The sequence below is a fragment of the Enterobacter sp. KB-280D8 genome, assembly GCF_041399405.1.
Lineage (GTDB): Bacteria > Pseudomonadota > Gammaproteobacteria > Enterobacterales > Enterobacteriaceae > Enterobacter > Enterobacter cloacae_N.
Map to the genome: position 1 here is coordinate 911022 of NZ_JBGKEC010000001.1, position 56976 is coordinate 967997.

Below are 56976 nucleotides of genomic sequence, written 5' to 3' on the forward strand. Positions count from 1 at the left end.
AGTTCGCTTCGCCATATAAAACCCGATGCGAGATGGCGGATTTGTTCGCGTTGTTGCGGATGTAAATAGAGGGAGCTTCGTTGACTCATTCCTTCAGACGCCGTTTCGCCAGAGACAGTGCCCTGACGATCGGGGATAACGCCTGAAATAACAAAGAACTTAAATCGCTTTGCTTTGCCAGAAATGTGGGGGGCAAGCGCCGCTTGACTTATTTTGTGGTAAAGGTACTTTTCAGGACATGAAGAAAATTTTAATTATCGTTCCCGACGGCGGCATGCTGTTTGAAGCCGCCGGTATCGCCGACATTCTGATGCAGGCCAACCGGCTGCATCCGGAAGGGCTTTCCCGGCCCCGCTACCGTATTATCATCGCCACCACGCAGCCTCACCAGGTGATCCACGGCCAGTCCGGTCTGAACCTGCTGGCGGACTATCGTCTGCCGGAGCTGGATCCGCGCGAACCGCTGGACACCATTATCATCACCGGACGCGGGATGAACGAGCAGGAAAGCACGGCGGTGGTGGACTGGTTGCATCTCGCTGCGCCGCATGCCCGGCGGGTAGCCTCTATCTGCGGCGGCGCGATGCTGCTGGCCCAGACCGGCCTTCTGGACGGTCGTCGCGCCACCACCCACTGGCGGCTGCTGGAGACAATGCAAGCCCGGTATCCGTCTATCCATGTCGAAGGGGGCCCGCTGTACATTCAGGATGGTCCCATCTGGACCTCCGGCGGCGTCAGTTCCGGGTTCGATCTGACCCTCGCGCTGGTGGAGGACGACTACGGTTTCACCCTCGCCCGCGACGTGGCGCAGGATATGGTGATGTACCTGCGACGTCCCGGCGGACAGCTGCAGTTTAGCCGCTATAGCCTGCAGCAGCCTGGCACATCGGGGCCCATAAGCGAGCTGCAAACCTGGATCCTGCAGAACCTCACCGCCGACCTGTGCGTGGAAAATCTGGCCGAAAAGGTGGCGATGAGCCCGCGCAATTTTACCCGGGTATTTACCCGCGACGCGGGCGTCTCGCCTGCCCGCTACGTGACCGAAGCGCGCCTGGCTGCCGCCCGGCAGCTGCTTGAGCAGACCCATGATCCCCTTGATCGCGTTGCCGAGCAAAGCGGGTTTGGCACCAGCATTAATTTGCGCCGCATCTTTGAGAAGCAGCTTCACCTCACGCCCGGCGAGTACCGCCAGCGATTCCACTGCCGCAAGATGGCGTAATCTGATCCTTTTTTGTCATTTACGCCAACCGGCCCGACGCCTACAGTGACTCCAGACAACAGAGATAAGGAGTGCACCATGGTTAAGGTCGGTATTAACGGTTTCGGCCGTATCGGACGTAATTTCCTGCGCGCGGCGCTGGGTAACCCGGCTCTTCAGATTGTGGCCATTAACGATCTGACGGACAGTAAAACCCTCGCCCATCTGCTGAAACATGATTCCCTTCTGGGCAAACTGCCCGCGCCCGTGGAAGCGGCTGACGGCGCGCTGCAGGTGGACGGTCAGCGGATCACGGTGTTTAGCGAGCGCGATCCGGCAAATATCCCGTGGCGCGATGTCGGCGTTGACGTGGTGATAGAGGCCACCGGCTTCTTTACCGAGCGGGAAAAAGCGGCGGTGCACGTCACGCACGGTGGTGCAAAGCGCGTCATCATCTCCGCGCCCGGCAAGAATGACGATCTGACGGTTGTGATGGGGGTGAACCACGATCGCTACGACCCGGCTCAGCATGTGGTCGTCAGTAACGGGAGCTGCACCACGAACGGCCTGGCACCGGCGGCTCAGGTGCTGCATCAGCAGTTCGGGATTGAGCATGGTCTGATGAACACGACACACGCCTACACCAACAGCCAGGCGCTGCACGACCAGCCGGAGAAAGATCTGCGCGGCGCACGCGCGGCGGCGCTGTCGATTGTGCCTTACTCCAGCGGCGCGGCGAAAGCGCTGGGCAAAGTTATTCCCTCACTGGACGGCAAACTCACCGGGTACTCTCTGCGCGTGCCGGTTCCGGTGGTGTCGATTGTGGATCTTACGGTAACGCTCAGCCGGAACGTAACCGCCGAAGAGGTGAATGACGCGTTCCGTAACGCGGCAGCCAGCGGGCCGCTGAAAGACATTCTGGGCTATAGCGATGAACCGCTGGTCTCCAGCGACTATCAGGGCGACCCGCGCTCCTCCATTATCGACGGGCTTTCCACGCTGGTAATTGGCGGGAACATGGTGAAGATCCTGGCGTGGTATGACAACGAGTGGGGCTTCTCTAACCGCCTGGTGGATCTGGCGGTGTGGATGGATAAGAAAGGGCTGTAAACCTGGGGCCGGGTGGCGCAAGCGCTCACCCGGCAAATAAATTACTCCGCTTTGACCTTCACGCCCATCAACACAACCACCATCGCCGTCACCAGCAGCAACCCGCTTCCGGCGAATACTCCGCTGGCACCGTTAAGGTCAAATACCGCCCCGCCCACGGCCGCACCGGCACTGATTGCCAGCTGAATTGAGGCCACCAGCAGCCCTCCTGCACTTTCGGCTTCATCCGGAACGGTGGTAGCAAGCCAGGTTGACCAGCCTACCGGAACCAGACCAAACGCAAAGCCCCACAGCGCCACCAGGAACCCGTCCAGCATCGCCAGATGGCCAAACGCTACCATCGCCAGCGCCAGTATGCCCATGGCGAACGGCACCAGCGCCAGCGTCAGGCGCAGATTACGTGCCAGCAGGTGCCCGGCAACGGAAGTACCGACAAAGTTCGCCAGCCCAAAGCCCAGCAGGATCAGTGAAATGGTCTCAACGTTCGCCTGCCCCACCGTTTCCAGGAACGGGCGCAGGTAGGTAAAGAAGGCGAAATGGCCGCTGAAGATCAGAATAGTGGCCAGCATGCCGCCGATCATCCCCGGACGACGCAGCACGCGGAACAACGTGCTCAGGCTACCGCTGCTCTCCGGCTTCATGGACGGCAGTACCCAGATCTGCCACAGCAGCGCCAGCATGCTCGGCAGAATGCAGAGCACAAAGACGTTGCGCCAGCCAATCAGGCTGCCCAGATAGCTCCCCAGCGGGGCCGCAACCACGGTGGCAATCGACACGCTGGAGAAGATCACCGCCAGCGCTTTCGGCACCTTATCCGCCGGAACCAGACGCATCGTCGTGGCCGTCGACATCGCCCAGAACCCACCGATGGCGACCCCTAACAGCAGGCGCCCCATCAGAAGGACGTGCAGCGTGGGCGCAAAGGCCACCAGCAGGCTGGAGATGATTTGCAGCACGGAGAAAAACATCAATACCCAGCGGCGGTCGATATTTTTGGTCGCCGGGGCGATCAACAGGCCGGTGACCAGCGCCACCAGCGCGGTGGCGGTGACGGCCTGCCCGGCCATGCCCTCACTGACGCCAAGGCTCGCGGCCATCGGCGTCAGCAAACTGGCCGGCAGGAACTCTGCCGTTATCAAACCAAACACGCCCAGCCCCAGTGAATAGACGGCCCGCCAGGCGGGTCTGGCAGGCGCAACGGCCTCTCTCGCCGCGACACATGAATTCATCTGTTATTCTCCCGTTATAAAAATGTGACAACTGTCGCAAAAGCATAGAGGGTTCACCGTGGACGATCTATGACATATAATCTCCACTTATTGATTATTCGTCCGGAGTTGCGCCATGACCGTACAGTCCCCCGATTTGATCAGCGAACTTTTACGCGGCATGCGCCTGTCGGGCGTGAAATACCGGCGGATTGAAGCCAGCGCGCCGTTTGGCGTGGCGTTCCACCAGGCACCCGGTAAGGCGCAGTTCCATTTTGTGAGCCACGGAAGCGCCCTGCTCCGAATGGACAGCGGCGCAACGTTTGAACTGAGCAGCGGCGACGCGCTGTTTATTCCTGGCGGTAATTCTCATGCCCTGCTCTCTGACGCGCAGGCAGCCATTACCCCGGTGAATGCCTTTCCCAGCGAGCCTATCTGCGGCTCGGTCTGTGCGATTACCTGCGAGCCCTGTCCGGAGAACGAGAACACCATCATCTTTAGCGGGTGTATGGATTTTGAGCTCGGCGGGATGCAGCCGCTGATTAAAGCGATGCCGGAAGTGATGATGGTCAGCCGGCTGATGTCCACCTGGCCGGAAATCCATCCGCTGCTGGCGGCCATGGAGCGCGAGTCAATGACGCGACAGGTCGGGTTTGCCGGGATCCTCGCCCGGCTGGCTGACGTGGTGGCGGCGCTGATCGTCCGCGGCTGGGTTGAGGCTGGCTGCGGGAAAGCCACCGGCTGGGTGCAGGTCTTACGCGACCCGCGGCTGAGCAGGGCCATTTACGCCATGCACCAGCAGCCTGGCCTGAACTGGAGCGTGGCGGAACTGGCAAAAGAAGCGGGCACCTCCCGCTCCGTGTTTGCCGAACGGTTTCTGGCCGCGACGGGAACCACCCCGGCAAAGTATCTCAGCGAACTGAGAATGCGACTGGCGATTCAGTACATTCGCCACGAAAACCAGCCGATTGAAACGGTCGCACTTAGGCTGGGTTACGGATCGCTGGCAGCGTTTAGCCGGGCCTTTAAGCGCATCGTTGGCCATGCGCCGGGCACGCTGCGGGAAGCCAGCCAGACCCCGGAAGAGGTCTGACCGGCAGGCTGGCATCAGAAATAGTATTTAAAGCGCACGCGGCCACCGTAGCGGTCGTCGTTTTTATTATCACCCTCTTTCGGGGAAGCGTTGACCCAGGACGCATACGCGCCCAGATAGATGTTGAAGTTTTTCATCTTCATGACGTTCGGGATCAGGTACGACGTATGGATGGTATGAATGTCATACTCGCCCGGGTCAGAGATCCAGCAGTCGTTCTCACACTCTGCGTCAAACGTCGAGGTATTGAATTCGTCGATTTCGTTATGGGCGTAGATATAACCCAGCTCAAAATTATGCCAGAGGGCATTGATGCCTGAGGTAAAGTCGGTTTCGCCCGTCGCGTCCAGGTAAGCCGTGTTGAGGTTCATGACCACCCCGTCCTGAGGATCGGTTTTGAGCCCGTCCCAGGTCATAGTAAACCCGTAGCCGGTACGGTCGGATTGATCGACCCAGCGCCCTGCGTCGTCGCGATAGCCGTATGCGTTGTTCACCAGGTTGGTCTCCATGGCGACCGCGGTGGAAAACGGCCCGTCCTGCCACGAGATGACCGGGCGCACGTAGGCCACATTTTTATCGTTCTCAAGTTCTGCGCCGTGATAACGCTGGTCGACATACAAATCGCTGCCGTCTTTAAACAGGGTATTCAGCTCAAAATACCAGTTATCCAGCGTCTTGCTCATCAGGAAGTTGCCCCCGCTGTCGGTTCGCCCGCGGCCCTCTTTCAGCATATAGATATAACCGTAGCCATCGCTGTAGAGATCGTCTGCGGTATTTCCTGAGTATTCCACAAAGGTATCCTGATTGAGCGGGAACATATCGTACGCTTCGAAGCGTCCGACTTTAATTTCCCAGTCGTTCTCAGAACCAAAGAAGAATACCGCATCATCGAGGTACATTTTCCCGACGAGATCGCCGAGGGGCTGAACAGAAAATCCGGCAAAATTGCCGTTATCCATTTTACGATAACCATCAAAGCCTAATAAAATACGTCCGTTAATATCCCAGCGTTCTTTATCTCCTGGTGCCCAGTCGCTATTAGCGCTTTGCCTAACAGAAGTCAGACTGCCGGTCTTACTCGCGGCATCCATATTAAACTCGACGTCGCCATAAAATTTAATATCACCATACCCTGAAAGCGTCAGCTTTGGCGGTTCGGCTTTGCTCACCGGCTCTTCCGACCGCACAACAACGGCGGATGCTGCCTGCGCGGCGGCCGCCTGCTGCTGTTTAAGCGCCTGAATTTGCGCTTCCAGTTGCGCCAACTTTTCTTCCACGTTCGTCGCGGGTTGTGCCGCGCAAAGCGCGCCGGAATAGAATGCACTTATCAGTATTACCGTTTTTTTTAATTTCATAGAATCCATCCTGATTATAAAAGTGAATACACAAATATTGAGCATCGCCATTTCGACCAAATACCCACTGGGGTGCTATTATGTTTTTTGATAAGTGAATTATGAATTTTAACTTGTGTGATCGGCGCAGAGAAAACATCTCACGATGAGCAAAAGAAACATCATTTACTTCACACTCTTATTCCATTAATTACATCAATATTTTAATGCGTAATGTATATAATTATTTAAAGGCATAATTGTTCTAACACCATTTACACAACAAATCCTTCCGGACAGGGCGTGCGAAGCGGTAAATTGTCTGGTTCTGCGCAAAATGGGATATTCAACACGCGAAGCGGGCGATATTCGTCTAAGGTTTTCAGGTGATTGATAACAGCGGTCACGCTGCTCAGGAATACAGGAGACGAACCGATGATAAGACCTCGTACTTTACGCCCTGCCCTTTTGCACCTCGCGCTGGGAGGCGCGCTACTCGGTGTGGCAACGATGGGCTATGCCGACGAAAAGCCAGCCTATCAGAAAAATTCACCCGATATTTTGCTTGGCCCTCTGTTTAATGACGTGCAGAGTGCCAAACTGTTTCCCGATCAGAAAACCTTCGCTGATGCCGTTCCCAAAAGCGACCCGCTGATGATTCTGGCGGATTATCGGATGCAGCACACCCAGACAAGTTTTGACCTGCGCCACTTTGTGGAGATGAACTTCACGCTGCCTGAGGAAGGTGAAAAATATGTGCCGCCTGCGGGACAAAGTTTACGTGAACACATTGACGACCTCTGGCCTGTACTGACGCGCACCACGGATAAAGCCAGCAACAAATGGGATTCCCTGCTGCCGTTACCGAAGCCTTACGTGGTGCCCGGCGGGCGCTTCCGCGAGGTCTACTACTGGGACAGCTATTTCACCATGCTGGGCCTGGCGGAGAGCGGCCACTGGGACAAAATCAGCGATATGGTGGATAACTTCGCCTGGGAAATTGATACCTTCGGCCATATCCCCAATGGCAACCGCAGCTACTACCTGAGCCGCTCCCAGCCGCCGTTCTTCTCATTGATGGTTGAACTGCTGGCGACCCACGACGACGATGCACTGAAGAAATATCGTCCGCAGATGGAGAAAGAGTACGCCTACTGGATGGAGGGCGTAGAGAGCCTTCAGCCTGGGCAAGCTAACCAGCGCGTGGTGAAGCTGGATGACGGTTCGGTCCTCAACCGCTACTGGGACGATCGCGATACCCCGCGCCCGGAGTCCTGGCTTGACGATATCACCACGGCGAAGAGTAATCCTAACCGCCCCGCCACGGAGATCTACCGCGATTTGCGCTCCGCAGCCGCCTCTGGCTGGGACTTTAGCTCCCGCTGGATGGACGATCCGCAAAAGCTCGGCACCATCCGCACCACCAGCATTGTGCCCGTCGATCTCAACGCCCTGATGTTCAAAATGGAAAAATTGCTTGCGCGAGCGAGCCAGGAGGCGGGCGACAGCGCGGCGGCGAGTAAATATGAAGCGCTGGCAACCGCACGTCAGAAAGCCATTGAGCGTCATCTGTGGAATGATAAAGAGGGCTGGTACGCCGATTACGATCTCAAGAGCAAGAAGGTGCGCAACCAGCTCACGGCAGCGGCCCTCTTCCCACTTTACGTGAAGGCGGCGGCGCAGGATCGTGCCGATAAAGTCGCCGCGGCCACCTCCGCACGCCTGTTGAAACCGGGCGGTATTACCACCACTACCATCAACAGCGGCCAGCAGTGGGATGCGCCAAACGGCTGGGCGCCGCTGCAGTGGGTGGCAACGGAAGGGTTGCAGAACTATGGGCAGAACAAGGTGGCGATGGACGTAACCTGGCGCTTCCTGAAGAACGTTCAGCACACTTACGACCGCGAGAAGAAGTTGGTGGAAAAGTATGATGTCTCTTCTACCGGTACCGGCGGTGGCGGCGGAGAGTACCCGCTGCAGGATGGGTTCGGCTGGAGCAACGGCGTGACGCTGAAAATGCTGGATCTGGTTTGTCCTAAAGAGAAACCGTGCGACAGCGTGCCGGAAAATCAGCCTGCAGCGAACGATGAGGCTGCGCCGGTGAAAGCTGCGGCGCAGTAAGGGTATTGCCGGGTGGAGGCTTCGCCTTACCCGGCCTACATTTTGAACTCACAGGGAGTTACTTAGAAACTGTAACTCGCCCCTAGCTGATACGTCCTGTCACGCCCAATCCAGCAGTTGGTCGCGTCATAGCAGGTCAACGTCTCTTTATTGGTGATGTTCTGCGCGCTGGCTTTAAGCGTTAGCCCTGCCAGCGAAGGCAGAATTTCGCCCATCCGGTACGAGGCCGCCAGATCGTACTGCGTAGTGCCCCCGAGTTTACCCGCATCGTTTGCCGGAGAGATTTCCATCGGCCCGGTGTAGCGTGCGCCCGCTCCCAGCATCAGTCCTTTCAGCGGCGTGTTCTCAAAGGTGTAATCACCCCAGAGGTTGAAGGCATTCTCCGGGACCTGCGTTGGACGTTTACCTTTGTACTTGTCATCTTCCCGGTTGATCGCGTGGGTGTACGCATAGTTGGCAATCAGCGTCAGGTTATCCGTCGGACGGCTGATGGCGGAGAGCTCCGCGCCTTTGGATTCCACTTCACCGGTCTGACGGTAGTTCAGGAAGCCCGGATCGGAGGTGACAACGTTTTTCTGCCGGATGTTAAACACCGAGGCGGTAAACGTCGTGGCGTACTCTGCCAGAAGATATTTTACCCCGCCTTCCACCTGCTTGCTGGTGGTCGGCTTGACGTCTTTCGCCACGAGCGTTCCCTGCGGCGACACTGGTGCAAAACCTTCTGAATAGCTGATAAACGGCGAAATACCGTTATCGAATGCGTAAAGCGCGCCCAGACGTTTGGTGACGCGATCCTGCGATACCCAGGCCTTATCGCCGTTTTGCAGGTAATCGGTGGTGACGGAGCGGTAATCGTCGTAGCGCAGGCTGCCCAGCAGATTTAAGCCGCCAAATTCCACCTGATCCTGCAGGTAGTACCCGTTCTGCTGATAGCTGAGGCGGTTTTTCTGGGCGGTGTAGAGTCCCAGCGCGCTTTCATGGATTTGCGAATAGTCAGGATTACGCATATCCATGCCCGGCGTGGCGGACGCGTAACGGTAGTGGAAATGGGAATTCAGCCTTTGATAGTCAAACCCGGCCAGCAGATGGTGTTTCCAGTCGCCCAGCGCAACGGTTTTGGTCACCTGGTTATCAATGTTGAAGCTCTTAAGATCTTCATCGGTGGTATAGGCAAAGCGGTTAAGCTGATAGACCTCACTCCCCGTTCCCGTCGCGTAGACGCTGTTCTGGTGGGTATCGACGTCGAAATAGCGCGCTTTCTGGCTAAAGCCCCAGCCGCTGTCGAACTCGTGTTCGAAGCTGTAGCCCAGCATCCACTGGCGCTGCTTAAACCCGCTCCACTCATCGCCGGCGTAATCCCGACGATCGGCATATTTCGAGCGCAAATAAGCGAGCGGCAGCGGGTTCGACGGCGTCAGGCTCGGGGAATTTTGCGCCAGCGCATCCAGCGTGAGGCGGGTTTTGCTGTCGGGTTGCCAGGTGACGGACGGGGCGACCAGGTAATTTTCATAGCGGCTGGTGTGCGGCTGATCGTCATTCTCCGTCGCCTTACCCAGCAGACGGTAATTCCAGTCGCTGTCAGCTATTTGTCCGGTCGAATCGAGGTAGCCTTCTTTCAGATTACGGTTCCCGGTGTTAAAACCGACCTCGGTTCGGGCTTCCCGCTGCGGCTTTTTACTTTGAATATTTACCAGCCCGCCCGGCGAAGCGCCGCCGTAAAGCACCGATGAAGGCCCTTTCAGGATATCGACGCTGTCTATTAACAACGGATCGATGCGCGCCTTGGTGTTGCCGGTGACGTTATAGGGCAACTGCAGCCCGTTGTAGAACTCCTGGTCAACGGTAAAGCCACGAATTTTGTATTCGCTCATATAGGAGGTGTTACCCCGCACCTCGGTCGAGACGCCGGGAGCATAGCGCAGGATTTCGTTCACGGAGTTCGCGTGACGCTTTTCAATTTCAGGCGCCGAGAGCGTGTTGATGACCTGCGGCGTTTTACTTTCGGCAACGGCCGACTTTGTGGCGCTGTTCGTCCAGGCCGGCAGTGCGCTGCCCTGCTCTGAGCCCGTGACGACAATGGTGGATTCTTCGGCGAAAGCCTGGACCTGCAGTGCCAGCGTGACGGCACCCGCCAGGGCGCATAACGTAAAACGTGAGGAGTTCATAATGTCGTCTTGTTGTTAGATGCAATACGGAACGACAATTATTATCATTTAGATTAACAAATCAATACTCAGGCAAAAAAACGGCCCTCCGCAGAGAGCCATTTACGTCAGTTTATGCTCGTCGCAGTAACCTGAATATGACCAGCACCACAATGGCACCCACGACAGCGACCAGAAAACTGTGCAGGTCGAAACCACTTATGTTGCCTCCAAAACCAAACATCGTCGCCAGCCAGCCGCCTACAACCGCACCAACGACCCCGAGTACGCAGGTCAAAATAAAGCCGCCGCCATCGTTTCCCGGCATGATCAGTTTAGCGATAGCGCCAGCAATAAGGCCAAAGATAATCCAGGCGATGATACCCATAGCAATGCCCTCTTGCAGATTAAACGCATGTGCAGAAAACCTTCTGCACAGCTAGCTTAAGTATAGGTCATCTCCGAAAAACCATTTTCAGCTCACCGACTTATCTTTGCTTAAACAGGCAAAAAAACTCACCGGTTTGTATTAAGTTTGAGGGTGGATTGCCGATAACGCTAAGACAGTCCGTCATCAATCAAGGAGCCACCCGGCGTGAGTCATTACAGTGAGCAGTTCCTCAAGCAAAATCCGCTGGCTGTGTTAGGGGTATTACGCGACCTGCAAAAAGGCGAAGTGCCGCTGCGCATCAGCTGGTCGAATAATCAGTTTATCAGCAAGATCCTTGACGTCTCGCAGGAGCGGCTGGTTATTGACCTGGGCAGCCAGGAGTATGAAAACCGCGCGGCGCTGAAAGCAGAGAATATCGTCGTCATGGCCGAAACCCATGGGGCCAAAGTGGAGTTTGTCCTCCTGCGACTGGAAATGAGTGAATACCAGGGGCTCCCGGCTTTTGTGACCCCCCTTCCTGGCAACCTCTGGTTTGTCCAGCGTCGTGAATATTTCCGCATCAGCGCCCCGCTTCATCCTGCCTATTTTTGTAAGGCTAAAATGCCGGACAAAAAAGAGATCCGCTTCCGTCTCTTTGACCTGTCGCTGGGCGGAATGGGCGCGCTGATGGATACCCCTAAACCGGAGGGCCTGGTAGAAGGCATGCGGTTTACGCAAATTGAACTGGATATGGCGGGCTGGGGCCGTTTTTATTTCGATGCACAGCTGATTGCCATCAGCGAGCGCACGGTGGTGGACAGCAAAAATGAAACGATTACCTCGCCGCGGCTGAGCTTCCGTTTTCTGAACGTCGGTCCGGGCGCCGAGCGCGAGCTGCAGCGCATTATCTATTCGCTGGAGCGGGAAGCACGGGAACGTGCGAATAAGGTACTTTGAGAGAAGTCGGGCAGCGAGCGCCGCCCGTTTGCGGCATTACATGGCATCCATCGCTTTCTGTACTTTCCAGATATAGCGAGGCGCCTGCGGTGCCGGATGATTTTTCGCCACATGCTCGACGAATTCATCTTTGTCCATGTCGTTGATCTCCTCGATCGCCTCTTTACGGTCAGAGGAGAAGGTTCTGAGCAGCGCCCCTGCGCCGTTCACGTACGAGACCACCAGCGCGTATTGCATCACTTCCGGATCCTCGATGCCCTTCAGCACGCCATGTTCCAGAATGCTCAGGTAAGCGGTCCCCATGGAGATGTTACGTTCCGGGTTCTTCAGCTCGCTGGTCGACGGCTGGCCGCTCCAGCCCATATAGCGGTAAACCTCTCTCCCCGCCGTTGAGGCTTTCAGCTGCATCAGACCCACCGCGTTGGATTTGCTGACAAGCGTGGGATTGCCGCCGGACTCCACCGCAATAATGGCGGTGATCAGACGCGGGCTGACGCCCCAGGCCTTTCCGGCTTGTTCACTGATCGGCATCCACTGCATGGCCCGTTTCACCGGCACTTCTGGGTTCCAGGGCGGGTTTTGATAATCACGTTTTGAACTACAGCCAGCCAGCAAAACAATCAAAAAAGCAAACCATCTCAATTTCACGTCATCTATCCTTATAGCCGGTCATCGCGGTGCGCCGCCCTTGAAGCAGGCAGCGTATACGCGGCATGATATAGACAATTAGTTTCTCATTCAGCAAGGAATTGCCATGTCTCAGTTTCATCTCATCGCGCCGTCGGGCTACTGCATTAATCAGGACGCGGCGCAGCGGGGCGTTCAGCGCTTACTGGAATCCGGCCACCAGGTAGAAAATCAGACAATTATCCCGCGCCGCCAGCAGCGTTTTGCCGGAACAGAAGCGCAGAGGCTGAATGATATCAATAGTCTGGTGAACCTGAAGGGTGAAAACCGAATAGTCCTTGCGGTGCGCGGCGGCTACGGTGCGAGCAGGCTGCTGGAGAGCATCGACTGGCAGGGCCTGGCGCAGCGCCAGCAGCAGGATCCGCTGCTGATATGCGGCCACAGCGATTTCACCGCCATCCAGCTTGGTCTGCTGGCGCAGCATAACGTCATTACGTTTAGCGGCCCGATGCTGGCCGGTAACTTCGGCGCGCCGGAACTGGACGCGTTCACCGTGGAGCATTTCTGGCGCGCGCTGCGCAATCCCACCTACAGCGTCGAGTGGCAGGGGAATGGGCCGCACTGGGAATGTGAGGGCCAGCTGTGGGGCGGTAACCTGGCGATGCTGGTCTCGCTCATCGGCACGCCGTGGATGCCTCAAATCGAGGACGGCATTCTGGTGCTGGAAGATATCAACGAACATCCGTTCCGCGTCGAGCGCATGTTATTGCAGCTTTATCATGCCGGTATTCTCGATCGCCAGTCCGCGATTGTGCTGGGCAGCTTCAGCGGCTCGGCCCCGAATGGCTATGACGCGGGCTACTCCCTGGAAACGATGGTCGACTTCATCCGCTCGCGGCTGGATATTCCGGTTATCACCGGTCTGGATTTCGGCCATGAGCAGAAGACCGTTACCCTTGCGCTGGGCGCGCAGGCCACGCTTACACATGATGTTTCGGGCAGTCGGTTAACGATCGGCGGTCATCCGGTCATAAAAGCATAAAAAACCCCCTTAATAAAACGCTGTTACCGTTGTTAATATGTTAGGGTTTTAGTAACAGCGTTAACATTGAGGTGGGAGTAAGAGAACATTGGATGCCGCAGCGATAATCAGCCTTTTCATTTTGGGTTCTGTACTTGTAACCAGCAGTATTTTATTAAGTTCATTTTCATCGCGTCTCGGCATACCCATTCTTGTTATTTTCCTTGCCATCGGCATGCTGGCCGGCGTTGACGGCATCGGCGGTATCCCCTTCGATAACTATCCCTTCGCCTACATGGTGAGTAACCTCGCACTGGCGGTGATCCTGCTCGACGGCGGGATGCGCACTCAGGCAAGCTCCTTCCGCGTGGCCCTGGGGCCTGCGCTGTCGCTGGCGACCGTCGGCGTGTTGATCACCTCCGGCCTCACCGGGATGATGGCCGCATGGCTTTTCCATCTCAATCTGATGGAAGGCTTGCTGATTGGCGCAATCGTTGGATCTACCGATGCGGCGGCGGTCTTTTCCCTGCTTGGCGGTAAAGGGCTTAACGAACGCGTTGGCTCAACGCTTGAGATTGAATCCGGCAGTAACGATCCGATGGCGGTGTTCCTGACCATCACGCTGATAGAGATGATTCAGCAGCACGAGACGGGCCTGAGCTGGATGTTTGCCTTACATATCCTGCAGCAGTTCGGGCTGGGGATTGTCATCGGCCTGGCGGGGGGATACCTGTTACAGCAGACGATCAACCGCATCTCGCTGCCCTCGGGACTTTACCCTCTGCTGGCGCTGAGCGGCGGGATCCTGATTTTTGCCGTCACCACCGCGCTGGACGGCAGCGGTATTCTTGCGGTTTACCTCTGCGGGTTCCTGATGGGCAACCGCCCTATTCGTAACCGTCACGCCATTTTGCAGAACTTCGACGGGCTGGCCTGGCTGGCGCAAATCGGCATGTTCCTGGTGCTGGGCCTGCTGGTGACGCCATCTGACCTGCTGCCAATTGCCGTACCGGCGCTTCTGCTGTCGGCGTGGATGATCTTCTTCGCCCGTCCGCTGTCCGTGTTTGCGGGTCTGCTGCCGTTTCGCGGCTTTAACATGCGCGAGCGCGTCTTTATCAGCTGGGTTGGCCTGCGCGGCGCGGTGCCGATTATTCTTGCGGTCTTCCCGATGATGGCCGGTCTGGATAACGCGCGGCTGTTTTTCAACGTGGCGTTTTTCGTGGTACTGATTTCCCTGCTGTTCCAGGGAACCTCGCTCGGGTGGGCGGCAAAAAAAGCCAAAGTGGTGGTGCCCCCCGTGGGCTGGCCGGTTTCGCGCGTGGGGCTGGATATTCATCCGGAAAACCCGTGGGAACAGTTCGTCTACCAGCTGAGCGCTGATAAATGGTGCGTGGGGGCCTCGCTGCGCGATCTGCATATGCCGGCCGAAACGCGCATTGCCGCCCTGTTCCGCGATAATGTCCTGCTGCACCCTACCGGCAGCACCCGCCTGCGCGAAGGGGATATTCTCTGCGTGATTGGCCGCGAGCGCGACCTGCCCGCGCTGGGCAAGCTGTTCAGCCAGTCGCCTCCCGTGGCGCTGGATCAGCGCTTCTTCGGCGACTTTATTCTGGAAGCCAGCGCCAAATTTGCGGATGTGGCGCTGATTTATGGCCTGGATGAAGGAGCTGAAGAGGGTGATAACCCGCAAACGCTGGGCGAAATCATCCAGCAGCGGCTTGGCGCTGCCCCGGTCGTGGGCGATCAGGTTGAGTTTGCCGGGATGATCTGGACGGTTGCCGAAAAAGAAGATAACGCGGTGCGGAAGGTCGGTTTGAGGCCGATGGAAGAGGACGCGGAGTAGCGATTTTTTTACCGGGTGGCGGCTTCACGTCACCCGGCACACGTACAAGTTACACTGTCACAACCGGCACCCTCGGCGCCAGCGCGCACATCAGTTCATAGCCAACCGTTCCCGCCGCGGCCGCCACGTCATCAATTTTGATTTCGTTGCCCCACAGCTCGACCGGAGAACCGATCCCTGCCTGCGGGCATGGCGTGAGGTCAACCGCCAGCATATCCATTGAGACCGTCCCTACCGTGCCCGTGCGAACGCCATCCACCCAGACCGGCGTACCGGTCGGCGCGATGCGCGGGTAGCCGTCGGCATAACCGCCCGCGACGATGCCGATACGCTGCTCGCCCTTAGCCCGGTAGCGGCTGCCGTAGCCTACCGTGTCGCCCGTCTTCAGCGTCTGCACGCCGATGATCTCGCTGCGCAGGGTCATAACCGGCTTCAGGCCGCTGTTGGCGATATCTTGCCACTGCCCTGAAGGAGACGCACCGTACAGAACGATCCCCGGACGTACCCAGTTATAGTGAGCTTCAGGATGCCACAGCGTGGCCGCCGAGTTTGACAGCGAGCGCGGGCAATCGAGCCCTTCTGCCGCCTGCTCAATGCGGACCATGGCATCCGCAATGCCGTCCGGTTTTTCCGCATCGGCAAAGTGCGCCATCAGCGTCATTTCGCCGACGTTTTTCAGGGCGCGCAACTGCTGCCAGACCGTATGAACCCGCTCGGGCTGGAAGCCCAGGCGGTTCATGCCGCTGTTTACCTTGAGATAAATATCCAGCGGAGCGTGGAGCTTCGCATCCTGAATGGCTTTAATCTGCCAGTTGCTGTGCACGCTGGTAGTCAGGCGATACTTATCCAGCAGCGGCAGATCGTCCGCGTGGAAGAACCCCTCCAGCAGCAGAACAGGCCCTTTCCAGCCGCGCTCGCGCAGCAGGATGGCCTCTTCGATATTGAGTAACGCAAAGCCGTCGGTCGCGCCGAGCGCGCTCCAGATACGATCGATACCGTGGCCGTAGGCGTTCGCCTTGACGACCGACCAGACGCGCGAACCAGGTGCTGCCCGGCGAACAATTTGCAGGTTTTCCTTCAGGGCCTGCAGATCCAGCTGAGCCAGAACAGGACGGGACATGACAACTCCTTAGTTATGCGCGCCGTGCAGATGCTGAGGACGCGCTGGCGTGAATCCTGATTGATAGCGCGCAGCACTTAAATCGTCAAACGGAATTGCCGGCGTGCGCCCGGAAATCAGGTCGCTCAGCAGCTGGCCCGATCCGCAGGCCATCGTCCAGCCGAGCGTACCGTGTCCGGTATTGGTCCACAGGTTTTTGAACGGCGTGCGCCCGACAATAGGAGTGCCGTCCGGCGTCATCGGACGCAGGCCGGTCCAGAACGTCGCCTGCTCAACAAAACCGCCGCGAGGGAAGAGATCGCCCACCACCATTTCCAGCGTTTCACGACGCGGCTGCAGCAGTTCGGTGTTAAAGCCGACAATCTCCGCCATGCCGCCGACGCGAATACGGTTATCAAAGCGGGTAATGGCGATTTTGTAGGTTTCATCCAGGATGGTCGACACGGGCGCCCCACTCTCCTCTTTCACCGGGATGGTCAGCGAGTAGCCCTTCAGGGGGTAGACCGGAATATCAAGAATGCCTTTCAGCATGGCGGTGGAGTATGAGCCAAACGCCATCACGTAGGCGTCCGCCTTGATCACCTCGTCGCCGCACTTCACGCCGTAAATTTTTTCGCCTTCCGACAGCAATTTATCGACAGAGGTGTTGAAGCGGAACGTCACGCCTGCCTGCTCGCACATCTGCGCCAGACGCTGGGTAAAGAGCTGACAGTCGCCGGTTTCGTCGTTCGGCAGACGCAGACCGCCGGTCAGCTTGTGGGCCACTTCGGCCAGCGCGGGTTCAACCTGACCCAGCTGGCTGGCCTCCAGCAGCTGGTAAGGTACGCCGGCATCTTCCAGCACGGCGATATCGCGGGTGGCGTTTTCATACTGTTGTTCGGTGCGGAACAGCTGCAGCGTGCCGCCCTGACGGCCTTCGTACTCGATACCCGTCGAGGCGCGCAGGGCTTTGAGGCAGTCGCGGCTGTATTCCGCCAGACGTACCATACGCCCTTTGTTTTCCATGTAGTGGCGGGTGTCGCAGTTGCGCAGCATCTGCCACATCCACTTCAGCTGGAACTGCGTGCCGTCAAGGCTGATGGCCAGCGGCGCGTGACGCTGGAACATCCATTTGATCGCCTTCAGCGGCACGCCCGGTGCCGCCCACGGGGCCGCATAGCCGGGAGAGATTTGACCGGCGTTTGCCGCACTGGTTTCAAGCGCCGGGCCGGATTCACGATCGATAACGGTAACCTCATGTCCCGCCTGACTTAAATACCAGGCGCTGGTTACGCCAACGACACCACTTCCCAGTATGACAACACGCATAGCCACTCCATTATGAGCAAAAGAACAATCATCTAATTACAGATTGATAACCTAGTTGAAAATATTATTCAACATACGACTTTTTTATGGTGACTTACCTCACACATCCCCCAGCATCAGGGGACAGGGATAATTTGGGATCTCCTGCTGAGCTTTATTTTTAACCAGCATAAAATGCTGATGCACACCCTTTTTTTGCCGTATCAAAAACGAGAAATCGCAAAGAAAAAATTTCTGCGCCAGCACGCTTTTTAACACGTTGATCTATGCTTGAAAGGAGGCTCTCCAGACAGAGAGAGCACCCACAACGAGGGCGCGCTAATGGCTACTATTGATTCCCTGAACAAGGACAACACACGTCTGAGCGATGGACCCGACTGGACCTTCGAGCTGCTGGATGTCTACCTCGCCGAAATCGACCGGGTGGCAAAGCTGTATCGCCTGGATACCTATCCCCATCAGATTGAGGTGATCACCTCCGAACAGATGATGGACGCTTACTCCAGCGTCGGGATGCCGATCAACTATCCGCACTGGTCGTTTGGTAAAAAATTCATTGAAACGGAGCGGCTGTATAAGCACGGCCAGCAGGGGCTGGCGTATGAGATCGTCATTAACTCCAATCCGTGTATCGCCTATCTGATGGAAGAGAACACCATTACCATGCAGGCGCTGGTGATGGCGCACGCCTGCTACGGGCATAATTCCTTCTTTAAAAATAACTACCTGTTCCGCAGCTGGACGGACGCCAGCTCCATCGTTGATTACCTGATCTTCGCGCGTAAATACATTACCGACTGCGAAGAGCGCTACGGCGTGGACGAGGTGGAGAAGCTGCTCGACTCCTGCCACGCGCTAATGAACTACGGCGTGGACCGCTATAAACGCCCGCAGAAAATCTCTCTGCAGGAGGAGAAAGCCCGGCAGAAAAGCCGCGAGGAGTATCTGCAGAGCCAGGTGAACATGCTGTGGCGTACCCTGCCGAAGCGTGAGGAGGAAAAAACGATCGCCGAAGCGCGTCGTTATCCGTCCGAGCCGCAGGAAAACCTGCTCTATTTTATGGAGAAGAACGCCCCACTGCTGGAGCCATGGCAGCGTGAGATATTGCGCATCGTGCGCAAGGTGAGCCAGTATTTCTATCCGCAGAAACAGACCCAGGTGATGAATGAAGGCTGGGCGACATTCTGGCACTACACCATTCTCAACCACCTGTATGACGAAGGGAAAGTCACCGAGCGTTTCATGATGGAATTTCTCCACAGCCATACTAACGTGGTGTTCCAGCCGCCCTACAACAGCCCGTGGTACAGCGGGATTAACCCGTATGCGCTGGGCTTTGCGATGTTCCAGGATATTAAACGCATCTGCCAGTCGCCGACGGAAGAGGACAAGTACTGGTTCCCGGATATCGCCGGCTCTGACTGGCTGGAAACGCTGCATTTCGCGATGCGCGACTTTAAGGATGAGAGCTTTATCAGCCAGTTTATGTCGCCGAAGATCATGCGTGATTTCCGCTTCTTCACCGTGCTGGACGATGACCGTAACAACTATCTGGAGATCTCGGCGATCCACAACGAGGAAGGCTACCGTGAGATCCGCTCTCGCCTCTCTTCCCAGTACAACCTGAGCAACCTTGAACCCAATATTCAGGTGTGGAACGTGGACCTGCGCGGCGACCGTTCCCTGACGCTGCGCTATATCCCGCATAACCGCGCGCCGCTCGATAAAGGACGTAAAGAGGTGCTGAAGCACGTGCACCGCCTGTGGGGCTTTGACGTGCAGCTGGAGCAGCAGAATGAGGACGGCAGCGTGGAGCTGCTGGATCGCTGCCCGGCGCGGTTGAATACGCTGTAGTGCAGCTTTTTTGCCCGGTGGCGCTACGCTTACCGGGCTTACAAAACCTGTAGGTCGGGTAAGGCGTAGCCGCCATCCGACGAAAAAAAACCTCTCGTATGAGAGGTTTTTTCTTTTAGCGGGTCTGAATCGCTAAATCGCCCGGCAGCGTTTTCTGCATACGGTGCCAGATTTCGCCGGAGTCGTGGCCGTAGCGGCGCACGGTTTCATAAACCTGATCGTGCAGGCCTTCGGTGCAGAGCTTGCTCAGCTTATGGTAGAAGCCCAGCGCCAGGCTGCGGGCTTCAGGATTGGCAAAATAGTGGCGACCAATGCGGGTATAGAGCCCTTTCATGCCGTTGAGGATCAGGCCGTAAACCGGGTTGCCGGAGGCAAACGCCAGGCCGCGGAACACGTTGTAATCGAGGGTGGCAAAGGCATCGGCATGATCTTCAACTTCATTCGCGCTGGCCAGCACCGCAAGCGCATCCTCCGGATGCTGACGGAAAGCGGTACGAATAAAGATAGTCGCGATGTTGGTGCGCACGGAGAGCAGATTATCAATCAGCTGCGGCACGCTTTCGTGGTCGAGGCGCGCCAGCGTTTCAAGAATGTTCAGCCCCGAGGTTTCCCAGAAGTTATTTACCTTTGTTGGCTTGCCGTGCTGGATCGTCAACCATCCATCACGCGCCAGTCGCTGAAGCACTTCACGCAGCGTGGTGCGAGTGACGCCAATCAGTTCAGAGAGTTCGCGTTCAGCCGGAAGAATGGACCCCGCAGGGAAACGATTATTCCAGATGCTTTCAATGATGTACTCTTCCGCGAAACCCGCCGGGCTCTGCGCCTTAATGACCATAGTGAGATTTCCATTACACAGCTTTTGCAAATTGGACTCATCATACCAGAGGCGCGCAGCGGCAGGTAGCGCGGCAAAGTGAGAAAAGGGGATCGCCGTTTCATTTTTGTGAAATTTACAATGCGGTCTTATCCGCCTCCGGGCCGCGATTTTTGCGTATACTGATGTTTTGTATTACTTGACGGGAAGGACGTCTGTTGTGGAAATTTCTTTTGGGCGCGCGCTGTGGCGCAATTTTTTAGGTCATTCTCCTGACTGGTACAAACTAATACTGCTGGTTTTCCTGGTCGTTAATCCCCTCATTTTTAGTGTGGACCCGTTTATCGCCGGGTGGCTGCTGGTGGCGGAGTTTATCTTCACCCTGGCAATGGCACTGAAGTGCTATCCCCTGCTGCCAGGCGGTTTGCTGGCGTTTGAGGCCGTGGTCATCGGCATGACGTCAGCAGAGCATGTCAAAGCAGAGCTGGCCTCCAATCTTGAAGTGCTCCTGCTGCTTATTTTTATGGTGGCCGGTATCTATTTTATGAAACAGCTGCTGCTGTTTATCTTCACCCGCCTGCTGCTGAGCATTCCGTCAAAAACCATCCTCTCGCTGGCGTTTTGCCTTGCCGCCGCCTTTCTGTCGGCCTTCCTGGATGCGCTCACCGTCGTCGCGGTGGTGATCAGCGTCGCCGTTGGATTTTACGGCATTTATCACCGCGTGGCCTCCTCTCGCCCGAGTGATGATTTGCAGGACGATAGCCACGTCGAGGCGCATAACCGCGACGTGCTGGAACAGTTCCGCGCATTTCTGCGCAGCCTGATGATGCACGCGGGGGTCGGTACGGCGCTGGGCGGCGTGATGACCATGGTGGGCGAGCCGCAAAACCTGATCATCGCGAAAGCGGCAGAATGGCATTTTGGCGAATTTTTCCTGCGCATGGCCCCCGTCAGCGTGCCTGTGCTGGTCTGCGGGTTAGCAACCTGCATTCTTGTCGAAAAATTCAGGCTGTTCGGCTACGGCGCACAGCTGCCTGAGCCGGTCCGCAACGAACTGCATAAATTTGACGAGCAGAGCCGCAAACAGCGCGCGCGCCAGGAGACGCTGCGTCTGATTGCGCAGGGGATCATCGGCATCTGGCTTATCGCCGCGCTGGCGTTGCATCTTGCCGAAGTCGGGTTGATTGGCCTCTCCGTCATTATTCTTGCGACCACCTTTAGCGGGGTAACGGACGAACATGCTATCGGCAAAGCCTTTACCGAAGCCCTGCCGTTTACCGCGCTGCTGGCGGTCTTCTTTGCGGTCGTGGCGGTGATTATTGACCAACACCTGTTCGCACCGATTATCGCGTTTGTGCTCCAGGCCTCGCCGGACTCGCAGCTTACGCTGTTCTATTTATTTAACGGGCTGTTGTCCTCTATTTCCGATAACGTCTTTGTCGGGACGGTGTACATCAATGAGGCCAAAGCGGCGATGGAGCAAGGTATTGTCAGCACCGGGCAATTTGAACTGCTGGCGGTGGCCATCAACACCGGAACAAATCTGCCCTCCGTTGCAACACCGAACGGCCAGGCGGCATTTCTTTTCCTGCTGACCTCGGCACTGGCGCCACTCATACGACTTTCTTATGGGAGAATGGTCTGGATGGCGCTGCCATACACGCTGGTGCTTACCGCTGTTGGTTTGCTGTGCATCAAAATTACTCTTGTTCCCTGTACGCAATGGCTGCTACAAGCGGGTATACTTGCGGCGCATTAAAATTCGTTTACACTGCGCTTTCTAAGCATGTTCCAGGGAAATGATTATGTTGAGATTTTTAAACCAGTGCTCCCGCGGTCGCGGAGCGTGGTTGTTGATGGCCCTGACCGCCTTTGCGCTGGAAATGGTTGCGCTGTGGTTCCAGCACGTAATGGGACTCAAGCCCTGCGTGCTCTGCATCTATGAGCGCTGCGCACTGTTCGGCATTATGGGTGCAGGCCTGGTGGGTGCGATTGCCCCGAAAACGCCGCTGCGCTACGTGGGTATTGCAATCTGGCTATACAGCGCCTGGAAAGGGATTGAGCTTTCCTGGCAGCACACCATGATGCAGCTGCATCCGTCACCGTTTATGACCTGTGATTTCGCCGCCCGCTTCCCGAGCTGGCTGCCGCTGGATAAGTGGCTGCCGCAGGTGTTTGTCGCATCCGGTGACTGCTCCGTACGTCAGTGGGAATTCCTGACGCTGGAGATGCCGCAGTGGCTGGTGGGGATTTTTGTGGCCTACTTCGTGGTGGCGCTGCTGGTGCTGATCGCTCAGCCGTTCAAACCGAAGAAACGCGATTTGTTTGGAAGGTAAAAGCAAAAACCCGCCTCGGCGGGTTTTTTATTCTCACCGATTCGGGTGATTCATAATGTGGTCTTCCCAGTCCCGCACCTCAGACTCTTTCACCGCAATGTGGCGCACAGAGATACGCTCGCCGTGCATCGCCGCTTTTGAACCGGTCAGTAGCGGATGCCATTTCGGCAGATCTTTTCCTTCCGCCAGCAGACGATACGCGCAGGTATGCGGTAACCACTCAAAAGTCGGCAGATTTTCACGGGTTAACTTGATGCAGTCCGGCTCGTACTCGAAGCGGCGTTCGTAGTTGCGGCACTGGCAGGTTTTAATGTTCAACTGCTTGCAGGCAACATTGGTGAAATAGATCTCGTCGGAGTCCTCATCCATCAGCTTATGCAGGCAGCACTGACCGCAGCCGTCGCACAGGGATTCCCATTCCGCGTCGGTCATGTCGTCAAGAGTTTTGCTTTGCCAGAAAGGGATGTCGTTCATCAGGATGTCCACACGTCAAAAGAAAGCGCACCTTATAACGAGTCTGGCACGTTGTTGCAAGTTTTGCCGCCCTCTTCAGGCGGCAAGATGCGGTTACAGCACGCGGGTTTTTAGCGACAGGCCGTTAAAACCGACCTCAAGCTCATCCCCGCTGGCGAGCGGGCCCACGCCTTCCGGCGTGCCGGTGAGGATCACATCGCCCGGCTTCAGGGTAAAGAAACGGCTCATGTAGGCGATCAGCGGCACAATCTTGTGGATCATGTCCGCCGTAGTGCCCTGCTGGCGGACCTCGCCATTCACCTTCAGGCTGAGCGGGGTGTCCTGCGGATCGTTGGTAAATTCACTCACCGGAACGAATCCTGAAATCGGACATGCGTTATCAAAGCCTTTGGCTTTTTCCCACGGCTGCCCCGCTTTCTTCATTTTACCCTGCACGTCACGCAGGGTCAGATCCAGCGCCACGCCGTAACCGGCAATCGCTTTCTCGACATGCTCTTCGGAAGCCTGGCGCAGCGTCGCGCCGATCAGCACAGCAAGCTCCACTTCGTGATGCACCGACCCCAGCCCCTGCGGCAGCGCCAGCGGCTGGCGGATGTCGCACAGTGCCGTCTCGGGCTTAATAAACAGGACCGGCTCTTCTGGCGTTGCGCTGCCCATCTCCTGAATATGCTTAGCATAGTTGCTGCCCACGCAGACCACTTTGCTGACGGGATAATCCAGTAATGCACCTTGCCAGTTATGATGTTGATACATGCTCGACCCCTAATCGGTTGATGTGTTATGCCCGAAAACAGCTGAGGCTATTTTTTCCCGTTCGCCTCAAGATGCTGTTTTAATAAATTCTCAGGCGGCGGTGGAAGCTGTAAATAATAGCCCTGCTCGGCTAATGCCGTTTTCACTTTTTCCAGATCGGCATTCACCAGTTTCTTACGGCCGTCCAGCGGCAGCAGCATCGCCAGCTGTGGTCGGCCAAAGTTCTTCATTAATTCTTCCGGCACGCGTGAAAAATCGTCTTTCTTTTCGATATAAAGATAGGTCTGGTCACGGCTTGTACTTCTGTAGATCACACAAAACATGTTTTTACTCTGAATTAATGGGTGGTTGCTTGCCTCAATATACTCCTGACTATAACATGCCTGATACTCTTCGGAATATCGCAGCGAATGGCTGCGGTTAATAGCAAATTGAGTAAGGCCAGGATGTCAAACACGCCCATCGAGCTTAAAGGCAGTAGCTTCACCTTATCAGTGGTACATTTGCATGATGCAAAACCCGAGGTTATTCGTCAGGCGTTAGAAGACAAAATCGCCCAGGCTCCCGCCTTTCTGAAGCACGCCCCTGTTGTTATCAACGTCAGCGGTCTCGAGGCGCCGGTGAACTGGAAACTTCTCCAGCAGGCGGTCTCCTCGACCGGGCTGCGTATTGTCGGCATCAGCGGCTGCAAAGATACCGAGCTGAAAGCAGAAATTGAGCGCGCGGGGCTGCCGCTTCTTAATGAAGGCAAAGAAAAAGCCCCACGTGCAGCACCTGCTGCCGTGCAAACGCCCCCTCCTGCGGCGCAAAACGTTACCGCTCTCACAAAAACGCGAATGATTGATGTGCCGGTTCGTTCCGGTCAGCGCATTTATGCACCAAACTGTGATCTGATTGTTACAAGCCACGTCAGCGCTGGCGCAGAGCTGATTGCAGATGGCAATATTCACGTATACGGTATGATGCGTGGACGTGCGCTCGCAGGCGCAAGTGGCGATCGGGACGCGCAAATATTTTGTACTCACCTGACGGCGGAACTGGTGTCCATCGCAGGTGAATATTGGCTGAGCGACAAGATCCCAGCCGAATTTTATGGCAAAGCGGCTCGCCTGCTTCTGGCAGACGACGCGTTGACCGTTCAACCGTTGAATTGATCCCTTTTTAACAAGGAATTTCTATGGCACGCATTATTGTTGTTACTTCGGGTAAAGGAGGCGTTGGCAAGACCACCTCCAGCGCGGCCATCGCTACTGGTTTGGCCCAGAAGGGAAAGAAAACCGTCGTTATCGACTTCGATATCGGTCTGCGTAACCTCGACCTCATCATGGGATGCGAGCGTCGCGTCGTGTATGACTTCGTGAACGTCATTCAGGGCGATGCCACGCTGAACCAGGCGCTGATTAAAGACAAGCGCACCGAGAACCTCTATATCCTCCCGGCTTCTCAGACGCGTGACAAAGACGCCCTGACCCGTGAAGGGGTGGAAAAGGTGCTCGACGAGCTGAAAAAAATGGAGTTCGACTTCATTGTCTGCGACTCCCCTGCCGGCATCGAGACCGGTGCCCTGATGGCGCTCTACTTCGCTGATGAAGCGATTATCACCACCAACCCTGAAGTCTCCTCCGTGCGTGACTCAGACCGTATTCTCGGCATCCTCGCCTCCAAATCCCGTCGTGCGGAAAATGGCGAAGATCCGATTAAAGAGCACCTGCTGCTGACCCGCTATAACCCGGGTCGCGTAAACAAAGGTGACATGCTGAGCATGGAAGACGTGCTGGAGATCCTGCGCATTAAACTGGTTGGCGTCATCCCGGAAGATCAGTCCGTGCTGCGCGCGTCTAACCAGGGCGAGCCCGTGATCCTTGATACAATGGCAGATGCAGGTAAAGCGTATGCGGATACCGTTGACCGTCTGCTGGGAGAAGAACGTCCTTTCCGCTTCATTGAAGAAGAGAAGAAAGGTTTCCTCAAACGCCTGTTCGGAGGATAAGTTATGGCATTACTGGACTTTTTTCTCTCGCGGAAAAAGAACACCGCCAACATCGCAAAAGAACGTCTGCAAATTATCGTTGCGGAGCGTCGTCGTAGCGACGCCGAGCCTCACTACCTGCCGCAGCTGCGCAAGGACATCCTGGAAGTGATCTGTAAGTATGTACAGATTGACCCGGAGATGGTGACGGTGCAACTGGAGCAAAAAGACGGGGATATTTCGATACTGGAGCTGAACGTGACGCTACCGGAAGCGGAAGAGTCTCGTTAAACCGTTTGTGGTTTTGTAGGCCGGGCAAGCGTAGCGCCGCCCGGCAATCTCCCCGGTGGCGCTACGCTTACCGGGGCTACAATTCTTTAGCGTGGGTATGCTTCCAGCAGCGTATTCAGGCGATCGGCCATCAATTCCCCGCGCCAGCCCGCCATCAGTTCCGGCACGCCATTCTGCGGTTTTAGCTTCCAGTGCCAGTTCAGCAGCTGGTTAATCTGCCTGCGTGACGCCAGCAGTTCTGCACTCAGTTTGCTTTCCGTTGCGGCATCCTGCACCAGCACTTTGATATCCTTAAACGCTTTGCGGTAGCCCGGCATATCCATCAGATTCAGCAATGGCTCAGGCAGCGCCTCTTCCGGAAGCTCCTGCGCTTTGGCGACGAGGGCCAGCAGGGTTTTACCGTGGAAGCGGATCTCGCTCCCCGAAAGCCCGATGCTGTCCAGTTCGCCCAGGCTGCCCGGCATATAGCGTGCGACCGCCCAGAGATGCTCTTCGCGAACCACGAAGTTAACAGCCAAATCGCGTTCGCGCGCTTTGCGTAAGCGCCAGTCGGCTAACAGTTGGAGGCACGCCAGCTGACGCGTACGCAGCTGCCAGGCGTTGCTGATGTCGCGCCAGGCTTCTTTCGGATCAACCACTTCCTGACGACGCTGCTGTGTCATACGGCACTCGTCCAGCGCGGCTGACAGCCAGCCGGAGGCTTCCGCCTCTTTCATCAGCTGTCCGGCAATCGGCAGCAGGTAAAACACGTCTGCCGCCGCATATTCCAGCTGGCGCTCGGTAAGCGGACGCGCCAGCCAGTCGGTACGGGATTCACTTTTATCCAGCGTCAGGCCCGTGTACTCCTCCACCATGGCGGCAAATCCCCACGACAGCGGACGACCGCTGAACGCCGCAAGGATCTGCGTATCAATCAGCGGCTGAGGCATGATGCCAAAGGTATTCAGAAAGACTTCCAGATCTTCACTGCCCGCATGCAGGTATTTCGTTACCGCAGTATCCAGCAGCAGGTCACGCATCGGCGCCCAGTCGGTAATGCCGAGAGGGTCGATCAGCGAGACGTGCTTACCGTCGTACATCTGAATCAAACCCAGCTGTGGATAATAGGTGCGAGTACGGACAAACTCGGTATCCAGAGCGATGGCAGGAAAGTCGCGCGTTACTTCGCAGAGCGAAGCCAGCTCGTCGTTGGTCGTGATCATCTGGTAATTCAAATCGGATTCTCTTTTGTTTGCGCCCATAAAAAACGCCGGCTTAACCGGCGTCTGGGCGATTAACGTGAAGCTCAGGCCTTATTGTCTACTTTGGCACGGGCTTCGTCACGTAATTCTCGTCGTAATATCTTCCCGACGTTGGATTTCGGCAGCTCATCGCGGAATTCCACCAGCTTCGGTACTTTATAGCCCGTCAGCTGACGACGACAAAACGTTATCAGCGCTTCCTCGGTAAGAGAAGGATCTTTCTTGACCACAAAAATCTTCACCGCTTCACCGCTGCTGCCGGAAGGGACGCCGACTGCCGCCACTTCCAGCACGCCGCTGTGCTGCATCACCACGTCTTCGATTTCGTTCGGGTAGACGTTGAAGCCGGAGACCAGGATCATATCTTTTTTGCGATCGACGATGCGCAGGAAGCCTTCGTCATCCATCACCGCAATATCGCCGGTGTGCAGCCAGCCGTCTTTGAGGATCTCGTCGGTCGCATCAGGGCGCTGCCAGTAACCCAGCATCACCTGAGGCCCTCTGACGCACAGCTCGCCTGGCTCACCGTGCGGCACTTCGTTACCCTCATCATCCACCAGCTTTGCTTCCGTGGATGGCACCGGCAGGCCGATGCTGCCGCTGTGGTAGTCGATATCGTGCGGGTTGACGCTCACCAGCGGCGCGCACTCCGTCAGGCCATAGCCTTCCAGCAGATATTGCCCGGTTAACTTCACCCAGCGCTCGGCCACCGCCTGCTGAACCGGCATGCCGCCGCCCGCAGAGAGATGCAGCGTGGAGAAATCGAGCTGCTGGAACTCTTTGTTGTTGAGCAGCGCGTTGAACAGGGTGTTCACTCCGGTCATGGCGGTGAATGGATATTTCGCCAGCTCCTTCACCAGCCCCGGGATATCGCGCGGGTTGGTGATAAGTACGTTTTGCCCGCCCAGTTCGATAAACAGCAGGCAGTTCATGGTCAGCGCGAAAATGTGATACAGCGGCAGCGCGGTGATCACCAGCTCTTTGCCCGGATGGAGCAGCGGCCCGTAGGTGGCATTGACCTGCTCAAGGTTCGCCAGCATGTTGCGATGTGTAAGCATCGCCCCTTTGGCCACGCCGGTTGTGCCGCCCGTGTATTGCAGGAAGGCCAGGTCTTCTGAGACCACTTCCGGCTTGACGTACTGCATGCGATAGCCCGCATGCAGCGCGCGGCGGAAAGAGATAGCGTCCGGAAGATGGTATTTGGGCACCAGACGTTTGACGTATTTAACGACAAAGTTAACCAGCGTCCCTTTGGCGGTGGAAAGCTGATCGCCCATGCGCGTCAGGATGACGTGCTTCACCTGGGTTTTGTCGACCACTTTTTCCAGGGTATGGGCAAAGTTAGAAACAATCACAATCGCCACCGCCCCGCTGTCGTTCAGCTGGTGTTCCAGCTCGCGCGGCGTATAAAGCGGGTTGACGTTGACGACAATCATCCCGGCACGCAGGATGCCGAACAGCGCCACCGGGTATTGCAGCAGGTTCGGCATCATCAGCGCGACGCGATCCCCTTTTTGCAGCCCAAGCCCTTCCTGCAGATAAGCCGCAAACGCCCGGCTACGCTCCTCAAGCTTACGGAACGTCATCACCTCGCCCATATTCACAAACGCGGGCTGGTCTGCGTAACGTCTTACCGAGTGCTCAAATAATTCAACCAGGGATTGATAACGGTCAGGATTGATCTCCGCAGGCACATCTGCGGGATAACGGTTAAGCCAAACCTTTTTCAATGCATCACCTCTGAAATGAGTGTTCGTCGTCATCACAGCCCCGATAATAAACAGTTTGTTAACATTATATTAACTCAGCGTACCAGTTTATTAATTGTTCAGATTGCAGGTTGCGAAGCGCGTCACTCTTTTTTTTCGTTTTATCCGTAAAAAAACAGAGACAGCGGCTGAGCCGCTGTCTCTTTCTTAATAATAACAGTAAGTTACTCAGTTACGATCGTTTGCACCTGTGCAGGGCCCGGGTTATACCATCCCCATCCCGGATAACCGTAACGATAAGGATGTGGACCCCACATCCACGGATCGATTGGCTGAGGCGGCATCACCACCTGCTGTGCGAGCCGCCAGCGCTTATAGCCGTTCACCTGCATGGTCATAAATTTGTACGGCGTGCTGCCGATTTTGCCCTGCACCGAACCGGTAATCGGTCCGACGACGGTCACCAGCTGTCCGCGAAAATCGACCGGGTCGAGGAAGCCATTCACGTCAGCATAGATACGCCCGCGAGAGGCTTCACCGAGGACGGGCCGCGCGCCGCTGTCGAGCGGTACGGTGGCGATTTCCAGACGGGTTTTCCCCTGCTGGTTCTGCACGTCGATCACTTTCCCGCCAAAGCGGGCTTCCTGGCCGACGTAAAGCTCGGGCGCATTCATCACCCGAACCAGATCCTGCTGTGGCGTCGGGCTGCTGCCCTTGATCGCATCAGGTACGGTTACGCAACCGCTCAGTGCTATGGCAACCGCGCCTGCCATAAAAAGGCGTACTACTTTAGTCTGAACCGCCATGATGCGACTCCTTTTTCTCAGTTCCTGTTACTGAGATTCACTCGCGGCCCGGAAGTTTCTTCCACGCGACGGTGTTTCGCAAATAAACCGGCTCCGCATGTTCAACGGCAACGGTTTTTCCTTCCGCAAGCAGCTGACGGGCAATCGGGAGCATATCTTCTGCCGCTGGCAGGAGCATGTTGCCGTCCACCAGCGTCACGCCTGTGCCGCTCGCCATCTCCGGCCACGCCGGCCAGCCCGTGCCGACCGTCGCCCACTCGCCGGACAGCTGCTTCAGGCGTTCAGTCACGGCTTCAGGCTTAAGTACCGCTTCCGTCTCTTCGCCGTGCCAGACGCCGTTTTCATCGCGGGTATATTCCGCCCAGTAAACTTCGCCCATGCGGGCATCAATAGCGGCGAGCACGCGGGTCGCGCCCGTCATGCGCCAGGCCCCCTGCGCCATCGTGGCGAGCGTAGAGACGCCGATCATCGGCAGATCAGCGCCGAGCGCGAGCCCCTGCGCAATACCAATGCCAATACGTACGCCCGTAAAGCTGCCAGGACCGCGGCCAAAGGCCAGGGCATCGAGGTCGGTTAAGGCGGTATTGCCCTGGGTTAAAATGGCTTTTACCAGGGGCAGAATACGCTGGGTGTGTTCCCGGGGACACTCTTCGAAATGGGCAGAAACAGCACCGTCGTTCAACAGAGCAACAGAGCAAGCCTCTGTCGCGGTATCAATAGCCAGAATTCGCATTAGTCGTCGCGCTCTCGCAAGGGTCAGTCACAAAATGGCGCGCATCTTAGCACACTCCGGGGCGAATTACTCCGCCGTTGGGTTTGCCAGAAAGCGCACCGCGCGTTTAATGTCCCGCGTACGCGGGGCGGGCGGCAGGCTGGCGAGGAAGGTCGCACCGTAAGGACGCATAACCAGCCGGTTATCACAAATGACCAGCACGCCGCGATCGGTGACGTCGCGGATCAGACGCCCTACCCCTTGCTTCAGGGTAATGACCGCATCCGGTAGCTGAACCTCGTCAAACGGATCGCCCCCGCGCAGGCGGCAGTCCTCCATCCGCGCTTTGAGCAGCGGATCGTCCGGCGACGTGAACGGCAGCTTATCGATGATCACCAGCGAGAGCGTGTCGCCGCGCACGTCCACCCCTTCCCAGAAGCTGCTGGTCGCCACCAGCAGGGCATTACCGGCGCTGACAAACTGCTGGAGCAGCTGCCCTTTGCTGGTTTCCCCCTGCAGCAAAACCGGCAGGGTCATGGTGGCGCGAAACTGCTCGGCGAGGTCGCGCATCATGGCGTGTGAAGTGCAGAGCATAAAGCAGCGCCCGTTGTTGGCCTCAATCATCGGCTTGAGCATCGCCGCGAGAAGCCGCGCCGCCCCCGGCTGGTTCGGCAGCGGCAGATTGCGCGGCACGCACAGCAGCGCCTGCTTTTCGTAATCAAACGGGCTGGGCAGCAGCAGTGATTCCGCCTGCTCAATGCCGAGGCGCTCGGTGAAGTGGTGCAGATCGTCATTGACCGACAGGGTGGCGGAGGTGAAGATCCAGCTTCCCGGCTTCTGCGCCATCACCTCTTTGAATTTATCGGCCACCGTCAGCGGCGTGAGCGCCAGAGTAAAGTGGCGCGAGGTACATTCGTACCAGTAGCTGTATCCAGGCTGATTGATCTCTTTCAGCCGTTTCAACCGACCGCGATACAGTGTGGCGCGCTCGAAGGCGGCGTCAAGCAGCGCCGAGCGTCCGAGGGACAGCTTCGCCACGTCGTAGCATAGTTCCAGGGCATCATCGAGCAGCAGCAGCGCGCGCTGGATATTTTTGTCCGCCAGCAGCTCGCGCAGGTTGCCGCGATAGCCCGGCTCGCCAAGCTGTAAGCGGAAATCCTGCGCGCTTTGTGCCAGGCGGTCGGCGCACTTCTGCAGCTGCTGGGTATCTTTGAGTTCGGTCCGGTAGGCAATGGTGAAATCTTTTGCCAGATCCTGAAGCTGGCGGCTGGAAAGCGACTGGCCGAAATACTGGCTGGCGATATCCGGAAGCTGATGGGCTTCATCGAAGATCATCACATCCGCCTCCGGGATCAGCTCGCCAAAACCGCTGTCCTTAACCACCATGTCCGCGAGGAACAGGTGGTGGTTCACCACCACAACGTCTGCATCCATCGCGGTTTTACGCGCTTTCACCACAAAGCAGTCTTTATACAGCGGGCAGTCGCTGCCGAGGCAGTTGTCGTTGGTGCTGGTTACCAGCGGCCAGGCCGGGGAATCTTCCGGCACGCTCGCGCAGGTGCTGATATCGCCCTCTTCAGTCTGGTTCGCCCAGGCGCGCAGAATAATGACGTCGCTCAGGGTTTGTACCGGCAGATCGCCACCCGCCAGCGCCTGCTGTTCAAGTCGCTCCAGGCAAAGGTAGTTTGAGCGCCCTTTCAGCAGCGCCAGGCGTCCTTTGTATTTCAGCGCTTTTGCTACGGTAGGCAGATCGCGGCTGTAGAGCTGATCCTGCAGCGCTTTCGATCCGGTGGAAATAATCACCTTCTTTTTCGCGCGCAGCGCAGGCGCAAGGTAAGCATAGGTTTTACCCGTGCCGGTTCCGGCCTCGACCACCAGCGGCTGAGCCTTATCGATGGCGCGTGCAACGGCGTGCGCCATCTGACGCTGAGGCTCACGGGGCTTGAAGCCGGGGATCGCCTGCGCTAATTGACCTTCAGGGGAAAAATCGTCTGCCACGTTGCTCTCTCACTGTATTTTTGCACAGGGATTATGTCAGCCCATTCTCTCCTGTGCCACCCCAAATAGTGACGACAGTGGAACAATATGGCAGTCTTGCCGCCTGATGACGAAAAATAACGAGGAAACGTTTATGACAATTGTGCGCATTGATGCCGAAGCCCGCTGGTCTGATGTGGTGATCCATAACCAGACGCTCTACTACACCGGCGTACCCGCTAACCTGGACGCGGACGCGTTCGAACAAACGGCTAATACCCTGGCGCAGATTGATGCCGTGCTGGAAAAACAGGGCAGCGACAAATCCCGGATTCTGGATGCGACCATTTTCCTGGCCAATAAAGATGATTTCGCGGCGATGAACAAAGCCTGGGATGCGTGGGTAGTGGCGGGGCACGCACCCGTACGCTGCACCGTACAGGCCACGTTGATGAAACCGGAATATAAGGTTGAGATTAAGATTATCGCGGCAGTTTAAGCCCGATTACTCTTCATCTTCATCCTCGAAACGCGCCACGATCCGCTCGCCGGTATGCGTGGCGCGCAGTTCTTCCGCCACCTGGGAAATCGCCTGTCCGCTGCTCATCCCCTGGGACATCAGTTCCTGGATTCGCTCAACCGCTTTCTGCTGCTGTTCATGGCTCAGAGAAGGTAAACCTGCAAACATCGTCAACTCCTGCTAAATTATTCGCGCTAATTATTTCACGCTGCCCGGTAGTATGCCACACATGAACATGCGCTTCCCCACTGTTATTACCTTGCCCTGGCGTGCAGACGCCGCTGAATTCTGGTTTGCCCGCCTGAGCCATCGTCCGTTTGCGATGCTGCTGCATTCCGGTCATGCGGACCACCCCTATAGCCGCTTTGATATTCTGGTGGCCGATCCGGTGAAGACGCTGACAACCGATGACCTGTCGTTAACGGACGATCCGCTGGTGCAGCTTCAGCAAGCCATTAACGCACTGGGCTTATCTGCCACACCGAATCCGGACCTCCCCTTTCAGGGGGGCGCGCTGGGCCTGTTTGGTTACGATCTGGGTCGCCGTTTCGAAACGCTGCCGGAGCATGCGCAGGCTGATATTTCCCTGCCGGACATGGCCGTGGGGCTGTATGACTGGGCGTTAATTGTCGATCACCAGAAACGAACGGTTTCCCTTCTGAGCCATCAAGACGTGCAGGCGCGTCTGGCCTGGCTTGAGGCGCAGCAGCCTGCCCCGGCACGGACGTTTACGCTAACCTCCGGCTGGCGCTCGAACATGACCGCAGCGGAATACGCCGAAAAATTCGCGCGCGTTCAGTCGTATCTGCAAAGCGGCGACTGCTATCAGGTTAACCTCGCCCAGCGTTTTCAGGCGACATATCAGGGGGATGAGTGGCAGGCCTTTATCCGTCTCAATGCCAGCAACAGTGCGCCGTTCAGCGCGTTCGTACGTCTGGAACAGGGGGCGGTCCTTAGCCTGTCGCCGGAGCGCTTTATTCATCTCGCGGAGGGCATGATTCAAACCCGCCCGATTAAAGGCACGCTACCGCGTCTTGCCGACCCTGATGCCGATCGCCGGCAGGCGGAAAAACTCGCCGCATCACCGAAAGATCGTGCCGAAAACCTGATGATTGTCGACCTGATGCGTAACGATATTGGCCGGGTCGCCGAGCCAGGCAGCGTGCGCGTGCCGGAACTGTTCGTCGTCGAGCCTTTCCCGGCGGTGCATCATCTGGTCAGTACCATTACCGCGCGTCTGCCCGCCTCTCGCACCGCCTGCGATCTGCTCCGCGCCGCATTTCCGGGCGGCTCCATCACCGGCGCGCCAAAAATTCGCGCCATGGAAATCATCGACGAGCTGGAACCGCACCGCCGCAACGCCTGGTGCGGCAGCATCGGCTATATCAGCCTGTGCGGCACCATGGATACCAGCATTACCATTCGCACGCTGACGGCCTGCGGCGGCAATCTGTACTGCTCTGCGGGCGGCGGCATTGTGGCGGACAGCCAGGTCGAGGCGGAGTATCAGGAAACCTTTGATAAGGTCAACCGTATCCTGAAACAACTGGAGAACTAACGGTGGAGAAAGAGAACCTGACGCTGGATGATTTTCTGTCGCGCTTTCAGCTGTTGCGGCCACAGGTCAACCGCGAGGCGCTGAATCAGCGCCAGGCGGCGGTGCTGATCCCGGTGGTGCGTCGGGAACAGCCAGGCCTGCTGCTTACGCAGCGCTCGCCGCATATGCGCAAACACGCAGGTCAGGTGGCCTTCCCGGGAGGCGCGGTGGACAGCACCGATGCGTCGCTGATTGCCGCCGCGCTGCGGGAAGCGCAGGAAGAGGTGGCTATTCCTCCTGAAAAGGTCGAGGTCATCGGCGTGCTGCCGCCGGTCGACAGCGTCACCGGCTTTCAGGTCACACCTGTGGTCGGCATTATCCCGCCTGGCCTGCAGTATCACGCCAGCGTCGACGAAGTCTCTGCGGTGTTTGAAATGCCGCTTGAAGAGGCGCTCCGGCTAAGTCGCTATCATCCGCTGGATATCCATCGCCGGGGGCATGACCATCGGGTCTGGTTGTCCTGGTATCAGCATTATTTTGTCTGGGGCATGACGGCGGGCATTATTCGTGAACTGGCGCTGCAAATCGGCCTGAAGCCTTGACTATACTTTACATTCCATCCTTTTTTGCAGGTTTGCGATCCGCGTCGCGCTATTAGCAAAACCCATCGTCAACCATTAGTTTAATTCATGTGAATAGTTAAGCCGAGGTCGGTGTTCCCTCTTACACTATGCCCAGTTATAACATCGTTACTGGAACCCCGGTAACCCTGTCAGGAGTGTGAAAGTGATTAGTATATTCGACATGTTCAAAGTGGGGATTGGTCCTTCTTCTTCCCACACTGTAGGGCCGATGAAGGCCGGTAAACAGTTCGTCGATGATCTGGTCGAAAAAGGATTACTGGAAAGCGTTACCCGTGTCGCCGTAGACGTTTACGGTTCACTGTCATTAACGGGTAAAGGCCACCACACCGATATCGCCATTATTATGGGTCTGGCGGGCAATATGCCGGACACTGTTGATATTGATGCCATCCCGGCATTCATCCGCGACGTGGAAGCGCGCGGCCGCCTGCTGCTGGCTAACGGTCAGCACGAAGTGGATTTCCCGCAGGATGACGGCATGCGTTTTCGCAGCGACAACCTGCCGCTGCATGAAAACGGCATGACTATCCACGCATGGAGCGGCGAAAAAGAGATCTACAGCAAAACCTACTACTCCATCGGCGGTGGCTTCATCGTTGACGAAGAGCATTTTGGTAAAGAGAGCGCGGGCGACGTGAATGTGCCCTATCCGTTCAAATCGGCCACCGAAATGCTGGGCTACTGCAAAGAAACCGGTCTGTCGCTGTCCGGCATGGTGATGCAGAACGAACTGGCGCTGCACAGCAAAAAAGAGATCGAGGACTATTTTGCCAACGTGTGGCAAACCATGCGCGCCTGTATTGACCGCGGGATGAACACCGAAGGCGTCCTGCCTGGGCCACTGCGCGTGCCGCGTCGTGCCTCTGCCCTGCGCCGTATGCTGGTGACCACCGACAAGTTCTCTAACGACCCGATGAACGTGGTCGACTGGGTTAACATGTTTGCCCTCGCGGTAAACGAAGAGAACGCTGCGGGTGGTCGCGTCGTGACTGCGCCAACCAACGGTGCGTGCGGGATCGTCCCGGCTGTGCTGGCCTACTACGATCACTTTATTGAGCCCGTGACGCCGGATATCTATATCCGTTATTTCCTCGCGGCAGGCGCTATTGGCGCGCTGTACAAGATGAATGCGTCCATTTCAGGCGCTGAAGTGGGCTGTCAGGGTGAAGTGGGCGTAGCCTGCTCCATGGCGGCGGCCGGTCTGGCCGAGCTGCTGGGTGCAAGCCCTGAACAGGTTTGCGTGGCGGCGGAAATTGGCATGGAGCATAACCTCGGTCTGACCTGTGACCCGGTCGCGGGCCAGGTGCAGGTGCCGTGCATTGAGCGTAACGCGATAGCTTCCGTCAAAGCGATTAACGCCTCGCGCATGGCGATGCGCCGTACCAGCGAACCACGCGTGTCGCTGGATAAGGTAATCGAAACCATGTACGAAACCGGCAAAGACATGAACGCGAAGTACCGTGAGACGTCGCGCGGCGGTCTGGCCATTAAGGTGCAGTGCGACTAATCCTCTCTTTCGCCCATCCGCAACGGATGGGCGAATTTCTCCCTTCATTCTCGTCTCTTCCTTCTTTCCCCACTACACTTTTACGGTCGCGGCTGCTCGCGCACTGCCTGATATCAGGCAGCGGCTAAGTATTGGACTCGTTGCGAAAGGGGTTGAGAGAAGCGGACGCGGTATTAACGCCACAATGGCTGGCGGGAAATTCGTCCCCGCCAGCACATCATAACGGGCACATCGTACCCGTTAAGCAGACTTATTCATCTTCGTCGTGTGCAGACTGTTCTTTAACAATGCGGACCAGATCGACGCGGTAGTCGTTGGCTTCAACGATAGTGATGTGCAACGGAGGAAGCTCGATTACATCTCCGACGCGCGGGATCTGACCGTTTACGGCGATAACCAGACCCGCCACAGTTGCGATGTCTTCTTCGTCGTTAACCACGTTCTCCAGCCCCAGCGTGTGCGAGAGCGCGTGCAGGTCGGTCGCACCTTTGACCAGCCAGCCTTCGCCGTCGGCCACAATCTCAGGCGTTTCGTCTTCATCCGGGAATTCACCGGCAATAGCTTCGAGAACGTCCAGCGGCGTCACCAGCCCCTGTACCACACCAAACTCGTTGGTGACGATAACAAAGCTACCGCGCGCGCGACGCAATACGCCCAGCAGGTTGATCGGATCCAACGTTTCCGGCACGACAATCGCCGGCGACGAAGCTGCAATCGCCTCTACGTTGACGCCCTCTTCCAGCGCCACCAGCATCTCTTTTGCCCGCACGACGCCGATGATCTCATCCAGCTCACCGCGGCATACCGGGAACAGGCTGTGCGGTGAAGAGAGCAATTGCTGACGAATTTCATCTACGCTCAGGTTCGCATCCACCCAGCTGATTTCCCCGCGCGGCGTCATGATGCCGCGCAGCGAGCGGGAGGCAAGGGAGAGCACGCCGTTAATCATGTAGCGCTCCTCTTCCACAAACGCCCCTTCCGGGACCGGCACCGGGTTACGGTTTTCGGAATCAGACTGAACGTTCACCTGGCGACGCCCTCCCATCAGGCGCAGAATGGCGTCCGCCGTACGGGCGCGCAGCGGCTGATTTGACTGCTGCTTAATAAAGTTACGGCGCGCAATCTGGTTGAACAGTTCGATCAGAATCGAGAAGCCAATCGCGGCGTACAGGTAGCCTTTCGGAATATGGAAGCCAAAACCTTCCGCCACCAGGCTCAGACCAATCATCAGCAGGAAGCTCAGACAGAGCACGACCACCGTCGGATGCTGGTTGACGAAGCGCGTCAGCGGTTTCGAGGCCAGCAGCATTACCGCCATAGCAATGACCACAGCCGCCATCATCACCGGCAGATGGTTCACCATACCGACTGCAGTAATAACCGCATCCAGCGAGAAGACCGCATCCAGCACCACAATTTGCAGTACCACGACCCAGAAGCTGGCATATCCTTTACCGTGCCCATCATCGTGCTGACGGTTTTCCAGCCGTTCATGTAGCTCCGTCGTCGCTTTGAAAAGCAGGAATATCCCCCCGATCAGCATGATCAAATCACGCCCGGAGAAGGTGTAATCCATGACGGAGAACAGCGGTTTGGTCAGCGTGACCATCCAGGAGATGACGGAGAGTAGCCCCAGTCGCATGACCAGCGCCAGCGACAGACCAATCAGACGCGCTTTATCACGCTGTTTTGGCGGCAGTTTGTCCGCAAGGATGGCGATAAACACCAGGTTATCAATACCGAGAACGATCTCCAGTACGACCAGCGTGAGCAGTCCCACCCAGATTGACGGGTCCATTAAGAATTCCATGACAAGCTCCTGCTAAAGGAATGACAAAACGGTGCCCCACTCAACGTGGGCAAATATAAGGCAGACAGAGTCGATACGTGGCGTGGTTCGCCGGTGAAAAAGGCGCGGAATGGCCTGGTAGATGACTGACGTCGGTGACGGTCCATATAGTGGGCTGTAGCCCTATACTCCTGAACAATTAAACGGAGGCTAAACATATCAGACACAATGCATTTTTAGCAAAGATTTACGTTCCTTTGCAAAGATCTGTAACACAGTGGCTGTACCCTTAAGATAAATCTGTCGCGTGTAGCTAAATTACGGATCTTCATCACATAAATTATTTTTTCACTATCTAAAATAATTCGCGGAAGTCTTAGTTTTTGAACTCTAACCCTTATCTGAATCGATTCGGTTCGCCAATACGATTCTCAGTACGTCTGTCCGGCAGGCGTATTAATGATAATAAAAGGAGGTAGCAAGTGACCATTGCTATTGTCATAGGCACACATGGTTGGGCTGCTGAGCAGCTACTCAAAACGGCAGAGATGCTGTTGGGCGAGCAGGAAAACGTCGGCTGGATCGATTTCGTTCCCGGTGAAAATGCCGAGACGCTGATTGAGAAGTACAATGCTCAACTCGCGAAGCTGGATACCAGCAAAGGCGTGCTGTTTCTCGTCGATACATGGGGCGGCAGTCCGTTTAACGCTGCCAGCCGCATTGTCGTCGATAAAGAGCATTATGAAGTCGTCGCCGGGGTTAACATTCCCATGCTGGTGGAAACCTTTATGGCGCGCGACGACAACCCGAGCTTCGATGAGCTGGTCGCGCTGGCCGTTGAAACCGGTCGTGAAGGCGTGAAAGCCCTGAAGGCTCAGCCGGTTGAAAAACCTGCCCCTGCCCCGGCTGCGGCGGCACCGAAAGCGGCGGCACCGGCAAAACCGATGGGACCGAACGATTACATGGTTATCGGCCTTGCGCGTATTGATGACCGCTTAATCCACGGGCAGGTGGCGACACGCTGGACCAAAGAGACCAACGTTCGCCGCATCATCGTCGTCAGCGACGAAGTGGCCGCTGATACCGTCCGTAAAACCCTTCTGACTCAGGTTGCACCACCGGGCGTTACCGCGCACGTGGTGGATGTTGCTAAGATGATCCGCGTTTACAACAACCCGAAATATGCGGGTGAGCGCGTGATGCTCCTGTTTACTAACCCGACAGACGTCGAGCGCATTGTTGAAGGCGGCGTGAAAATTACCTCCGTGAATATCGGCGGTATGGCTTTCCGTCAGGGCAAAACGCAGGTCAACAACGCGATTTCAGTCGATGCGAAAGATATCGAGGCGTTCAACAAGCTGAATGCCCGCGGTATTGAGCTGGAAGCCCGTAAAGTTTCCACTGACCCGAAACTGAAAATGATGGATTTGATCGGTAAAGTTGGGAAATAAGCCCGCGCCGGTTTTTCACATAAAGCTTATGTCATAGGAGAAGTACAATGGAGATTACCACTCTTCAGATTGTGCTGGTGTTCATCGTCGCGTGTATTGCGGGTATGGAATCCGTACTTGATGAATTTCAGTTCCACCGCCCTCTGGTGGCCTGTACGTTGATTGGTGCCGTTTTGGGTGATATGAAAACCGGTATCATCATCGGCGGTACGCTGGAAATGATCGCCCTCGGCTGGATGAACATCGGTGCTGCCGTTGCGCCCGATGCCGCGCTGGCCTCTATCATCTCAACCGTTCTGGTTATTGCCGGTCATCAGAGCATCGGTGCAGGTATCGCCCTGGCCATTCCTCTGGCCGCAGCGGGTCAGGTGCTGACTATTATCGTGCGTACCATCACCGTTGCGTTCCAGCATGCGGCGGATAAGGCGGCCGAAAATGGCAACCTCACGGCACTCTCCTGGATCCACGTTTCGTCCCTGTTCCTGCAGGCGATGCGTATCGCGATCCCGGCGGTTATCGTTGCGATTTCTGTCGGCACAAGCGAAGTTCAGGGCATGCTGAATGCGATCCCTGAAGTGGTCACCAGCGGTCTGAACATCGCGGGTGGTATGATCGTCGTGGTGGGTTACGCAATGGTCATCAACATGATGCGCGCAGGCTACCTGATGCCGTTCTTCTACCTCGGCTTCGTCACCGCCGCCTTCACCAACTTCAACCTGGTTGCACTGGGTGTGATTGGTGCCGTGATGGCGATTCTCTACATCCAGCTCAGCCCGAAATATAACCGCGTTGCGGGTGCCCCAGCGCAGGCTGCTGGTAACAACGATCTCGATAACGAACTGGACTAACAGGTGAGCGAAATGGTTGATATGACAAAAACTACCACCGAGAAAAAACTCACTCCGGGTGATATTCGTGGCGTGTTCATCCGTTCTAACCTGTTTCAGGGTTCATGGAACTTCGAACGTATGCAGGCGCTGGGCTTCTGCTTCTCCATGGTACCGGCGATCAAACGCCTGTATCCGGAAAACAACGAAGCGCGTCGTCAGGCAATTAAGCGTCACCTGGAATTCTTCAATACCCATCCTTACGTCGCGGCTCCTGTTCTGGGCGTGACGCTGGCGATGGAAGAGCAGCGTGCGAACGGCGCGGAGATTGACGATGGTGCCATCAACGGTATCAAAGTCGGTCTGATGGGTCCGCTGGCCGGCGTGGGCGACCCTATCTTCTGGGGTACCGTTCGCCCGGTCTTCGCGGCGCTGGGTGCCGGGATCGCGATGAGCGGCAGCCTGCTCGGTCCTCTGCTGTTCTTCATCCTGTTCAACGCGGTGCGTCTGCTGACCCGTTACTACGGCGTGGCGTACGGCTACCGTAAGGGCGTGGACATCGTTAAGGATATGGGCGGCGGCTTCCTGCAGAAACTGACCGAGGGGGCGTCAATTCTCGGCCTGTTTGTGATGGGGGCGCTGGTTAACAAGTGGACGCACGTGAACATCCCGCTGGTGGTTTCGACCATCACCGGTCAGGATGGTCAGACCCGCGTCACCACCGTGCAGACGATTCTGGACCAGCTGATGCCTGGCCTGGTGCCGCTGCTGTTGACCTTCGCCTGTATGTGGCTGCTGCGTAAGAAAGTGAACCCGCTGTGGATCATCGTTGGCTTCTTCGTCATCGGTATCGCGGGCTACGCTGTCGGCCTGCTGGGCCTGTAAGACACTGCGTTATCGACCGGGGGCTTGCCCCCGGTCTTTTTATCTGGAGGATGAATGACTGTTACGGACATCGTACTGGTTTTATTTATTGTTGCCCTTCTGGCTTACGCGATCTATGACGAGTTCATAATGCCTCGCCGCCACGGCGAGACGCTGCTGTCCCTTCCCCTCTTGCGCCGAGGACGCATTGATGCGTTTATCTTCGCGGGCCTGGTGGTCATTCTGATATACAATAACGTGACCAGCCACGGTGCAATATTAACCACATGGTTATTATGTGCGCTGGCATTAATGGCGATTTACCTTTTCTGGATCCGCTCGCCAAAACTCATTTTTAAAAAACACGGATTCTTCTTCGCCAACATATGGATAGAATATAACCGTATTAAAGAGATGAATTTATCCGAAGACGGCGTGTTAGTGATGCAATTAGAACAACGCCGCCTGCTCATCCGGGTCAAAAATATTGATGACCTTGAAAAAATCTACAACTTACTCGTTAAAACTCAATGAGTTATTATTATAACCTCGGCTATATATTGTGATATTCTTTCGCAAAGAATATAGCCGTTGCTATATCTTCCCTCCTCATTGACTTATATTTATTAACGATATTTTCACGCATAAATCTAAATGAAAATCGTTATCAAAAAGGCGAATAAATTAAGCCTTTATCATTGTTGTTTTATATTCTCAAAATATGTTAAGGTTGCGCCCGTCGTTGGGGAGTAGCCGATTTCCTGCACGCAGGAAATGTACGTGTCAACATACTCGTTGAAAAACGTGGCGCGTACGGATCGCTTTCAGCACACTTACCGTGCAAAAGGGATCAGGCGAGACCATAGATACATCAACTGCTGTTTACTGGGGGCAGTGATGTGTCATATGGATATCCCCGGTCTGGACGCTCTTATGAACATCTCCGCTACGATCCTTCTCGCTTTTGGCATGTCCATGGACGCATTTGCGGCTTCCATCGGCAAAGGCGCCACGCTTCACAAACCTAAATTCTCAGAAGCTCTGCGCACCGGTCTGATCTTTGGTGCCATCGAAACGCTGACGCCGCTCATTGGCTGGGGTTTGGGCATGCTCGCCAGCCAGTTCGTGCTGGAGTGGAACCACTGGATTGCGTTCGTCCTGCTGGTATTTCTCGGTGGCCGAATGGTGATTGAAGGTTTTCGCGGGAATGATGATGAAGATGAAGCACCGCTGCACCGCCACGGTTTCTGGCTGCTGGTCACTACGGCAATTGCCACCAGCCTGGACGCCATGGCCGTCGGGGTGGGTCTGGCGTTCCTGCAGGTCAATATTATCGCCACCGCGCTGGCCATCGGCTGTGCAACGTTGATTATGTCCACGCTGGGCATGATGGTTGGACGGTTTATCGGCCCGCTGCTGGGTAAACGCGCCGAGATCTTAGGCGGTATTGTGCTGATCGGCATTGGTGCCCAGATCCTCTGGGCACACTTCGCGCCTTAAGCGTCGCGCTGCCAGACGTGGATACTGAAATCCGTCTGGCAGCCAAACGTCGTTCGAGCCGCTAACGCATCCCATACTTCCGGTTTTGCCCGCCACGCGAACGGCGTCATTTGCAGCAGGGCTACCGCCTCTTCACCGTTTAAATTCATTTCATACGCCACTGACTGCTCCTGCTTCAGCGTAAAGCCTGTCAGCTGTTCAGAGTGCGGGGCATGCAGACGCACCTCGTCGTAAATGAGCCCTTTCAGCTCCATCAGGTGACGCGGGCCCGGCGTGACGGTTATCACCCAGCCTCCGGGCTTCACCACGCGCGCCAGCTCTTCTGCTTTACACGGCGCGTAAATGCGGATAACGGCGTCCATACTGACATCCTCAAACGGCAGCCGGTGGCTGGATGCCACGCAGAACGTCACGCCAGCGTAACGTTTAGCCGCCGCGCGGATCGCCACTTTCGACACGTCGAGACCGAATGTCACAGCCCCCTTTTCACGCACCACATCCGCAAACCGTGCGGTGTAGTACCCTTCCCCGCAGCCGATATCAAGCATGGCGGACGCCGAATCAGGCAACATGTCATTCAGCATCTGCGCTACCGTTTCCCGCAGCGGCAGATAGTGTCCGGCATCGAGAAACGCCCTGCGCGCCTGCATCATCTCTGCGCTATCGCCCGGATCGCGGGAGCGCTTGTGCTGCACCGGAAGAAGATTCACATACCCTTCTTTCGCCATATCAAACTGGTGTCCCTGCGGACAGGCATAACTTTTATCTGAGCGCGTCAGGGACGCGTGGCAAAGGGGACAGCTGAAGGACATGACAACTCCGGGAGATAAACCAAAGGGCGAAGTGTACCGCTATTCGCCCCGCTATAAAACGGCTGGATTACCGCATCACGATAAGGTGGTTAGAACCGGCAGGCAGCCCGTCAGGCTTCACGTTCTCCAGGCGCAGAACGTTGCCCATAATTTCGCTGAAGACCGGTGCGGAAACCGCTCCGCCATAGTAGGCCCCGTTTTGAGGATCGTTAATCACCACCACCAGGGCAAAACGCGGGTCGCTGGCAGGCGCAACGCCTGCGGTATAGGCGACGTATTTATCAACATATTTGCCGCTATCATCAATTTTCTTCGCCGTCCCGGTCTTCACCGCCACGCGATAGTCGCGAACGGCCGCCTTAACGCCCCCGCCGCCGGGCAGCGCAACGCTCTCCATCATGTGCTCCACCTCGTGCGCGATCTCTTCCGGCATGACGCGGTGTCCGATAACGGGGGGATCGATGCGGGTGATGGAGAGTGGACGCTCAAGACCGAAGCCGCCAATCGTCGCGTAGACGTGGGCTAGCTGGAGCGGCGTGACCATAAGGCCGTAGCCAAAGGCAAAGGTCGCGCGGTCGAGCTGGCTCCAGTATTTACGCTGTGGCAGCAGCCCCGCGCTCTCACCCGTTAGGCCAAGCCCCGTGTTGGTGCCAAAACCAAAGTTTCGATAAGTATCAATCAGATGCTGAACAGGCATCGCCAGCGAGAGTCGGGATACGCCGGTATCGCTCGATTTTTGCAGGATCCCGGTCATGGTCAGCTCAGGATAATAACCCACGTCGCGGATACGATGCCCATCAAGGGTATACGGGTGGGTATCAATAACGCTGTCCGGCTGGACCAGCCCCTGCTGCAGGGCCGTCATCAGCACCAGCGGCTTGACGGTCGAACCGGGCTCGAACGTATCGCTGATTGCACGGTTGCGAAAATCGTTTATCGTCGCGCCTTCCCGGTTATTGGGGTTGAAATCAGGATAGCTCGCCATGGCGAGTATTTCCCCGGTGGGGATATTGATTAACACGGAGGCCCCTGACTCGGCCTTATTCCAGGCGACGGCATTATTCAGCGCATCTTCGGTAATGGTTTGCAGCCGCTCGTCAATGCTCAACTGGATGTTATGCGCCGGCGTGGGCGCCACTTCCGTCAGGTTTTCAACCACGCGCCCGTAGCGATCCTCCCTTACCTGTCGGATACCCGCTTTTCCCGTTAGCTGCACATTGAAGCTTTTTTCCACCCCTTCAATGCCCTGTCCGTCAATATTGGTGAAGCCAATCAGATTTGCCGCCACTTGGCCTGCCGGGTAAAAACGGCGGGATTCATCGCGTAAATTAATGCCGGGCAAATTGAGTTTATCAATCCACTTTGCCTGTGCTGGATCGACCTGACGCGCCAGGTAGATGAAGCGGCCCTGGGGATTAGCGTTAATTCGCGAAGCAAGCGTGTTCAGTGAGAGATGCAGCGCATTTGCCAGCGCCTGCCAGCGTTCATCAAAACCGACGCCCCCTTTCGCCCGCACGGTTTTAGGATCGGCCCAAACGGCCCGGACAGGCACGCTGACCGCCAGGGGTCGCCCTTCGCGATCCATAATCATCCCACGCGGCGCATCAATCGCCAGCTGACGGAGGGATCGCATATCTTCCTGCTTCACCAGATTGTCGGGTTTAATGATTTGTAGCCAGGCAACGCGGCCAAGTAAGAAGGCCAGACTGCAGAAAATAGCGAAACAGAGCAGCGCAAAACGCGCCGGCGTGAAATTGCCAGCGGTTATTATCAATTTCTTCTTCACCTGAACCCCAGGACTGTTAAACAACGCCCTGATTTAACGAGAAAAGATGCGCTTTGGGAGGCGAAACTGTGCTACTAACCTCGCAGCTTTGCAACAAGTTGCTAACAAGGCCGGAGATTGCAATATTTTGAAAGAAAGGGAATAAAAAAGCCCCGCATGATGCGAGGCTTTATGTCTGAGATTGAAGCGCTATGCGCCCCAGTCAGCAGCGGTTCGATCAGATAGCAGTTACGTTAACTGCAGCTGGGCCTTTCTGGCCGTCCTGAATTTCGAACTCAACGTTCTGGCCTTCAGCCAGAGTTTTGAAGCCGTTACCCTGGATTGCAGAGAAGTGTACGAACACGTCTTTGCTGCCGTCAGCAGGAGTAATGAAACCAAAACCTTTAGACTCGTTGAACCACTTAACTTGACCTTTAATCTTTGCCATTTTGCAAAATTCCTTAGAGTGTTTTCTTAGCCCGCAGGCATTAACTGAGATAAAACTGAGACATTACTGCATGAGGCACTAATATAAGGTTCGGCAGAGAAGCGGTATTCAACGACAACGTGTTTACTCAGGACTTCTTTACTGAAAATGCCACACATAAACAGAACTGTACCTCGTTTGACCCAAAACGTGTTATCACACACTATGTTTAATATGGCAAGCCATTTTTAAACATGTCTCGATCCGCCGCACAAATTCGAACACTGTCTGTAAGGATTTGCACAATTATGCGCTTCACAAACAGACGGCTTTACTCCCTTACACAGACTCAACGCTGCTTGCGCAACCGCTGTAATCTAAGACTTTTTTAACATAGCTCAATCATTACAATGCGTCCAGCAGACGGGAAAAGAAATCTTCGGCGTTGATTGAGTTAGAACAAATTGTGAAAACTTATGCTTAAATCATTGTAACGTGACCGTATTGTTTCAGGCAAAAACGATGTTAATAAACCACGACCCGCTGTATTAAAATGCACCAGATAATAAACAGGATTATGCACCAAAATAATGAAATTTTTATGACTCTGCATCAAAACAAGGCAAGCAAAACGTTTCGATAAAAATAAAACATTCCTGACAACGAATACATACACAATATATGCAACAATGCATCGCTTCGTTTATAAGGGTAAATATTCGCCAATTTTCAGTATCCTGAAAGGATTATTAACTGACGCTACATTATCCAGCACGTCAGTTAATTCTTTTATCGGGTCATCCAGCGCTTCATCTGCCAGTTCAACCCCCCCCCAGTGCACAGGGAACGCCAGAGGGCAACCTAGCTGCTGCCACAGCGCAACGGCAGACTGGGGATCCATATGGTGTACGGCCATAAACCATCGTGGGGCATAGGCACCAACGGGCAATGCTGCCACATCAATCTGCCCCAGACGTTCCGGTATCAACAGCAGCTCAGGCGAATAGCCGGTATCGCCGCTAAACCAGAACCGGTGATGTCGCCCTTCAAAGACCCAGCCGCACCATAATGAGCGATTGCGGTTCCAGAGCGTGCGCATACTCCAGTGCTGCGCCGGTACGGCTGACAATGTTATCCCCTGCCAGGTAAAACTCTGCCACCAGTCGAGCTCAACCACCTGTTTTGCACCCCGGCGACGAAACCAGCCGCCCAGACCTAAAGGAACAAATATACTGACGTCGGGAAAGCGTTTGAGAATGTGGCGAATTGTGAGTTCATCAAGATGATCGTAATGATTATGCGAGATGACGACTGCGTCAAGTTGGTGCAGTTGATCGACAGACAGTGCCGGAGGCGTTTTACGCTGCGGCCCTAAGAAAGGGAGCGGAGAAGCGCGCCGTGAAAAAACGGGATCGGTAAGAAGGATATTGCCGTCCAGCTGCAGCAGTATGCTCGCATGTCCGAGCCACCACGCCCCATCCCCTTGTGGTTGCTGAAGATTGGCCGGTTGCCACCACTGCCGGATAAAGTCATCGTAACCGAGGGCGGGCGGCTTCGGCAGGCCGGCTTCTTTACGTTCTTTGCGCCAGCGGTCAAGGTCGCCGGGCTGGTGTCCTGCAGAAGTCGTATTACGAAAACCGTTTGGGGTGTGATGTTTCAGGGAGGGGTCATACCAGGGATTTTTCCAGACCACAGCCACCTCCCGGAATGATACGATTAGCGCTCAGCAACCAGGCGGATAAAATCGTCTTGGTCGTTGTTCTCTTCAGCGACCGCCTCTTTTGGCACGTCTTTCTCTTCCGGCTCGTTAGCCTCGCACAGACGACGCAACAGCGCATTCTGTCGCTTTTGCTGCTCAAGCAGCGCTTCCAGCAGTTCGATCTGCTCATTAGTACGTGAACTGGCACGGTTTACGAAAAACCAAATGACCAGCCCCACCAGCAGAACAACCAAAGAGATCGTCAGGGATGCCATATTTAGCAGCCCTGAATTCAGTAACTCACCCATTTCACCACCTCAATAAAAGCGTCTATTTTACCACTGGCGCGAAGGAAGGAAATCACCTGAAGAAAAAATGCGTGCTACCACGGAATAAACTTATTGATTGCGCAAACGCCGCTAAAAAACTGTACATCCTGATCGCACATCACGTTGATAGTCTGCGTCCATAACACCACGCACGCTATCAGCACGATAATCAGAATCACCCAGCGTATTTTTTTCACTCCACACTCCGTTTAAAGACCTGATGCAACCAGGTTATCACGGTTATCTTAAACAAGGACTAACTGTAGCGCCATCAGGCTCTTTTCAGAATCCTGCACTTGTTTCATTACGTAAACCGTTTAGTCTGGCATTATGATAACAATGAAAAAGAGGTAATAATGCGCTTAATTATTCGAACAATTGTTGCACTGGCGATACTCTGGATAGGCCTTCTGTTAACGGGTTATGGCGTGCTGGTGGGAAGCACCGAAAATGCAGCAGGGCTGGGCATACAATGTAAATATTTAACAGCACAGGGAGTCAGCACCGCGCAGTATCTCCATTCGGACAGCGGGATCGTTGGTTTAACCAACTGCCCGGTACTGCGTAAGACTTCCGTCGTGATTGATAATGGCTGATCCACAGCGTGAATGCCGAATAAAAAAACGCCGCAAAGATGCGGCGTTTTTTATGCTAACCAGGCTTAAAACGGATAGTCGTGGTAACCCATCTGTTCTGAAATCTTGCGCGCGGCGGTATGCAGAATAGCCACATACTCGTGCAGGCGCTCTTCCGAGAAGCGCAGCGTTGGGAAAGAGATGCTCAACCCCGCAATCACGACGCCAAAGCGGTCAAACACCGGAACGCCAATACAGCGCAGCCCTTCTTCCTGCTCTTCGTTATCCTCGCCATACCCTTGTTCACGCACCTTGTCGAGCACCGTTAATAACTCTTCGGTGCTGGTTATGGTGCGTTCAGTGCTGCGTTTGTACTCCACGCCATCGAGGATCTGTTTTACCTCTTCACGATCGCGCCACGCCAGCAGAACCTTACCAATTGCTGTGCTGTAAAGCGGGTTGCGACGACCAATGCGCGAATACATACGCAGGTTATACATGGAGTCGATTTTATGGATGTAAACAATACTGTCTTCATCCAGCGCACCCAGGTGGATAGTCTCTTTGGTCAGGCGGGAAATCTCACGCATCTGAATATCCGCGCTACGGATCAGATCCACGTTTTGTAATGCCCTGGCACCCAGTTCAAACAGTTTCAGCGTCAGAGAGTATTTTTCAGACTCCCCTTCCTGTGCAACGTAACCCAGTGATTTCATGGTTTGCAAAAAGCGATAAACGGTGCTTTTCGACATCATCACGCGCTGTGACAACTCTGTGATACCAATTTCACGCTCTTCCCCGAGCGCCTGTAAGATGCCAAACACCTTCAGCACGGAAGAAACAGAATCTGGCTGTTTATCCAAATCCGCAATTGCCATTTACCACCTCATAGAGAGTGTTTTATAAAAATCAGAACCGGTTTTTATTATAAATTCCCGTCATGTTACCTGCAATCAATCCGCGTTTACTTCGTTACAAATCTGCGACATAAAACGGTGTTGACGATGCTAAAATAGTTACCCTGAGAATAATTTCACTCTGAGCTATTTACCCCCGATGGAAAAGAACCTTTCCGATGGCCTGCCTTTGCCCCAGCGGTATGGCGCTATCGCTACGATAATTATTGGTATCTCAATGGCCGTCCTTGACGGCGCGATTGCGAACGTTGCCCTTCCCACCATTGCCACCGATCTGCATGCTTCCCCGGCCAGTTCGATATGGATTGTTAACGCCTATCAGATTGCGATTGTGGTTTCCCTGCTCTCCTTCTCTTTTCTGGGCGATATGTTCGGCTACCGTCGGGTATATCAGTGCGGGCTGGTGGTATTTACTTTCACATCACTGCTGTGCGCCCTTTCGGACTCTCTGCATACGCTGACGCTGGCGCGCATCGCGCAAGGGTTTGGCGGCGCGGCGCTGATGAGCGTCAATACGGCGCTAATCCGCCTAATCTATCCGCAGCGTCATCTGGGGCGCGGCATGGGGATAAACTCGTTTATTGTCGCGGTCTCATCTGCCGCCGGGCCAACCATTGCGGCCGCCATACTTTCTGTCGCCTCCTGGCAATGGCTGTTCGCCATAAACGTGCCGCTGGGTATCGTAGCCATCTTCTTTGCCCTGCGTTATCTCCCCGCTAACGGCCCGAAAAGCACCATGCCGCGCTTTGACGTGGCAAGCGCAGTGATGAATGCGCTCACCTTTGGTCTGCTGATTACCGCCCTGAGCGGCTTTGCGCAGGGTCAATCTCTGCTGCTTACCGCCGCGGAGCTTGTTACCCTGCTGGTGACGGGCTTCTTCTTTATTCGCCGCCAGCTTGCCCTGCCGGTACCTTTACTGCCGGTCGATCTGCTGCGTATCCCACTCTTTTCGCTCTCTATCTGCACCTCCGTCTGCTCGTTCTGCGCCCAGATGCTGGCTCTGGTTTCTCTGCCCTTCTTCCTGCAAAGCGTGATAGGACGTTCCGAAGTGGAGACCGGGCTGCTGTTAACCCCCTGGCCGCTGGCGACGATGGTGATGGCACCGCTTGCCGGTTATTTAATAGAACGTGTACATGCCGGTTTGTTGGGTGCGGTGGGGCTGGCAGTGATGGCAACCGGTCTTTTTGCACTGGCGCTGCTTCCGTCATCGCCAGGCGATCTGGACATCATCTGGCGCATGGTCCTGTGCGGTGCCGGGTTTGGCCTGTTCCAGTCCCCCAACAACCACACCATTATTACCGCGGCGCCGCGACATCGCAGCGGAGGTGCCAGCGGCATGCTGGGGACCGCGCGTCTGCTGGGACAAAGCACCGGTGCGGCACTGGTTGCCCTGATGTTTAACCTTGCCGGGCAAAACGGTAATCACGTTGCGCTTCTCACCGCAGGCGCCCTTGCCACCCTGGCAGCCATCGTCAGCGGTCTGCGCGTGACCCAACCCGGCATTCAGGCATAAAAAAAGCCGGGCGGAGTCTTCTCCTGCCCGGCTTATTTACGCTCTTAGCGTTACTTCAGGTATTCCCCACTGCGCAGCGCTTCAATACGTTTATCCAGCGGCGGGTGAGACATAAACAGCTCGCTCAGCGACTTTGATTTGCCGTTGATGCAGAAGGCCATCATGCTGTTCGCTTCCTGCGGCTCGTAGCTGGTTTTCAGACGCTGCAGGGCTGCAATCATCTTCTCACGCCCCACCAGCTTCGCAGAGCCAGCATCCGCATGGAACTCACGGTGACGAGAGAACCACATGGTGATAATGCTCGCCAGGATACCGAACACCAGTTCCAGCACCATGGATACGGCGAAGTAGATCAGCGGGTTACCGTTGCTCTCCTCACCTTCATCGCGGTTGCCGCCCATGAAGCCAGCCGCAATCTGCGCCAGGATACGGGAGATAAAGATAACGAAGGTGTTCACCACGCCCTGAATCAGCGTCATGGTTACCATGTCACCGTTGGCAATATGGCTGATTTCATGCGCGATAACCGCTTCGGCTTCGTCACGGCTCATGTTCTGCAACAATCCGGTGCTCACGGCAACCAGTGACGCATCACGACGGGCACCCGTGGCAAACGCGTTAATATCCGGGGCATGGTAAATAGCAACCTGCGGCATCGCAATGCCTGCCTGCTTAGACTGCTGTGCCACCGTATTCATCAGCCACTGTTCCATATCGTTACGCGGCTGTTCAATCACCTCACCGCCTACGGATTTCAGCGCCATCCATTTTGACATCAGCAGGGAAATGAAAGAGCCACCAAAACCAAACAGCAGCGCCATAATCAACAGACCCTGAACGCTGCTCGACTGAATTCCTGTCAGGCTTAGCACGAGCCCGAAAACCACCATCACCGCCAGGTTGGTGAGCAGGAAGAGCGCGATTCGCATCATAATTTTCTTTTAACCTCAGTTTAACAAAACGCACTATGCGATTACCCACATCGTATGGGTATTACGGCTATTTTCAAGCATCCGGTAGGCGTAAGTCACCAGAAAGACACAACTTTACACAATTGGAAATCAGCCTGACGGAAGGATGCAGAACAAAAAGAAACAGGCACAATTTCTTGTGCCTGTTGGGAGATTATTTTGCCGGAGCGGGCTGTACGGCAGGCTTCTCTTTTTCCAGATTCGCCAGGTCGAGCGCGATATGCACCGTCTCGTCCAGGTACGGATCCGGCTCCTGGTAATCTTTTGGCAGATCGTCCAGTTTCTTGAGCAGAGGTTTACCTTCTCGCTTGAAGCGATCGTTGATACGCGCCAGACGCGTTGCATCGTCCTCGTTGTTCTCTTTTTCACGCTGAGCGTAGTTCAGAGAAACAATATTCCGCTTATCTTTCAGGGCATTGAAACGCGCAATGTCCTTCATGATGTACTGGAATTCCGGATCTTTCGCGATGCGGTCATTATGCGCTTTCAGCAGCTCAGGACCAAACTGCGTCATATCACCGGCTTTAACGAACGTCGCAGCGTTGATGCTGTCCCACGGCAACGCGTTATCTTCAAACTTCTCGCCGGTTTCGGTCTCTTCCGTGCCGGTCGGCATCATGATATCCGGCGTTACGCCTTTACGCTGCGTACTGCCGCCGTTAACGCGGTAGAACTTCTGAATGGTGTACTGAACGGAGCCCAGCGCAGGCCATTCCGGACGCAGCATCTGATCGTAAATACGGTTCAGCGAGCGATACTGCTGAACGGTACCTTTACCGAAGGTGGGTTCACCCACGATCAGCGCGCGGCCATAGTCCTGCATTGCAGCGGCAAAGATTTCAGATGCGGACGCGCTGAAGCGGTCAACCAGGACCACCAGCGGGCCTTTGTAATAGACCACACCGTCGTTATCGGCATCTTCACGAACTTTACCGTTGTTATCACGCACCTGTACCACCGGGCCAGACGGGATAAACAGGCCTGAGAGCGACACCGCTTCAGTCAGCGCACCGCCACCGTTCGTACGCAGGTCGATGATAACGCTGCTCACGTTCTGCTTCTCAAGTTTCTGCAGTTGAACTTTTACATCGTCGGTCAGCCCCACGTAGAAGCCAGGAATATCCAGGACCCCCACCTTCTCTTTACCCACGGTTTTCACCGACATTTTCACCGCGCGGTCTTCCAGACGGATCCGCTCACGGGTCAGGGTCACGATACGGGTTTTGGTGCCTTTACCGGCCGGCAGAATTTCGAGGCGAACTTTGCTCCCTTTCGGACCTTTGATCAGCGCAACCACATCGTCCAAACGCCAGCCAATAACGTCAACCATGCTCTGACCGGTTTGTCCTACGCCCACAATGCGATCGCCTACGCTAATCGCTTTGCTTTTGGATGCCGGGCCGCCTGCAACCATGGAGTTGATCACCGTGTAGTCATCGTCCATCTGCAGCACCGCGCCAATACCTTCCAGAGACAGGCTCATCTCGGTATTGAACTGTTCGGTGTTGCGTGGAGAAAGATAGTTGGTGTGCGGATCGATTTCGTGCGCAAAGGCGGTCATCGCCAGTGAGAAAACATCCTCACTGTTAGTCTGCGCCAGACGACGAATAGCAAATTTGTAACGACGCGTCAGCGTGTCGCGGATCTCTTTCTCATCTTTACCGGTCAGCTTGAGGCTCAGTTCGTCGTATTTGACCTTGCCATCCCACAGCGCGTTCAGCTCGGCTTCGTCTTTCGGCCAGGGTGCTTTGCTGCGATCGAGATTAAAGGTGTCGTTGCCGGTGAAGTCCATCGGACGTTCCAGCACTTTCAGCGCGTACTGATAGCGCTCAAAGCGGCGCTTTTGCGACAGGTTGTAGAGATCGTAGAACAGATCCAGCTTGCCTGACCGCAACTCATCACCCACCTCGGATTTGCGCTTAGCGAACTGCTCGACATCGCTGGCGAGCAAAACGTTATGGCTGTAATCCAGCAAGTTCAGATAGCGGTCAAAGATTTTGGCCGAAAAGGCCTGATCGAGATCGAACTGACGATAGTGCGAGCGGGTAAAGCGAGAGGTTACACGCTCGCTTACCGTCGCGTGCTGCGTCTCTTCCTTGAGTACCGGAATTTGATCAACACGCGTGATATCGTCCACTGCGAAAGCATGGCCTGTTATGGCAAACAGGCCCGCCAGCGCGGTGAGCTTAAAAAAAGTGTTCATGCCAGGCTTGGCCTCCGTTTCAGAACAACAAGTGTTCTGCGCGTACAATCATTGACATACCAGAAGTCAGCTGTACACGAACGCCATCTTTGGTGATTTCCAGTACGGTGGCGTCCATAGCGTTGTTGCCCGCTTTTACCTTCAGAGCCTGACCCACGCTCAGGGCGTTAATGTCAGAAACCGGAGTATGACGCGGCTCTTCACGAGGCGCGCGAGGGGCTTTCGCTGCTGGTTTGTCTGCACGCGGTTTGCGATCGTTATTGTCGTGACGACGCGGCGCTGGGCGTGGTTTACGCTCACGACGAGGCGCTTCTTCCTGGCCGTTTGCCGCTGCGGCTTCGCGTTTTTTCGCTTGCTGTTCTGCACGTTGTGCCTGAACGCGTGCTTTGGCTTCTTCCAGCTGCTTGCGCGCGTGCTCAACATGCTGCTCGTCCAGCTCACCGCAAGGGTTGCCGTCGAGATCCACGCGGGTTGCGCCCGGTTTGATACCGTACAGGTAACGCCAGCTCGAAGTATAAAGACGTAAGGCAGAACGCAGCTGAGTTTTGCTGAGGTTCATTTCCCCTTCAACACGCGCCACCAGATCCTGAAAAATACCGACTTTCAGGGGACGAGCTTCACCTTCCGCGCTGAAGCACTGCGGGAAACGCTCGGCCAGAAATGCGATAACTTCTTTACTGCTATTCAACTTAGGTTGATTTTCCATGAAATTTCCTGATTACAACGGACGTTGCCAACAAGCGCAGGCATGAACAGGCGTCATTATAATGACGCTATCAGTAAATGCTACGTTATCCGTTGATTATCCTGCGACGCTCGCAAAGAATTTTTGATAATCGGTTGCAGCGAGGACGTTTTCCAGATTCGCCGCCAGCTCGCGCAGCCCCTGTTCGTCCTCGCTTGTAAAGCGACTGAAGACCGTACTGTCGATATCCAGAACGCCAATAATCTGATTTTTTACCACCAGCGGCAGAACGATTTCTGAATTACTGGCAGCATCACAGGCAATATGCCCGTCAAACGCATGCACGTCTTCCACGCGCTGAACCTGATTCTCGGCCACCGCGGTACCGCATACGCCGCGCCCTACCGGAATGCGCACGCAGGCCAGTTTGCCCTGAAACGGGCCCAGCACCAGCGTTTCACCTTCCAGGAGATAAAAGCCAGCCCAGTTCACATCGGATAGCCGTTCGAACAGCAATGCGCTAGTATTTGCCAGAGTGGCTAAGAAGCTGGTTTCACCTGACATCAATGCCTTAAAATCGCGGTTCAGATCCGCGTAGAATTCTGTTTTGTTCATTATTCAATCACTTAGTTGTCTTACAAAATTACCGCATAGCCTATTAAAATAAGCAATAAATGCGCTCATGCTCAAGATGAATCCGTTCATGAGTTAATATAACGTTCAACAATACTTATTTGCGCGCAGCTGATGGCCTTAAAAACAACCAAAATTACGCCGACAAAAAAGATAACTGTCCATACGGTAAGCGAAGCTTTGCCTCGTGCACATTATCAGCGTTGCCCCCAGTGCGATACGCTTTTTATGTTGCCGAAGATGAAATCGCACCAAAGCGCCTTTTGTCCCCGCTGCGACGCTAAAATTCGTGACGGCCGCGACTGGTCGTTAACCCGCCTTGCCGCCATGGCCGTCACCATGCTGCTGCTGATGCCCTTCGCCTGGACCGAACCGCTGCTGAAACTCTACCTGCTTGGTGTGCGCATTGACGCCAACGTGCTGCAGGGTATCTGGCAGATGACGAGCCAGGGCGATCCTCTCACCGCTGCCATGGTGCTGTTCTGCGTTGTCGGCGCGCCGCTGGTGCTGGTTGCCGCCATTGCTTACCTGTGGTTTGGCAACATTCTGGGGATGAACCTGCGTCCGGTATTGCTGATGCTGGAAAAGCTCAAAGAGTGGGTCATGCTGGATATCTATCTGGTGGGCGTGGGCGTGGCATCCATCAAGGTGCAGGACTATGCCTTTCTGCAGCCGGGCGTCGGGCTTTTTGCTTTTATCTGCCTGGTATTGCTCAGTATCCTGACGCTAATCCATCTGAACGTTGAGCAGCTTTGGGAGCGTTTTTACCCTCAGCGCCCTGCCACCCGCCCGGATGAGAACCTTCGCGTCTGTCTGGGATGCCATTACACCGGGCTGCCCGACAAGCGTGGACGCTGCCCGCGCTGCCATATACCGTTGAGGCTACGGCGCAACAACAGCCTGCAAAAATGCTGGGCGGCGCTGATTGCCTCACTGGTGTTTCTGATCCCGGCCAATATGCTGCCGATTTCCATTATCTACGTGAACGGTGGCCGTCAGGAAGATACTATCCTCTCCGGTATTATCTCCCTTGCGCACAGCAACGTTGGGGTGGCGGCCATCGTGTTTATTGCCAGTATCCTGGTTCCCTTTACCAAAGTGGTGGTGATGTTTACCCTGCTGGTCAGCATTCACTTTAAGTGTGAACAAGGTTTACGTACCCGTATTCTTCTTCTGCGATTCGTCACCTGGATTGGCCGCTGGTCAATGCTGGATCTGTTTGTGATTTCGCTGATGATGTCGCTGATCAATCGCGACCAGCTTCTTGCTTTTACTATGGGACCCGCGGCTTTTTATTTCGGCTCTGCGGTGATATTGACTATTCTTGCTGTGGAATGGCTGGATAGCCGCTTACTTTGGGATGCACATGAGTCAGGAAACCCCCGCTTCGCCGACTGAAGCGAGAATTAAAACTAAAC

The 56976-nt window shown here is 55.6% G+C and carries 57 protein-coding genes and 1 pseudogene (2 of these 58 running past the window's edge); 26 read left to right on the plus strand and 32 right to left on the minus strand.

Going from position 1 to position 56976, the window contains the following annotated elements:
- On the minus strand, nt 1-89 hold the beginning of the coding sequence (locus AB8818_RS04320; protein WP_192984506.1) for a fatty acid desaturase. Its footprint begins 883 nt before the window's first position; 89 of the gene's 972 nt are visible here — the first part of the coding sequence; its start codon is at nt 87-89; its stop codon lies beyond the left edge, outside the window.
- 149 nt (nt 90-238) lie between these two features.
- On the opposite strand from AB8818_RS04320, the gene AB8818_RS04325 reads away from it, so the two are divergent.
- Both AB8818_RS04325 and gap read left to right on the plus strand, forming a co-directional pair.
- A complete protein-coding gene (locus tag AB8818_RS04325; protein WP_116339306.1) occupies nt 239-1219 on the plus strand; it encodes a GlxA family transcriptional regulator in 981 nt (326 codons plus the stop codon).
- 78 nt (nt 1220-1297) lie between these two features.
- A complete protein-coding gene (gene gap / locus AB8818_RS04330; protein ID WP_166711514.1) occupies nt 1298-2308 on the plus strand; it encodes a type I glyceraldehyde-3-phosphate dehydrogenase in 1011 nt (336 codons plus the stop codon).
- A gap of 41 nt (nt 2309-2349) precedes the next feature.
- On the opposite strand, the gene AB8818_RS04335 is transcribed toward gap, so the two are convergent.
- Nucleotides 2350-3537 carry an MFS transporter gene (locus AB8818_RS04335; RefSeq protein ID WP_116339302.1) on the minus strand — a complete coding sequence of 396 codons (1188 nt, stop codon included), beginning with the start codon at nt 3535-3537 and terminating at the stop codon, nt 2350-2352.
- A gap of 115 nt (nt 3538-3652) precedes the next feature.
- Between AB8818_RS04335 and AB8818_RS04340 the strand changes: the two genes are divergently transcribed.
- Entirely contained in the window at nt 3653-4609 is a 957-nt protein-coding gene (locus AB8818_RS04340) for an AraC family transcriptional regulator (protein WP_192984508.1), read from the plus strand.
- Between the two features lie 14 nt (nt 4610-4623).
- Here AB8818_RS04340 and AB8818_RS04345 read toward each other — a convergent pair whose 3' ends face one another.
- Nucleotides 4624-5964, minus strand: a complete 1341-nt coding sequence (locus AB8818_RS04345; RefSeq protein WP_192984510.1) for a carbohydrate porin — start codon at nt 5962-5964, stop codon at nt 4624-4626.
- Nucleotides 5965-6378: 414 nt separating this feature from the next.
- On the opposite strand from AB8818_RS04345, the gene AB8818_RS04350 reads away from it, so the two are divergent.
- Entirely contained in the window at nt 6379-8064 is a 1686-nt protein-coding gene (locus tag AB8818_RS04350; RefSeq protein ID WP_192984512.1) for an alpha,alpha-trehalase, read from the plus strand.
- Between the two features lie 62 nt (nt 8065-8126).
- On the opposite strand, the gene AB8818_RS04355 is transcribed toward AB8818_RS04350, so the two are convergent.
- Nucleotides 8127-10229, minus strand: coding sequence for a TonB-dependent siderophore receptor (locus AB8818_RS04355; protein WP_163329899.1), 2103 nt, complete (start codon nt 10227-10229; stop codon nt 8127-8129).
- Between the two features lie 112 nt (nt 10230-10341).
- Nucleotides 10342-10596: a GlsB/YeaQ/YmgE family stress response membrane protein gene (locus AB8818_RS04360; protein WP_192984515.1), complete on the minus strand. Its 255-nt coding sequence runs from the start codon at nt 10594-10596 to the stop codon at nt 10342-10344.
- 207 nt (nt 10597-10803) lie between these two features.
- Between AB8818_RS04360 and AB8818_RS04365 the strand changes: the two genes are divergently transcribed.
- A complete protein-coding gene (locus AB8818_RS04365) occupies nt 10804-11535 on the plus strand; it encodes a flagellar brake protein (protein ID WP_116339292.1) in 732 nt (243 codons plus the stop codon).
- Between the two features lie 36 nt (nt 11536-11571).
- Here the strand turns inward: AB8818_RS04365 and emtA are convergent, their stop codons facing one another.
- Complete coding sequence (gene emtA / locus AB8818_RS04370; protein ID WP_116339290.1) at nt 11572-12183, minus strand: membrane-bound lytic murein transglycosylase EmtA; 612 nt, start codon at nt 12181-12183, stop codon at nt 11572-11574.
- Nucleotides 12184-12289: 106 nt separating this feature from the next.
- Between emtA and ldcA the strand changes: the two genes are divergently transcribed.
- Together ldcA and AB8818_RS04380 are read left to right on the plus strand one after the other, a co-directional pair.
- Nucleotides 12290-13204 carry a muramoyltetrapeptide carboxypeptidase gene (ldcA, locus tag AB8818_RS04375; RefSeq protein ID WP_192984517.1) on the plus strand — a complete coding sequence of 305 codons (915 nt, stop codon included), beginning with the start codon at nt 12290-12292 and terminating at the stop codon, nt 13202-13204.
- 88 nt (nt 13205-13292) lie between these two features.
- Nucleotides 13293-15026 carry a potassium/proton antiporter gene (locus AB8818_RS04380; RefSeq protein WP_192984519.1) on the plus strand — a complete coding sequence of 578 codons (1734 nt, stop codon included), beginning with the start codon at nt 13293-13295 and terminating at the stop codon, nt 15024-15026.
- Nucleotides 15027-15075: 49 nt separating this feature from the next.
- Here the strand turns inward: AB8818_RS04380 and dadX are convergent, their stop codons facing one another.
- Both dadX and AB8818_RS04390 read right to left on the minus strand, forming a co-directional pair.
- Complete coding sequence (gene dadX, locus AB8818_RS04385) at nt 15076-16146, minus strand: catabolic alanine racemase DadX (RefSeq protein ID WP_163329895.1); 1071 nt, start codon at nt 16144-16146, stop codon at nt 15076-15078.
- A 9-nt stretch (nt 16147-16155) separates the two neighbouring features.
- Nucleotides 16156-17454 (minus strand): D-amino acid dehydrogenase, encoded by a 1299-nt coding sequence (locus AB8818_RS04390; RefSeq protein WP_163329894.1) that lies wholly within the window; start codon nt 17452-17454, stop codon nt 16156-16158.
- A 321-nt stretch (nt 17455-17775) separates the two neighbouring features.
- Between AB8818_RS04390 and AB8818_RS04395 the strand changes: the two genes are divergently transcribed.
- Nucleotides 17776-19308, plus strand: a complete 1533-nt coding sequence (locus AB8818_RS04395) for a SpoVR family protein (RefSeq protein WP_100170101.1) — start codon at nt 17776-17778, stop codon at nt 19306-19308.
- A gap of 115 nt (nt 19309-19423) precedes the next feature.
- On the opposite strand, the gene fadR is transcribed toward AB8818_RS04395, so the two are convergent.
- The gene (gene fadR, locus AB8818_RS04400; protein ID WP_023336056.1) at nt 19424-20143 is read right to left on the minus strand and encodes a fatty acid metabolism transcriptional regulator FadR; all 720 of its coding nucleotides are present in this window, start codon (nt 20141-20143) and stop codon (nt 19424-19426) included.
- 199 nt (nt 20144-20342) lie between these two features.
- Here fadR and nhaB point away from each other — a divergent pair, with 199 nt between their 5' ends.
- Together nhaB and dsbB are read left to right on the plus strand one after the other, a co-directional pair.
- Complete coding sequence (nhaB, locus tag AB8818_RS04405) at nt 20343-21881, plus strand: sodium/proton antiporter NhaB (RefSeq protein WP_166711526.1); 1539 nt, start codon at nt 20343-20345, stop codon at nt 21879-21881.
- A 46-nt stretch (nt 21882-21927) separates the two neighbouring features.
- Nucleotides 21928-22458 carry a disulfide bond formation protein DsbB gene (gene dsbB, locus AB8818_RS04410; protein ID WP_028013517.1) on the plus strand — a complete coding sequence of 177 codons (531 nt, stop codon included), beginning with the start codon at nt 21928-21930 and terminating at the stop codon, nt 22456-22458.
- A gap of 33 nt (nt 22459-22491) precedes the next feature.
- Here the strand turns inward: dsbB and AB8818_RS04415 are convergent, their stop codons facing one another.
- From AB8818_RS04415 to AB8818_RS04425, 3 genes are all read right to left on the minus strand, one after another.
- A complete protein-coding gene (locus tag AB8818_RS04415) occupies nt 22492-22932 on the minus strand; it encodes a YcgN family cysteine cluster protein (RefSeq protein ID WP_023336059.1) in 441 nt (146 codons plus the stop codon).
- Between the two features lie 93 nt (nt 22933-23025).
- Nucleotides 23026-23685 carry a fumarylacetoacetate hydrolase family protein gene (locus AB8818_RS04420; RefSeq protein WP_116339277.1) on the minus strand — a complete coding sequence of 220 codons (660 nt, stop codon included), beginning with the start codon at nt 23683-23685 and terminating at the stop codon, nt 23026-23028.
- 47 nt (nt 23686-23732) lie between these two features.
- Entirely contained in the window at nt 23733-24008 is a 276-nt protein-coding gene (locus AB8818_RS04425; protein ID WP_371199782.1) for a YcgL domain-containing protein, read from the minus strand.
- 123 nt (nt 24009-24131) lie between these two features.
- Between AB8818_RS04425 and minC the strand changes: the two genes are divergently transcribed.
- Genes minC through minE form a run of 3 tightly spaced genes read left to right on the plus strand, consistent with a single transcriptional unit; the run spans nt 24132 to nt 25945 of the window.
- A complete protein-coding gene (gene minC, locus AB8818_RS04430) occupies nt 24132-24839 on the plus strand; it encodes a septum site-determining protein MinC (protein WP_192984522.1) in 708 nt (235 codons plus the stop codon).
- 23 nt (nt 24840-24862) lie between these two features.
- A complete protein-coding gene (gene minD, locus AB8818_RS04435; protein WP_008500505.1) occupies nt 24863-25675 on the plus strand; it encodes a septum site-determining protein MinD in 813 nt (270 codons plus the stop codon).
- Nucleotides 25676-25678: 3 nt separating this feature from the next.
- Nucleotides 25679-25945, plus strand: a complete 267-nt coding sequence (gene minE, locus AB8818_RS04440) for a cell division topological specificity factor MinE (protein ID WP_024909868.1) — start codon at nt 25679-25681, stop codon at nt 25943-25945.
- Between the two features lie 86 nt (nt 25946-26031).
- Here minE and rnd read toward each other — a convergent pair whose 3' ends face one another.
- From rnd to AB8818_RS04465, 5 genes are all read right to left on the minus strand, one after another.
- Nucleotides 26032-27147: a ribonuclease D gene (gene rnd, locus AB8818_RS04445; protein WP_166712706.1), complete on the minus strand. Its 1116-nt coding sequence runs from the start codon at nt 27145-27147 to the stop codon at nt 26032-26034.
- A gap of 83 nt (nt 27148-27230) precedes the next feature.
- A complete protein-coding gene (fadD, locus tag AB8818_RS04450; RefSeq protein ID WP_162874940.1) occupies nt 27231-28916 on the minus strand; it encodes a long-chain-fatty-acid--CoA ligase FadD in 1686 nt (561 codons plus the stop codon).
- 203 nt (nt 28917-29119) lie between these two features.
- Nucleotides 29120-29701, minus strand: a complete 582-nt coding sequence (locus AB8818_RS04455) for a Slp family lipoprotein (RefSeq protein WP_116339271.1) — start codon at nt 29699-29701, stop codon at nt 29120-29122.
- A 37-nt stretch (nt 29702-29738) separates the two neighbouring features.
- Complete coding sequence (gene tsaB, locus AB8818_RS04460) at nt 29739-30434, minus strand: tRNA (adenosine(37)-N6)-threonylcarbamoyltransferase complex dimerization subunit type 1 TsaB (RefSeq protein WP_192984525.1); 696 nt, start codon at nt 30432-30434, stop codon at nt 29739-29741.
- 66 nt (nt 30435-30500) lie between these two features.
- Nucleotides 30501-32411 (minus strand): ATP-dependent DNA helicase, encoded by a 1911-nt coding sequence (locus AB8818_RS04465; RefSeq protein ID WP_023325496.1) that lies wholly within the window; start codon nt 32409-32411, stop codon nt 30501-30503.
- A gap of 133 nt (nt 32412-32544) precedes the next feature.
- Here AB8818_RS04465 and AB8818_RS04470 point away from each other — a divergent pair, with 133 nt between their 5' ends.
- Nucleotides 32545-32889, plus strand: coding sequence for a RidA family protein (locus tag AB8818_RS04470; protein WP_008500498.1), 345 nt, complete (start codon nt 32545-32547; stop codon nt 32887-32889).
- A gap of 6 nt (nt 32890-32895) precedes the next feature.
- On the opposite strand, the gene AB8818_RS04475 is transcribed toward AB8818_RS04470, so the two are convergent.
- Nucleotides 32896-33078, minus strand: coding sequence for a YoaH family protein (locus AB8818_RS04475; protein ID WP_008500497.1), 183 nt, complete (start codon nt 33076-33078; stop codon nt 32896-32898).
- Nucleotides 33079-33139: 61 nt separating this feature from the next.
- Here AB8818_RS04475 and pabB point away from each other — a divergent pair, with 61 nt between their 5' ends.
- The 3 genes from pabB to sdaA all read left to right on the plus strand — a co-directional run bounded on the left by pabB (nt 33140) and on the right by sdaA (nt 36598).
- Nucleotides 33140-34468, plus strand: coding sequence for an aminodeoxychorismate synthase component 1 (gene pabB / locus AB8818_RS04480; RefSeq protein ID WP_192984559.1), 1329 nt, complete (start codon nt 33140-33142; stop codon nt 34466-34468).
- Nucleotides 34469-34470: 2 nt separating this feature from the next.
- Complete coding sequence (locus AB8818_RS04485; RefSeq protein WP_116339264.1) at nt 34471-35049, plus strand: CoA pyrophosphatase; 579 nt, start codon at nt 34471-34473, stop codon at nt 35047-35049.
- A 184-nt stretch (nt 35050-35233) separates the two neighbouring features.
- Nucleotides 35234-36598 carry an L-serine ammonia-lyase gene (gene sdaA / locus AB8818_RS04490; protein WP_028013531.1) on the plus strand — a complete coding sequence of 455 codons (1365 nt, stop codon included), beginning with the start codon at nt 35234-35236 and terminating at the stop codon, nt 36596-36598.
- A 250-nt stretch (nt 36599-36848) separates the two neighbouring features.
- Here the strand turns inward: sdaA and yoaE are convergent, their stop codons facing one another.
- A complete protein-coding gene (gene yoaE / locus AB8818_RS04495; protein WP_116339262.1) occupies nt 36849-38408 on the minus strand; it encodes a CNNM family cation transport protein YoaE in 1560 nt (519 codons plus the stop codon).
- Nucleotides 38396-38605 carry a hypothetical protein gene (locus AB8818_RS04500; RefSeq protein ID WP_371199783.1) on the minus strand — a complete coding sequence of 70 codons (210 nt, stop codon included), beginning with the start codon at nt 38603-38605 and terminating at the stop codon, nt 38396-38398. The genes yoaE and AB8818_RS04500 overlap by 13 nt, the downstream gene beginning before the upstream one ends.
- Nucleotides 38606-38869: 264 nt before the next feature.
- Here AB8818_RS04500 and manX point away from each other — a divergent pair, with 264 nt between their 5' ends.
- The 5 genes from manX (at nt 38870) to mntP (ending at nt 43029) form a co-directional block, all read left to right on the plus strand.
- Nucleotides 38870-39838 (plus strand): PTS mannose transporter subunit IIAB, encoded by a 969-nt coding sequence (gene manX, locus AB8818_RS04505; RefSeq protein ID WP_163329887.1) that lies wholly within the window; start codon nt 38870-38872, stop codon nt 39836-39838.
- 47 nt (nt 39839-39885) lie between these two features.
- Nucleotides 39886-40686, plus strand: coding sequence for a PTS mannose transporter subunit IIC (manY, locus tag AB8818_RS04510; RefSeq protein WP_003859914.1), 801 nt, complete (start codon nt 39886-39888; stop codon nt 40684-40686).
- A 12-nt stretch (nt 40687-40698) separates the two neighbouring features.
- Entirely contained in the window at nt 40699-41550 is an 852-nt protein-coding gene (locus AB8818_RS04515; protein WP_006810994.1) for a PTS mannose transporter subunit IID, read from the plus strand.
- A gap of 54 nt (nt 41551-41604) precedes the next feature.
- Complete coding sequence (locus AB8818_RS04520) at nt 41605-42063, plus strand: DUF986 family protein (RefSeq protein WP_163329886.1); 459 nt, start codon at nt 41605-41607, stop codon at nt 42061-42063.
- 399 nt (nt 42064-42462) lie between these two features.
- Nucleotides 42463-43029, plus strand: coding sequence for a manganese efflux pump MntP (gene mntP / locus AB8818_RS04525; RefSeq protein WP_061099650.1), 567 nt, complete (start codon nt 42463-42465; stop codon nt 43027-43029).
- Here the strand turns inward: mntP and rlmA are convergent.
- The 7 genes and pseudogenes from rlmA to mgrB form a co-directional block, all read right to left on the minus strand.
- Nucleotides 43026-43841, minus strand: coding sequence for a 23S rRNA (guanine(745)-N(1))-methyltransferase (gene rlmA / locus AB8818_RS04530; RefSeq protein WP_116339256.1), 816 nt, complete (start codon nt 43839-43841; stop codon nt 43026-43028). The genes mntP and rlmA overlap by 4 nt on opposite strands.
- A gap of 67 nt (nt 43842-43908) precedes the next feature.
- A complete protein-coding gene (ftsI, locus tag AB8818_RS04535) occupies nt 43909-45627 on the minus strand; it encodes a peptidoglycan glycosyltransferase FtsI (RefSeq protein ID WP_192984527.1) in 1719 nt (572 codons plus the stop codon).
- Nucleotides 45628-45844: 217 nt separating this feature from the next.
- Entirely contained in the window at nt 45845-46054 is a 210-nt protein-coding gene (gene cspE, locus AB8818_RS04540) for a transcription antiterminator/RNA stability regulator CspE (protein ID WP_001062678.1), read from the minus strand.
- A 13-nt stretch (nt 46055-46067) separates the two neighbouring features.
- A pseudogene (locus AB8818_RS04545) lies at nt 46068-46212 on the minus strand (DUF2627 domain-containing protein).
- 524 nt (nt 46213-46736) lie between these two features.
- Nucleotides 46737-47726, minus strand: a complete 990-nt coding sequence (locus tag AB8818_RS04550; protein ID WP_316387188.1) for an MBL fold metallo-hydrolase — start codon at nt 47724-47726, stop codon at nt 46737-46739.
- Between the two features lie 23 nt (nt 47727-47749).
- Entirely contained in the window at nt 47750-48040 is a 291-nt protein-coding gene (locus AB8818_RS04555; protein ID WP_163329882.1) for a YebO family protein, read from the minus strand.
- Nucleotides 48041-48114: 74 nt separating this feature from the next.
- Nucleotides 48115-48258, minus strand: a complete 144-nt coding sequence (mgrB, locus tag AB8818_RS04560) for a PhoP/PhoQ regulator MgrB (RefSeq protein ID WP_006175995.1) — start codon at nt 48256-48258, stop codon at nt 48115-48117.
- A gap of 159 nt (nt 48259-48417) precedes the next feature.
- Here mgrB and AB8818_RS04565 point away from each other — a divergent pair, with 159 nt between their 5' ends.
- The gene (locus tag AB8818_RS04565; RefSeq protein WP_163329881.1) at nt 48418-48657 is read left to right on the plus strand and encodes a YobH family protein; all 240 of its coding nucleotides are present in this window, start codon (nt 48418-48420) and stop codon (nt 48655-48657) included.
- A 65-nt stretch (nt 48658-48722) separates the two neighbouring features.
- Here AB8818_RS04565 and kdgR read toward each other — a convergent pair whose 3' ends face one another.
- On the minus strand, nt 48723-49514 hold the full coding sequence (gene kdgR, locus AB8818_RS04570; protein WP_116339246.1) for a DNA-binding transcriptional regulator KdgR: 792 nt from the start codon (nt 49512-49514) through the stop codon (nt 48723-48725).
- 178 nt (nt 49515-49692) lie between these two features.
- On the opposite strand from kdgR, the gene AB8818_RS04575 reads away from it, so the two are divergent.
- Nucleotides 49693-51066 carry an MFS transporter gene (locus AB8818_RS04575; RefSeq protein ID WP_192984530.1) on the plus strand — a complete coding sequence of 458 codons (1374 nt, stop codon included), beginning with the start codon at nt 49693-49695 and terminating at the stop codon, nt 51064-51066.
- A 50-nt stretch (nt 51067-51116) separates the two neighbouring features.
- Here the strand turns inward: AB8818_RS04575 and htpX are convergent, their stop codons facing one another.
- The 4 genes from htpX to AB8818_RS04595 form a co-directional block, all read right to left on the minus strand.
- Entirely contained in the window at nt 51117-51998 is an 882-nt protein-coding gene (gene htpX / locus AB8818_RS04580) for a protease HtpX (RefSeq protein ID WP_010432647.1), read from the minus strand.
- 193 nt (nt 51999-52191) lie between these two features.
- Nucleotides 52192-54240: a carboxy terminal-processing peptidase gene (prc, locus tag AB8818_RS04585; protein WP_116339242.1), complete on the minus strand. Its 2049-nt coding sequence runs from the start codon at nt 54238-54240 to the stop codon at nt 52192-52194.
- A 19-nt stretch (nt 54241-54259) separates the two neighbouring features.
- Entirely contained in the window at nt 54260-54946 is a 687-nt protein-coding gene (proQ, locus tag AB8818_RS04590; RefSeq protein WP_014884292.1) for an RNA chaperone ProQ, read from the minus strand.
- A gap of 96 nt (nt 54947-55042) precedes the next feature.
- Complete coding sequence (locus AB8818_RS04595) at nt 55043-55540, minus strand: GAF domain-containing protein (protein WP_192984532.1); 498 nt, start codon at nt 55538-55540, stop codon at nt 55043-55045.
- A gap of 132 nt (nt 55541-55672) precedes the next feature.
- Between AB8818_RS04595 and yebS the strand changes: the two genes are divergently transcribed.
- Entirely contained in the window at nt 55673-56956 is a 1284-nt protein-coding gene (gene yebS, locus AB8818_RS04600) for a membrane integrity lipid transport subunit YebS (RefSeq protein ID WP_163329878.1), read from the plus strand.
- Nucleotides 56925-56976 carry the 5' end (the start) of a PqiB family protein gene (locus AB8818_RS04605; protein ID WP_163329877.1) on the plus strand. 2582 nt of this gene lie beyond the right edge of the window, so the window shows 52 of its 2634 coding nt (coding positions 1-52); its start codon is at nt 56925-56927; its stop codon lies off the right edge, out of view. Before yebS ends, AB8818_RS04605 begins: the two co-directional genes overlap by 32 nt.

Bases quoted from the DNA above. Each gene is read 5' to 3' on its own strand.
- AB8818_RS04325 (WP_116339306.1), top strand. From the start codon at position 239: ATGAAGAAAATTTTAATTATCGTTCCCGACGGCGGCATGCTGTTTGAA.
- gap (WP_166711514.1), top strand. From the start codon at position 1,298: ATGGTTAAGGTCGGTATTAACGGTTTCGGCCGTATCGGACGTAATTTC.
- AB8818_RS04335 (WP_116339302.1), bottom strand. From the start codon at position 3,537: ATGAATTCATGTGTCGCGGCGAGAGAGGCCGTTGCGCCTGCCAGACCC.
- AB8818_RS04340 (WP_192984508.1), top strand. From the start codon at position 3,653: ATGACCGTACAGTCCCCCGATTTGATCAGCGAACTTTTACGCGGCATG.
- AB8818_RS04345 (WP_192984510.1), bottom strand. From the start codon at position 5,964: ATGAAATTAAAAAAAACGGTAATACTGATAAGTGCATTCTATTCCGGC.
- AB8818_RS04350 (WP_192984512.1), top strand. From the start codon at position 6,379: ATGATAAGACCTCGTACTTTACGCCCTGCCCTTTTGCACCTCGCGCTG.
- AB8818_RS04355 (WP_163329899.1), bottom strand. From the start codon at position 10,229: ATGAACTCCTCACGTTTTACGTTATGCGCCCTGGCGGGTGCCGTCACG.
- AB8818_RS04360 (WP_192984515.1), bottom strand. From the start codon at position 10,596: ATGGGTATCATCGCCTGGATTATCTTTGGCCTTATTGCTGGCGCTATC.
- ldcA (WP_192984517.1), top strand. From the start codon at position 12,290: ATGTCTCAGTTTCATCTCATCGCGCCGTCGGGCTACTGCATTAATCAG.
- dadX (WP_163329895.1), bottom strand. From the start codon at position 16,146: ATGTCCCGTCCTGTTCTGGCTCAGCTGGATCTGCAGGCCCTGAAGGAA.
- AB8818_RS04390 (WP_163329894.1), bottom strand. From the start codon at position 17,454: ATGCGTGTTGTCATACTGGGAAGTGGTGTCGTTGGCGTAACCAGCGCC.
- AB8818_RS04395 (WP_100170101.1), top strand. From the start codon at position 17,776: ATGGCTACTATTGATTCCCTGAACAAGGACAACACACGTCTGAGCGAT.
- fadR (WP_023336056.1), bottom strand. From the start codon at position 20,143: ATGGTCATTAAGGCGCAGAGCCCGGCGGGTTTCGCGGAAGAGTACATC.
- dsbB (WP_028013517.1), top strand. From the start codon at position 21,928: ATGTTGAGATTTTTAAACCAGTGCTCCCGCGGTCGCGGAGCGTGGTTG.
- AB8818_RS04415 (WP_023336059.1), bottom strand. From the start codon at position 22,932: ATGAACGACATCCCTTTCTGGCAAAGCAAAACTCTTGACGACATGACC.
- AB8818_RS04420 (WP_116339277.1), bottom strand. From the start codon at position 23,685: ATGTATCAACATCATAACTGGCAAGGTGCATTACTGGATTATCCCGTC.
- AB8818_RS04425 (WP_371199782.1), bottom strand. From the start codon at position 24,008: ATGTTTTGTGTGATCTACAGAAGTACAAGCCGTGACCAGACCTATCTT.
- minC (WP_192984522.1), top strand. From the start codon at position 24,132: ATGTCAAACACGCCCATCGAGCTTAAAGGCAGTAGCTTCACCTTATCA.
- minD (WP_008500505.1), top strand. From the start codon at position 24,863: ATGGCACGCATTATTGTTGTTACTTCGGGTAAAGGAGGCGTTGGCAAG.
- minE (WP_024909868.1), top strand. From the start codon at position 25,679: ATGGCATTACTGGACTTTTTTCTCTCGCGGAAAAAGAACACCGCCAAC.
- rnd (WP_166712706.1), bottom strand. From the start codon at position 27,147: ATGATCACGACCAACGACGAGCTGGCTTCGCTCTGCGAAGTAACGCGC.
- AB8818_RS04455 (WP_116339271.1), bottom strand. From the start codon at position 29,701: ATGGCGGTTCAGACTAAAGTAGTACGCCTTTTTATGGCAGGCGCGGTT.
- tsaB (WP_192984525.1), bottom strand. From the start codon at position 30,434: ATGCGAATTCTGGCTATTGATACCGCGACAGAGGCTTGCTCTGTTGCT.
- AB8818_RS04470 (WP_008500498.1), top strand. From the start codon at position 32,545: ATGACAATTGTGCGCATTGATGCCGAAGCCCGCTGGTCTGATGTGGTG.
- AB8818_RS04475 (WP_008500497.1), bottom strand. From the start codon at position 33,078: ATGTTTGCAGGTTTACCTTCTCTGAGCCATGAACAGCAGCAGAAAGCG.
- pabB (WP_192984559.1), top strand. From the start codon at position 33,140: ATGAACATGCGCTTCCCCACTGTTATTACCTTGCCCTGGCGTGCAGAC.
- yoaE (WP_116339262.1), bottom strand. From the start codon at position 38,408: ATGGAATTCTTAATGGACCCGTCAATCTGGGTGGGACTGCTCACGCTG.
- AB8818_RS04500 (WP_371199783.1), bottom strand. From the start codon at position 38,605: ATGTTTAGCCTCCGTTTAATTGTTCAGGAGTATAGGGCTACAGCCCAC.
- manY (WP_003859914.1), top strand. From the start codon at position 39,886: ATGGAGATTACCACTCTTCAGATTGTGCTGGTGTTCATCGTCGCGTGT.
- AB8818_RS04515 (WP_006810994.1), top strand. From the start codon at position 40,699: ATGGTTGATATGACAAAAACTACCACCGAGAAAAAACTCACTCCGGGT.
- AB8818_RS04520 (WP_163329886.1), top strand. From the start codon at position 41,605: ATGACTGTTACGGACATCGTACTGGTTTTATTTATTGTTGCCCTTCTG.
- mntP (WP_061099650.1), top strand. From the start codon at position 42,463: ATGAACATCTCCGCTACGATCCTTCTCGCTTTTGGCATGTCCATGGAC.
- rlmA (WP_116339256.1), bottom strand. From the start codon at position 43,841: ATGTCCTTCAGCTGTCCCCTTTGCCACGCGTCCCTGACGCGCTCAGAT.
- cspE (WP_001062678.1), bottom strand. From the start codon at position 46,054: ATGGCAAAGATTAAAGGTCAAGTTAAGTGGTTCAACGAGTCTAAAGGT.
- AB8818_RS04555 (WP_163329882.1), bottom strand. From the start codon at position 48,040: ATGGGTGAGTTACTGAATTCAGGGCTGCTAAATATGGCATCCCTGACG.
- AB8818_RS04565 (WP_163329881.1), top strand. From the start codon at position 48,418: ATGCGCTTAATTATTCGAACAATTGTTGCACTGGCGATACTCTGGATA.
- kdgR (WP_116339246.1), bottom strand. From the start codon at position 49,514: ATGGCAATTGCGGATTTGGATAAACAGCCAGATTCTGTTTCTTCCGTG.
- AB8818_RS04575 (WP_192984530.1), top strand. From the start codon at position 49,693: ATGGAAAAGAACCTTTCCGATGGCCTGCCTTTGCCCCAGCGGTATGGC.
- htpX (WP_010432647.1), bottom strand. From the start codon at position 51,998: ATGATGCGAATCGCGCTCTTCCTGCTCACCAACCTGGCGGTGATGGTG.
- prc (WP_116339242.1), bottom strand. From the start codon at position 54,240: ATGAACACTTTTTTTAAGCTCACCGCGCTGGCGGGCCTGTTTGCCATA.
- proQ (WP_014884292.1), bottom strand. From the start codon at position 54,946: ATGGAAAATCAACCTAAGTTGAATAGCAGTAAAGAAGTTATCGCATTT.
- AB8818_RS04595 (WP_192984532.1), bottom strand. From the start codon at position 55,540: ATGAACAAAACAGAATTCTACGCGGATCTGAACCGCGATTTTAAGGCA.
- yebS (WP_163329878.1), top strand. From the start codon at position 55,673: ATGGCCTTAAAAACAACCAAAATTACGCCGACAAAAAAGATAACTGTC.